Source organism: Marisediminitalea aggregata (genome assembly GCF_900129565.1).
Lineage (GTDB): Bacteria > Pseudomonadota > Gammaproteobacteria > Enterobacterales > Alteromonadaceae > Alteromonas > Alteromonas aggregata.
In genome coordinates, this window is sequence record NZ_FQWD01000005.1 from 195,612 (window position 1) to 253,282 (window position 57,671).

Sequence of the window (57,671 nt, forward strand, 5' to 3'; positions counted from 1 at the left end):
AATTCAGAATTACACCAGGAATATGGAAATTGTTTATGGGAACAAGATCTTTTCCCATTGCTCTGGCATCATGATCTGCTACTACGAGGAATATCGTATTCTCCCAATATGGTTGAATCTTTGCTTTTGAAATAAATTGTCCCAGAGCATAATCAGCGTATTGAATGGCTCTATGACGCATTAATTCTTTATTGTCATACTGATTAAGTTGCTGATCTGTATAATGGATAGGGGTAACGATTCCGTCTGGAATTTCAAAGGGATCATGGTTACTTGACGTAAATATAAAACTGAAGAACGGTTTGCCTTCGTTATGAAGTTTCGTCAATTCAATGTTAGCTTGGTTAAACAAATCTTCATCACTTACGCCCCATGAGGCTACAAATTGTGGGTTTTTGATATCATTAAAATCAACAATGTCATTAAAGCCGTTTCCCAGAAAGAAGCTTTTCATATTGTCAAAATGACTTTCTCCGCCATAAATGAATTGGGTTTCGAAACCATTCTTACTGAGTAAAGATGCAATGGTAAAAAAGTCCTTTTGAGATTTATCTAACTTTACAACTGCTCTAGATGGTGTTGGGGTAAATCCTGTGATTACAGCTTCGATACCCCTAACCGAACGAGTACCCGTTGCGTACAATCGTTGAAAAGCCCAGCCTTCTTGATTTAGTTTATCAAATTCAGGTGTCAGATCTAATCCTCCGAGAGATGAGACATATTGAGCACCTAAGCTTTCTTCAAGGATTATTACCAAGTTTTTGGGTTGTCCAATAAAGCTTGGAGTACGCTTACTCAAAGTAGGGTGGTTGTCGCTTTTAAAGCTGTCCGGATGTTGTTTCGATTCTTGCCGAACTAGCTCAATAACTTGGTCATCCTCCATCTTGCCGTATAACTTTGCTGCATTTTTTTCATCACCGAATTGATTAAGCGCATAAGCAACACTGTAAGTTGAATTTAATGTGAGGGAATTAACTAGTGGGTCTGTTGAAAAGTACACTAATGCAGGATTGATTGGCCTATGCCCGAAAGTGCCTCTTGCAGAAGAAAAAACTACAACAATAAGTATTGAAAATGCGGCCAGTCTGCTTCCAAGTCCAATGTCAATATTGTTTTCTTTCTCAGATACAAAGGAATTACTAACACCCCACAATTTTGCACCAGATATCAGCAACAACGCAAACACGGTGATGAGTGTTACCAAGTGACCATTAATCAACAACTTCGTCACTTCATCCGGGTAAGATAAATATTCAATAAATAGCCTGTTTGGCCTGAAACCGTATTCGTTGATAAATGCTGGTGTCGCCAACTCGAAAAATAAAATTGTCAAATAGCATGCAAAAAACCAGAGTTTCAGTAGTGATGACCAATAACTATAAAACCGCGTCCTTGATAAAAAAGGCTGAAAAAGTGCAGGGATTGCGGACAAGTATGCAATGCTACTTAGATCAATCCGAAATCCACTCCAGACAAGCCTTATAAAGCTTTCCGTATCGGCAAACCTATCTAGCTGCCAAAACGCGAGACCGATACGCGTAATGGTTAGGAAAGCTAAAGTTGAAATTGAAAATAAAATAATGGGCCGAATAAGGGCGTAAATTGCGGTAAGCATCGCTAATAGACTGAATATTAAAACGATGCTTATCCTATTGAGCCAAGCTTAAGGTTTGCTGAAAAAAAACTGACAGTTGACCTCTAATGGAGCTTTTTTGCGGGCCTTTGAGGTAAAAACATGACAAGAATTACTATTACAAATAACAGTACGGCTGTTGCGGAGTATCTACTTAGTTCAAGTCCGCCTTGAGCGACTGGCTTGTCCAAGAAGTCTCCTACAACAGCTCCTAATGGTCGGGTTAAGACGAAGGCTACCCAAAATAATAGCGTTCTTGATATTTGGCTGAATAAATAGAGAGCTAATACAGCACATAAACCCAAACTGAAAATATAAGAAGCTCCAATATAACCTAGACCTGCGGAATCAGCTGTCCAATCACCCAGTGCGGTTCCCAGAGTTTGTGAAAACATAATAGTTAGCCAATAAAATGACTCGGCTTTTGGGTTGTCAACTGAGGCTACCTCAATATTCCCAAGTGTTCGATACCAAATAATTAATGTGATAATCAATAAAGTAGCTAATAGAGCGGCCCCCCCTAAATATCCCACGCCAAGCGATCTGTCGGCAAAATCAGCAAGTGTTGTACCTACCGTCGTTGAAGCGATTATGGCAAACCAATAGATGAAAGGGCTAAACTTTAATGCCTTTGTTTGCATCATTACCGCAGCTATAAAAATGGACATAAAAATAACAGTCCCTAATGCATAGCCCAAACTCATAGACATTGTTACTGCATCGCCGCCGGTTTCACCCATCGTTGTAGCCAGTATTTTTATAACCCAAAAACCAATTGTGACTTGAGGAACTTTTACTAGAGATATATTAATTTCTTTCATCATGTTGTATTCAGCTGGAGTTATTACGCGTGACATCAAATGAGAATAATCGCCCAGGTACATAAAGCGATTGCTATGCTTATCAACACAGCAGCAGATCCTAAATCTTTTGCCAGACCTGATAACGGGTGTATTTCAAGGCCGATACGATCAACTACCACTTCTATTGCAGTATTTAAGATTTCTGTGAAAATAATAAACAGGATGGCAATGATGAGTACTAACTGCTCTTTTAATGAAACATTGAAAAAAAATGAAACGGCAACCGAAACTATAAGTAGTAGAGCCTCTTGTCTAAATGCTGCTTCATTTTTTATGAGCCATCTTAGCGCTCTATTAGAATTTAAAGTTGCGAGATAAATTCGTTTAAGGCCTTGAGGTTTATTTTGACTATCAAACACAGGCTATATTTCTCCTTGTACTATTGTTACAGAGTTAGGTGTTGAGTTTTCAATATTGCATTTGCTAAACGGATTATTGGAGTTGCTGTAAGTAACTGAATCTACTTTCATTTCTGATAGTAAAATATCAAAGAGGTTGTCGTGTGACATGGGTTCTGTGCTGATGTTATTCAAACAATCCAATTTAGCCTGTTGATGCTCTTGATCCGCCCAATAAACAAATGGCACTTGTGTCTGTTCTGATGGTGCAAAAGCATAAGGCAAGCCATGTAAATAGACTCCACCTTCGCCTAACGACTCACCGTGGTCGGATATATAGATCATTGATGCCCTGCTCTTAGTTTTATCGCTATATGAAGCAAGTTCCGTGATGATCTTTGATAAGACAAAGTCGGTGTATGCAATAGTGTTATTGTAAGTATTTAACAGTTCTACTGAGCTACAATTTTGAATGTCACTGCGTTGACAGTCTGGCGTAAATATTCTTTTATCCTTTGGATAGCGCCGATAATAAGTTGGCCCATGAGAACCAATCATGTGTAATACAATCAATGTATTGTCGCTAGATAGTGAATAGAGTCTTTCTCGTAAAGCATCAAATAAAACTTCATCAAAACAGTAGTCACCATCACATAAAGGGTTATTACTGTCTGTAGAAATCTGATGGCTCGCAACTCGAGAGCAAACTCCTTTACAACCGCCACTGTTGTTGCTAATCCAAAATACATCGGCCCCTGCCAGGTGAATTAAATCAATTGCATTTTGCTGGGCGATAGCGACTCGCTTCTCATAGTTTTCTTTGTCCAATCTGGAAAACATACATGGCACAGATACTGCCGTAGAAGTTCCGCAAGACGTAACATTCTTGAATGACACTACGCCCAATTTACTCGTCAAGTAGTTAGTAGGAACTTCATAACCATTTAAAGAAAAATTTTGAGACCGAGCTGTTTCACCAAGCACCACTACAGTAATATTTTTAGTATCACTTTCATCGTAGACTGTTGGTGAAATGTCTAACATTCTAAATTTTAAAGGTGGGTGGATATAATTATTGTTTGCGAACTTAATCGTCGAATCAATTAACGCATAAGGTATTAAGTAACCAATTAAATCTCGATTATTTCTGCCGATGGATGCATAACTAGAATAGAAGAAGATTGCTATCAATAAAGTGAACGCCAAGCTTGCAATCATCAATTTAATTCTAGTTATAAGCTCTCCCCAAAATGTCGAATAAGTCAGTTTGACTTTGGCGATCAGTATTGCTGGAATAATACCGAAAGTTGCTAAGAATAATAAAGCAGTTAGATTTATATATGAAAACGCTTCAGCACTATCTGTTTCAACTGTGTTTTGTATCATTCCATAATCAAAAATAACGCCGTAATTAACGGTGCTATAGAAGACTAGCGAAGACATTATTACCAGTAAAATTAATATTGGCTTGGTTATCCACCTCCAGGCAAAGAAGCATTGAATAAAGATAGCTAGAGAAAGAATAAATATCGGGACCGATAACAAAAAAAAGGGGTTGTATTCGCTAAGCGAAAGTATCGCTGAAAAAGCTTTAAATAAAAATGGAGCGTTCAGTACAAATACTATATATACGCAGGTAATAACAATAAGTTGATTAGTTGAGAGAGTGTACGTTTTTATAAAATCGAAAGTCTTATTCATTATTCAACCTTAAAATGAATGCTTAGAACTTATGCGAAATTCGATGCCATTGACGCCCGGAACGGACGTAACTGGTTTGATGATATCCACATGTATTACACGCGCTTCACTAGTTTGATTCGAATAAAAACGCGCGCCGATGCCTACTGAAGTCATCCAGGAATCTTGATGGGTAGTGGGGTCTGAACTGCTGAAAACTCTGCCTGAATCGACAAAGATCGCACCGCCTAACTCTACGAGCTTATAGATATTGATATGAGGGTAATATCGAGCTTCGGCAGTAAACTGCGTGCTATGGTCTCCATGTCGATACTGTAAAGGGTATCCCCGTAGACCCGATTCACCGCCTAATACGATAGGGTAATCTTGAAACTGATTTTGACTGAATTGACTGTTGTTTTTGAAATAACCGCCCCAGCTATCACTAATTTTGTGAAAGTACTCATTTGTAAGACTTAACACTGCTCTGGTTGGAATAATCGAGTTACTGTATATTTCTCCTTCAAAATTTGCGGTCATAAACCAGAAAGAGTCATCAAAAAATTCTATTCCTTTAGAAAGGTAAGAGCGCCAAAGTATTGTTGGAGAGGCTTGGTTGTTACCAATATCAGAACCAATTTGGGCACTAAAATTCCAACCTAGATTGAAGTCTTCAATTTGATTAATTAGATAGAGATTTGTGAGCTTCCTGAACTCTTTTTTTAAATATTCGATATTTAAGGAAGGATATGAAAAATCCCTGTTAGAAGGTACTAACGAAATTGGAAAAGGGTTTTGCGATTCATCTATTTGCGAAAATTCATGTCGTTCATTGGTAAAGCCAATTCCAAACCTTAAGGTTGCTTCATCAGTGTCACTATCAAGCCATTTCCAAGTAGCTGTCGAATATACCTTACGATGGTTGAACTGATTATAAATTTCACCGAGTTTATATTGAGTGTCGATTTGGCTAAAGTTATCGAATCCAATGCTAAATGCGTTGGGTGTATCGAAGCTTACAAAGTCCTTCTGAAAAAAAACCGATTCCGAAGTACCATCATTGCTGCTAGTAAACTTTGCACTTACGTTAATATTGTTTTTAAGAAATAAAGGAAAGTTTAACTTGAACTGATAGCCACTTCGTTGATCATTGGTAAAGGATTCAAGCTCAGCATCTATGCCTAATCCTAGGAAGTTTCTGTCCTTTATGCCGATAGCATATTTATTCACCCCTCCTTTACGACCAAAATCAACAGTGGGCATAAGTGACCAGTTATCCCAGGTCTCTACAGATATCTTGCCTGAGTTAATTAAACGTGTGACTCTAGCGTCCCGAATATATTTCTTGTTTCTTAAGTGGCGTTCAAGTTCCTCAATGTCGTCCTGACTTACATCACATTTTTTGATGAAAAAAGCGACTTCGTTGTATATTGTTTTTTCTTTCGTTTTGATATGAAAAAAATTTGCCCAACGATGCAGGAATAGAGTGTTGGGATCGTCTAAGTCAAAAATATCATTTATTACTAACGCTAAATTATCTTTCTGATCGCAACTTTCACTAGTATTGGCTGACGCAATTGCTTTATTTGATGTGAAAATTGAATAAAAAACAAATATGCTAAATATAAAGTGCGTCTTCATGCAGCCACCTCATCTGAGAATGGCCTTATTCTATTTATGTAAACTTAAGATTCTCTTAGCTAAAACTGATATTGAGCTCAAGTTAGTCTGAACTCATTCATTTTCGCTGGGAGCATTTTGCAGAATATCTCTTTCGCGGTCATAAATTGGAGCGGAGAGACCGAATGCCCCCATTACCGTGTGAAATATATTAAACTGCGAATGTTCAGGTGCTTGAGAAATATCACTTATATTAATCTGTTTGTAGGCTAAAAACGCATCGGAAGCCCATAACAAAAATGGAATGTCTTTTTGATAGTCGGGTGCAAATGCATAGGGGGTACCATGAAGATACAGACCATATTCTCCAAGTGATTCACCATGGTCAGATATATAAATCATTGCTGTAGATGCATCACTCAGACTTTTTAATTCTCCGATAAGTGTTGATAGGAAATGATCTGCATAAAGCAGTGTATTGTCATAAGCATTAATTAGTTCTTCTGGACTGCATTTACTAATCTCTTCATCGCGACAAACCGGTGTGAATTGGTTAAAATCCTGCGTGTATCGAGAGTAATAGCTCGGTCCATGGCTTCCCTTTGTATGTAAAATAACAAATACCTTCTGTTTCTCAGATGAGCGAATTGCATCTATTAAATTTGTTAGAAGGACCTCGTCAAGCTTGCAGCCTTTACCTTCGCAATCCGAACTAAGCTCATTTGCATTAATATATTTGCTCACTTTTATTGGCGGCTCTCCCCAATTATTTGTTCGCCATTGCACATCTACACCGTGTCTTGTTAAATAAGTTGGTAATGATTCTTCATTTACAGACGCTTCATTGGGAGACAATATACACTTTAGAGATCCCGTTGTATAAGTGGTGCAAGATTTTGTGTTTTTCAAAATCAATAAGTTAGATTCTTTCTCTAATTTTGGGTTGGTTAATTTGGAGTACCCATATAATGAGAAATTTGCTGACCTGGCTGTTTCACCGATAACTAATACAACCACCGTTTTATTGTTATCCAGGAAATGGCCATTTGCCAAAGGCTTCTGTCCATTAGTTGTTTTATTAATAGAAGAAAAATGTCGTGCTGTATTAATTATGTATGACCATGGCAATATTTTTCCACCTAACACACTTGCATGCTTATCAATCCACAACCAACTACTTGCGTTAGCATACAAAAATATGACTGAAGATGTAAAAGCAATAAACATATTGCGTATTATTACCCTTCTATCGATCCTGCTGATTTTAAATATTAAAACAATACAGGATACCCCTAAACCAAGTATGAGTATCGTAAATACTAAATCTTTCGAAATTAACTCAATTGATTCAGATTTTTGTGTATTGAGTATATTCCCAATCATAGTCCTATCTAGTACGACTTGATAATTACCCATGAAATGGATTGCTGCAGAATTCAGTATTGTTACAACTATTAAAAATGTTTTTAGTATTACGGGTGAAATCAGTGCTAGAAAAGAAAACGATGTGAATGTGATAATAAACGTGATTACTATTATTGATAGTAATACTCCAATACCACTAGCACTACTGATATCCGTGTTTAGTATCACATACTTAAGTAGCATAACGTTAAAAGCGAACGTCATTAAAACGCTCGCCCAGATAGTGAAACTACTTGCTTTCATTGTTAGCAATTTATAATGGGTTTCTATTTTCATTTAGGAGAATTGATTTTAGTGTGATGTAAGTGCCGGTAGTAGCACCGACCGCGATCGCTAACCAAGTTACAAATAGTGAATGCACTAAGCCATTGACTGAGCAAACAATTAAGATAAAGCTGAACATAAAAATAAAAACACTCAGGTAAACTGGGTAATCATTCATCCAGCTCCACCATTTAATATAGCGCCTTGACAGGTACTCTCCACTCATTCCGGAAATTACGCCAAGTACCGCACCGAAAACTACGTCCGCGGGCCAGTGAGCTCCAACCGCTACTCTGGAAATTCCAACTATTGTCGCAACAGCTAGTATCAAGATAATTCCAAAAGATCTGATTTGAGCATTAGGGCTATTTTTTCTTTTTGCCAATACGACAAATAGGATCGCAGATGCAGCAGCAAAAATAGTTATAGTATGGCCGGATGGGAAGCTCGTAAACGCGGTTAGTCTCTCACCGATGATATGAAATTGCTGACTGTCTAGAACGGCAGCGGGCCTAGGTATCGCAAAGAAGTTCTTTCCTAAATGACTAAGCGAAAAGGCCAATGGAATAGCTCCAAACATGGCAGCCCATATTCTTGTATTTATAATGCTAACAAACGAAATTAGTGGGATTAGAATCAGAGCATCGCCCAAGTAGGTTATATTGAGCCAGACTATATTTGGAATAGTTTGTAGAGCCTTATTAGTAATTAAAAAGATATCTTTTTGGTCGGCTAAGTAGATGTCCTTATCCATTGCCATACTTATCATTGAAATAGTAACTAAACATATGAAACTAATGAGCTTCCAGAGTGGAAGGGTAGATTTCGGATACGTTTGATCAATAATTAATTTTGTGGACATAGAATCACCTCAGTATTGGTGACTCATGCTACAAACCTAAACTTAAGTTTCGCTTAGTAGAAACTTAAACTTCGAATTGACCCTTTTAACGTATGTAGTTGCTAAGAAACGGTTTGATGCTAGAGTTGTTAACTTATATGTCATGGAGTATCTCGATAGCAGATGGAAGTAGATGCATTTTCCTGTCTGACTTTTAGCAAGCATTCCGGATTTCTTGAGACTAACACTGAAGGATGTTAGAAAAAGTGATCGTAAAATCAATTGGTTATTAGATCCTCTTTCTTTTGATAGGGGAGTTGATGTGCTAAAAGTCAGATGATTTGAAGCAGGCAGAACGCAATAATAGAAAGCGTTAGAGTAACGTAATGTTATTTGAATTGAATTATTCTATTGTTGTTGGATTTTAAGTGCTCTCAGCGTAGCTTGAGCTACTTCCTCTACGCTTATTAGATCCATCGCCCTAGGATCGTGAACTCTTTCATGCCATTTTGCTTCTTTAACATTTTTGCCTAAAAACAAGCGAACTGCTTCAGGGTATTTATCCACAGTGTATTGCAAAGATGCAAATGGGCCTGACAGTTCCGGCCTGGCTACCGCGTATAAACCTACAACAGGAATATCCAGCGCTGTTGCTATATGAACGGGCCCACTGTCCGGGCTGATGAGTGCATCGCAGTTTTTCAAAATATCAACCAATTCCAATAGTGATGTTTTTCCTACAAGGCTTTGACAGTTTGATTGATTGACCAGAGATTTGATGGTTCTTTCTTGCTCCCTGTCAAAATCAGTATTTCCACCTACCAGCAATATTCGACCATCATAAAACTGCTCGATTTTGTTCACCAATTTTGCGTAGTTTACGGCAGCCCACGAGCGCTCTTTTTTACTTGCAGCAACGTTTAACACTATGGTTCGCTGCGGATTTCCTTCTGAAGGTGTACTTTTTGATTTCAGTTTACCAATGAACCATCTGAATTTTTTATCATTGACCCCAATATGAGTAGCAAACTTCATGAAGCCCTCGGCCAAGTGTTCATTGTCGTAGCTAATGGATTCGTTAATAAACCAGCTATGAAAATCCTTTGAGCGAATAGCGTCGAAACCGATTTTTCTTTCCGCTTTTATAAATGGATAAACCAAGTTTGCCCTAAAGCTTGCTTGTGCGGCTAGAAGTATGTCGAACTGCTTATCTTCAAATAGTTTTTTTAATCTAAAGTAATCCCGGAATGACGTTGGCTTTTTGATAGCCATAAATTTAGTGTTAGGCATTCCGGATAATAACGTGGCAATGGCTTCGGTAGTTACCCATGTAATCTCAGCATCGGGAAAATGTTTAGTGATTGCGTTTAAAGCAGGTGTTGCCAGTACGCAATCGCCAATAGCAGACAGTCTGAAAAAGCAGATTTTCATGGTGATGACTGGCCTCTTTAGTCGATGTTTTAAGGCATCAAAAAAATATTAATTATAAAAGTATATGTTATTTCTGGAATTCTTTATCGAATTAAACCAATCCTGCTCAGCCTTAAAATCGTGAGGTACCTGGTCCTCTGTTCTGCTACCAGTTAAAGACAGAGATTTAAAGAAATCGAAGCCATAGATGTTTAAACTTGCAAACGAAGTCTTGGATAGCCAGTACAACATCATCAATCCTGTTGATGGAGGTGCGCCTATGCTTTGCTTTATTTCCGCATATAGTTCTTGAGGAAATAGATAAAGAGGTTTTTCCATCATCCATTGTTTCAAACGCTTTCGTTTGTGCGACATCCAAATCAACTTTTTGGTTGACAGACTTTCAAAATGCCTTTTTTCAATAGTCGTGGCGAGAGCTAACCAATCAGTTTTCGTACCATGGCTGAACTCAGAAAACATAGGAGCTCTGTTGATTCTTATAACTATGTCCTTGGAATCTATTGCGCGACCGTAACTTGTAGTGCATAACGACCTGGCATTTCCGACAACTGCAATGTGTTTATTTTTCACTGCATCCGCCAGTGTCAGAAACGTATCTTCAAGCTTGGCATTCAATAATTCATCGTTGTTTGACCAGATAGCTTTATAGAATCTGACTTTATCGAGCATGTTAAAGAGGCTGTAATGCCTGGAAAGAAAGTCGTAATTTGAATCCTTCACTCTTTTTAATCCCGAGGAGTTAGCTTATTAAAACTGTAATGAATACTCCTGAAGATTTGCTGATTTTAGTCTGAATGATAAAGCAGCTATTTATTCTTAGTTATAAAACATGCTCGATTGTTAAGGGTAATATATAAAGGTGGAGGTTAATTAAAAATGAATTCTGATTTTTGCAAATAAATTATGAGCATCTTTGGTTTCTATAGATTTTTTGTAGAGATTTCTTTTCCCAAACTTAGCAAGTTCGTCTTCGAACTCACCTCCAAAACTGTAACTTAAATAAAATGCGGTTATCTTACTTAAGGAGTATTTATAGCGTAGTTGGAATGCACTTTCAGAAAATGAAAAGTCATCATGTCCGCTCGCGTCTACAAGTTGTCCCTGCGGGTCAATAAGATAACTATTTAGCAGATTGGCTTTACCAATAACAGATTCAAGTTTAATTCTTAATTCTTGAGTTTCGCTTATTTGATAGTCAAGGTTTATTTCAATGGCTTGCTCTGTGAAATCAAATTCCCCGATGTAATTGTCTCTTTCCCACTCAAGCCAGCTCTCGCTATTGTACTGTGAGAAAGTGAATCCAATGTTCATCGGTTTACTAACTTGCAAGTCTACCGTAAGTTCTGTGCTGTAAAACTTACCAGATAGGCCTTCTGTGCCAAATTCAGCCGATAGGTCGATACTGCCCCAATCATATTCAGGTGTATCAAGTTCAAACTCCGCAATATAAAAAGACGGTAGACGTACGGAATTGTTTCCTCTGGTGAGTAGATCATCATAACCAGGAGTACCAACTTCCACGGACAACTGATATTCAAATTCAGCTTGTGTCACTATTTCAATACCGACTCCTGCAATACTAGGCAAGGTTTCATTTTGATGGTTTGTCTTTAGTTCGGCCTCGAAGGAAAACAAAGTGTCTCTGATTGACCAGTGATTGAAATCAGGTATTTGATATTGATACTCATATTCTGCTTGTTTTCGGTTTACACGTTTGACATACCCAATGTCATTTAATTGTAAATTGTCACCATAGCTAAACAAACTAAATTCATGATTTTGCTGCGCGGTTGGTTGTATACTTCCGGTAACCCACCAACCGAAATCATTTGTTGTTGAAAGGCTTTGTTCAATAACGCTTTTTATTGCACCGAAATTTAGCTCGGCGTTATCTGAGTAAGCATAATTGAAATCTGATTCTATAATAGTAGCTGTTCTTTCGATACTTGGTGTGTCAACTCGATTGAGTGACATACCAATTTTATTTGCACCAAACCTGTACTGGCCTCTCAACAGCCAAAACTCTCTACCCGGTTTGCCTTGATCTGCGTTTTCAAAAGCTGTTAATACCCCCAAATCCAATCTTTCATTGCTAAGTGTGTACTTTATTGCAGAGTTCAATTCTCCTTCATAGTCATTATCATAATATGAATTTCCGCCAATTCTCGGTGTGTGCACTACCCTGAGCGATTCTGGCCCTACCACGTCGAATAGACTGCTATTGTCATTGAAAAAAGGGCGATTTTCGGAAAAAAAGTTTTCTATAGCGGAGAAATTTACGACTAATTCATTTGACTCCACCTGACCAAAGTCAGGGTTGATTGTGGCACTAAATTGTTGATTTTTAGTTGGCTTCCAAAAGATTTCAGCACCTATATTCGCCTTGTCTTTGCTATTTGTAAAATCTCGATTGAGAGAGATATAAGGGAATATATCCAAGCTTGACTGGTCTTTCACTTCAACTGTTTGTCTAGTGAAGTTTGTAAGGAAGCTATTCATTGAAGCGTTTGCAGGTATTGATGAATATGTTGCATTCGTGGATTCATCATAGCGGGTAATAGAAAAACCGAATTCATTCTTGTCTTGAATTGAAAAAGGCATGGCGCTCCAGGGAATAAAGATTTCGGCGTTCCACGAACCAGTTAGAACTTTGGTTTTATAGTGCCACTGACTATCCCAATCTAAATCAAACTCTTTATTTTGTTTGTATATCCCATCGTAGAAATAGCCTTGATGATTTACGGCAAATACATAGCCTATTTGCTGTGTATTATTCATATCAATCATTAGTTGGATATGATCGTTGGTGAATAGAGTATCGTTTTCTTGTGTTCGTACTCTCAAGGGTGAAATGGTACTTGCCGAAATACCAATATATATACCATGGCCTGAAGTAATAAACTGGTAAGAAAAGTTACCCTCGAGTTTTGTTAGTGTTTGTGGAATAACCTGAAAGTTGACAGTATTTGGCGTTATACCTTGCCAGGATTCCTCATTGAGTACACCATCAATAACTGGTTCTGATGCGGATGCAGTGTTAGATATGTAAAGATAAAGAACTGTTAGAGTAAAGCTAAAGAGTTTCTTCATTATAGCGATACTGTAAATGTTATTCTTCTGTTAATTAATGAGGCTGAAATAGTTGCATTAATTCTTTCACAATAAGACTTTACTATTGCTAATCCTAATCCAAACCTCTCCGTAGATGTTCTGGAACTGTCTTTTTGCCACAAAGGATCGAAAAATAGTTTCAAATCATTTTCTTGAGTCTCTTCATGACAAATATTTGAGATCTTAATCAGGACTTTTCTTTCAGACGTTTTCGATACTGCTATTTCTATAGCTGTATTATTTGGGCTGTAAAATATTGCGTTATTAATTAAATTCGAAAACACAGTTTCTAAAGCGAATTTATTACTATTTACCAATAGAGTCGAGTCACTAAAGTCTATATTTATTTCCCTTTTATCTATGTTTTCTCTAGTAAGAATGTTATTTAACATTTCGCGCAGATTAACTTCGCATGTGGGTAATTTTTGTGTGCTGCCGCTTTTTTGTAATAGCAAAATGTTATTAACTATGTTTTTCAAGCGGGAGGAGATTTCATGAACATCTTTGGTTAAGTTATCTGTTATTTGTTTCTCGTGAGGGAACTTTAGGGCTACTTCGCTCAAACTTATGAGTTCTGCAATTGGGGTTTTTAACTCATGGGCAATATCAGAGGTGAGTCTTTGTTCCCGTACATATAGGCTGTGGTTATCTTTTATAAACTGGTTAACACCGTTAGCAATAGGGACAAGTTCTTCTGGTAACGTTTTGACAGACACCTCAAGTTGATTGGAATTTAAACTAATATTACTAAGCTGTTTATTGAAATCATCTATTGGTTTTAAGCTATTGTAGACCACAATCTTGACGATTTTTCTTACGGCTAGAACAGCTAGAATTGAAGTAATAATAAAGATGACATCTACAAACCAAAGTATGTAATTCAACTCCTCTTTACTAAGTGCATAGGCAAACTCCATGGGTGTTTGACTTTTTGAGAATTCTTCCCGGTTTATTCCCATTTTTTCGCGAACGTCTGAGTCTACTTGTGGCAAAAATTTAGTAAAAACCATTCTGCCATCTCTTCCATCCGGCAAAGTAATATCTTGAATTATGAATTCATCTAATTCTACATTCAGTCTTGGCAAGTCGCTTATTTCAAAGAACGTTAAAGTGTCTGAACGCTCAAATACCTGATTTTTATGCCATAGTTGAAAATACTCAGGGTTTTCAAGGCCTTCAAACTCAGGCATAAATTCACCGGCAAAATCAAATTCAACTTCGACGTTATCTTCCTCTACCAAAGTTTCGAGTAATCCGACTTTATTGAGCATCGCCCGATCAAACTCTCCACTAATCCAAGTGTCGACACTTATATCAGTGATCAATAAGATAACTAACATTAGTATTGAGATAGAGATGGATAAATAACGGCTTAGCTTTTTATGAATTGAGTTCACTACTGACTCTCAACAAAATAACCGAAGCCGCGCTTGGTTTTGATTGGAAGTTCGTATCCAATGGCTTTAACTTTCTTTCGAGCAGAAGAGAGGTGCGCTTCTATAGAGTTTTTTGCAATAGCATCATACTGTCCAGCAAGATACTCGCTGAGCTTCTCAGCTGATATGACTTTCCCCTGATTTGTAAACAAGCATTCAACTACTTTGTATTCATTTGGTGTAAGTAGGGCATCAGTGCCAGCGCATTTTAGTTGTTTTAAATGCAAATCTAATGATATTGGCCCAATATTGATACTGCTGTCATTTACATTCAAGCTTCCTCTTCGCATTAAACAAAGCAGCCGTACATGAAGTTCGTCAAAGGAAAAGGGTTTTGTTAGGTAGTCATCAGCGCCGTTGAGTAAGCCATCTACTTTATCTTCTGTCAGGTCTTTCGCTGATAAGATCAGTATCCGAATATCTTTACCCGCTTGTCTAATTGCTTTAAGAATTGACGTGCCGTCTACAGAGGGAAGCATTAAATCAAGAATTAAGAGTGAGTAATCCCCAGACAAAGCCATACTTAACCCTTCAGAACCATCTCCGGTATCATCAATAGTGAACCCCAGGTTTGATAGGCCAACCTTTAAACTTCTTCTGAGGGATATAGAGTCTTCGATGATTAAAACTTTCAAGCATGTGTACCTTACAATTATTTCTGACAGGTTATCGTCTTAATCTTAAGGTTAGCTGAATTTATGCTTAAGGGTAGTGGCGAGCTTCAAACAGAAAAAGTCAATTCAATGATTGTTATGCCGTAGCTGCTGATTAGAAAGCTGTATTTAGAACTATTGCTTTAATGTAATTTAAATTCTGATTTGTTTGTTTCAAATAATTGTAAAAAAAAGGTTGAATAAAATCTAAGCAGAACAGTATAGTAGATGAATGGAAGCGCATACATGTGTCGCAGGGATACAGTGTAATGACGCGCTCAAAAGTTTTGCAGCAAATACAAGGACAGTGGGGGAGAGCAATCATCGCTACAATAAGGACGCTGCTACTCATTCTGATAGTGCAAACTATTGCATTGTCGCCGGCCTGGGCTAATACCACTAGCCCGGTGTCTCAGTCACCCATCAAATCTGAACTTGTTCATACCGAATCCGGCTATGTGATCCATCGAAATGGCGATCCCTATTTTATCAAGGGGGCAGGCGGCAGCAGTAATATGGCGTTACTGGCGCAAAGTGGCGGTAATTCCATTCGCACCTGGGGCACGAATAACGCAAAAGCCATATTGGACGAAGCCCACAAACACGGTTTAACCGTAATGCTGGGTCTGCGCATTGGCCATGAGCGTCATGGGTTTGATTACAATGACGAAGCAGCGGTTGCCAAGCAAAAAGAATGGGTGAAAACGCAAATTCTGGCGTTTAAAGATCATCCTGCCTTGTTAGCCTGGGGTATTGGTAACGAGGTTGATTTGTTCTATACCAACACCAAGGTGTGGTATGCCGTACAAGATATTGCGGCCATGATCAAAGTACTCGATCCGAATCATTTGATAACCACGGTCACTGCGGGCATGGATAAAACCAAGCTCGACCTGATCCTGGAGCGGGTACCTGATATTGATTACCTGAGTATCAATATTTATGGCGGTCTGGAAACGCTGCCTAATGCCTTATTGGAGATGGGGTATAGCGGTCCGTATGTAGTCACTGAATGGGGGCCAACCGGGCACTGGCAGGTACCCAAAACCGATTGGGGCGTACCCATTGAGCAAACCAGCACACAAAAAGCCCAGTCTTACCGGGAACGTTATGCGGCGGGTGTGTTAGCTGCACCAGGCAGAGCATTGGGCTCTTATGCCTTCCTGTGGGGCCAGAAGCAGGAGACCACACCAACCTGGTACGGTGTGTTCACCGAAGCGGGATACCCCAATGAAGTGGTCGATTCGCTGCATTACAACTGGCAGGGATCTTGGCCTGCATCGCGCGCGCCTTACATAAAAAGCTTTACGTTAAACAACAAAGTGGCGCTGGATAACATCCATGTGAAGCAAGGCGATACCATTGACGTTGATTTGCATGTCGGCACACATCAAGCAGACGGTTACACCATTCGCTGGGAGGTATTGCCGGAAAGTACTGATATTAAATCGGGTGGCGATCCTGAATCCCGGCCAAAGCCAGTACAGGGGTTAATTGTCTCTGATGACAATAAAGGAACGATGCGTTTCACCGTTCCCTCTACACCCGGCGGCTACCGGTTATTCGCTTATGTGCTCGGCGGCAGCGGAAAAATAGCCAATGCGAATATTCCGTTCTACGTCGACTAGGCGCTTTTCTGTAATGTTTGTGAGTGAATTGAAATAATCGTACTGGATTAATGCGATTATTTCATGAAGCCATTCGCGATCCTTCACTAATATTAATGAATCAACCGCAGTAAGGTAGTACTCAACGCATGTACATACCGCTGATGGTACGTCATGCCAGTACCCGAATAACAGAGGAGACAGCGCGTGGCGAATGATTCAGACACAATCAAAACAGGTAATTCTGAAACCCAATCCAGTAGAAGACAGTTTATCCGCAATATGGCTATTGCCGGTTCGGGTATCGCAGCATCGCTTGCCGGCACATCTGCCGTTGCCGGGTCTGATTCAGCACAGGGTTGTTCCACTGCGGTAGTAGGTAACAACACCCGCAAGCTCGGCGCATTAACAGTATCGCCAATTGGCCTGGGTTGTATGAGTATGTCCAGTGGCAGTTATAACCCGCCACGCAGTGCAAAAGACATGGTGCCGGTCATTCGCGGTGCAGTAGAGCGTGGCGTCACGTTTTTCGATACCGCCGAAGTGTATGGCCCGTTCACCAACGAAGCGATCGTTGGTGAAGCGCTGCAACCGGTGAGAAATGACGTTGTACTGGCCAGCAAATTTGGCTTTAAGTTTGAAAATGGCCAGCGTGCAGGGCGTGATTCGCGTCCTGAAGCTATTCGCACGGCTGTAGAGAGCATGTTAAAGCGTTTGCGCACAGACCGCATTGATTTGTTGTACTTGCACAGAGTCGATCCGAATGTACCAGTAGAAGAGGTTGCCGGTGCGGTAGGGGAGTTAATTAAAGAAGGTAAAGCCCGCTATTTTGGCTTATCCGAAGTGTCACCAACCACGTTGCGCAAAGCCCATGCAGAGTATCCGGTTACCGCGGTACAAAGTGAATATTCCATTATGGAACGTTCGGTGGAGAATCAGGTACTGGCAACCTGTGAAGAACTGGGGGTTGGCTTTGTGCCATGGGGTTCTGTGTGTCGGGGCTTCTTAGCCGACAAATTTAACGAGTACAGCCGCTTCAGCGAGCCATCGCGTTTCGCATCAGTGCCGTATTTCACGCCGGAGGCCATTGAAAAGAACATGGCGATCCTTAATCTGGTGCGAGAGTGGGGGGCAGAGCGTGGCATGTCGCCTGCGCAGTTTGCCATTGCCTGGTTGTTGTCGGTAAAACCCTTCATTGTGCCAATTCCTGGCACCACTAAATTGCATCATCTGGAAGAAGACATCGGGGCTATTTACACGCGCTTCTCTGACAGTGAAATGGCCATGTTCCGTAAACAGTTTGAGCAATTGGATTTAGTTGGGTTCCGCGCAAAGGATGCGGCGTTAACTGACAAGTAGCGCGGTCTACACAAACAGCCAACCAGCGTTGGCTGTTTGTGTGTATCAAATGAGTAAAACTATTTACACCGTGCGTGTGGCAATAGCGGGGGGCGTGGCGGCGGCTTTAAGCGCTGGCCCCAGCACGGCTAACTGACCCACCACAAACAACACAACCATGCCGGCTGGAATGTAATACCAATCAAGTGCCGTCATCGCGAACCATTCGATCAGTAGCATATTTAAACCAATAGTCATGGCAACCCCTAATAGTATGCCAGTGGTACTGATGATCACGTTTTCCAGCATGAAATAGCGCACGATGGCCTGCTTGCTTGCGCCCAGTGCACGGCGTGTGCCGATTTGCTTGCGGCGACGATTCACATTGAAGCTGGTTAAGCCAATGATACCCATGGCTGTGATCAGCGTGAGCAGCACCATTACCGTAGACAGAATCTTAATCATGGCGCTGTGCTGACGATAGCTTCGCTCGCGGGTTTCCGTGACCGTGGTGACATTGCGAATAAGGCGATTGCCGTAGGCGTTGGCCAGGGTGTCTTCCAGTTCTGCCATTAAACGGTCGCGTTCACCCGGTTCGATACGAATAAAGTAGCGGGTAGACTCAGAGACCATTTTTTCGGGCGACAGCATGGCGTTTTCCAGTTCGCTCCAACCTATCCAGGGCGCTTGCAGTTTATCTACAATGCCGGTAACGATAACCGGTTCATCATCGCCAATGTACACGGTTTTGCCAACGACACTTTGCCATGGAATATCCGGGAACAGCTTTTCAGCCAGTGCCTTGGTGATCATGGCGTTATCCGGCCAGTCCGGCTGGTTGCGTTCGCGCCAGCGAATATCGGTTGCAGTAAAGTTACGGCCGGCGATCACTTCCAAATCAAGCGCGTTAATGCCATGGGCGTCTACGAAGTAATTGGCGGTACTCACATCTTCCTGGTCGTCACCCGGTTCGGTAGTCAGGCTCATCGACCAGCCACCGCCACTAATGGGAATAGCATTGATCTGAATAGCGTCGATAACCCCTGGGGTGTTTCGAATTACATCCAGGTCCTGCTCGATAACCCGTTTAGGCTCGAAGTCGTTGCCAAAACCGGTGCTGGTTAAGTAGAAGCTGTTGGCTTCGTCAATGCCACTTTCTCGCTGCATTAATGCCTGACGCTCTACAATAATAAATATCGCGTTTACCACTATGGTCATGGTTAATGCGATTTGCAGGGCAATGAGTACGGCACCCACTTTGTTGCGAAGCAGAGCGCGGCAAATAGGGCCAAACTCTAAATTGGTTTTCATGGTTGGCTCCTTATTGGGTTTTCAGCTGACTTGCTGGCGGAATGCTGCACACACGCCATGCAGGGTAACAACCGGCCAGTACACTGGCGGTAATGGCAATGCCAAACGACAGCACCACCATAGTGGCATCCAGATGCACTAATTCACTGATGAAGTCACCATACAAAGACTCGATGGCCTGTAATCCCAGTGAGGCCAGGGCCAGCCCGAGTACACCACCTATTAAGCCTATGAGTGCGGTTTCGGTAATATACTGCGCGAAAATCGCGCCTTTGGTGGCCCCAATAGCCCGACGTAGGGCAACGTCGCCATTGCGGGTGGCGAATTTAGAAAGTAACAGGCCAACGGTATTAAGAATGCAAACAAACAAAAACAGGAAGGCCATATACATCATGATTTGCGCATCGTCAGCCACCACTTCTTCGGTTTCCATCCAGGTCATGACGTCCGACAAACGATTGTTGTGGGGGCGCGGAAAACGGCCCAATGCTTTTTGCTCGTCCACATAGGCATTGAGGAAGGTCATGTAAGCATCTCGGTCGGCATCGGTAGGTAATTCAACCCACATCTGATAGTTAATACACTCCGACATCAGGAAGGCCTCAAAGCCTTCGCCCTCAGGGGATTTCCAGCAGTTAGTGTTGCCGCCATTAGACAGCTGCATAACCTGCTTCATGTAGAAAGGTATAAATACATCTTCGGTCTCGCTGAACGCACCTGTGGTGACATCGTAGAAGCGCGGTACCAGGACCCATTCATCGAGCACGCCTACTACTGTAAACATTTCACCTGCGATGGTAATGGATTTACCCACCGAGTTTTCACCGCCAAATACACGGTCGTTGGTTTCTTTGCTGATCACGGCTACTTGCTTACGGGCAACATCGTCGCTGTATTGCCAGCCACTGCCGTATAAAAACGGCGCATTGAACATGGGGAAAAAGTCGGCAAAGTTCAGACGCAAGCTGGCCATAAAGGTCTTTACATCAGGGTTGTCTGGCTGCACTACGCCGCCAGAGCTTGCCATCGCTGACTGACGGAATGCCTGCTGTGCCTGCATCAGGTTAGTGGCGTCGGTCCAGGTTAGCTGGTCGGGTGGCTCATTGGGCTCTCGGGCTGCGAAATGCGGGCTCCAGCTGTCGAGCTGAACGTAATAAAGCTGATCGCTTTTTTCTGGAATCGGGTTGGCCGACATCAGGTAATTTACCGTAATGGTGGTCATACAAGCACCAATACCCAGTGCAATGGCCAGCATCATTAACCCGCTGAGCCAGGGCGTGCGCTTAATGCTTTTGCTGGCCAGTTTTAAGTAGTAGTAGAACATAATGGCGTCCTGCGCTGACTATTGGTTGCTGGCCAGTGCCACAGGCACCAGGGTTTCGTGTTCGCTGATCTGACCGTCGCGAACAAACACATTCTTACCGGTTTGCATGGCCAGTTCCGGGTCGTGGGTGACCATCACAATGGTGGTACCTTGCTGGTTTATTTCCTGCAATAAGGCCATCACGCTTTTTGCCATTTGGCTGTCCAGGTTCCCGGTTGGTTCGTCAGCTAACAGGAAACGAGGCTCACCGGCTAACGCGCGGGCTATGGCGACACGCTGTTGTTGTCCGCCCGAAAGTTGCGCGGGTAAGTGCTTCATGCGGTTTGCGAGTCCAACGCGCTCAAGGCTCTGGGTAATACGCTTGTGGCGTTCTTGTTTACTGAAGCCGCGATAGCGCAAAGGCACGTCGACATTGTCATACAGGTTCAAATCCGGGATCAGGTTGAAGCTCTGAAAGATAAAGCCGATTTTTTCGTTGCGGAGCTGACTGCGCTGCCGATCAGACAGGTTGCTGACATCGGTGCCGTCCAGCACATACTGGCCGCTGGTGTAGGTTTCCAGTAACCCTGCAATGTTCAAAAACGTCGTTTTACCAGAACCCGATGGACCGGTGACTGACACAAAGTCACCTTCGTCGATAGTGAGGTTAAAGTCGCGCAGTGCGGTGGTTTCTACCAGGTCGGTGCGAAATACCTTGTTGATATTGTTCATTGATAGCATGTTGATTCCCTGTCGTTTTATTGTGTGATCAGCACCGTTTCGGCGTTGTTGAACTGCGCAATACCTGAAACAATGATGGTGTCGTGCTCATTCAGGCCCGACGTGATTTCTACAGCGGCCAGGCTTCTGGCGCCGGTGGCAATAGGCGTGCGATAGGCGATGTTGTCGCGCACAACATAGGCAACTCTGCCACCGCCGTTATCCAGAAATTGCCCGCGTTGCACCATGAGTACATTGGGTTTGTTTTCCATCAGAATGCGGGTGGTCAGTCGCTGGTTTTGACGAAGTCCAACCGGCGAGGCGTTGCTGTCATCGGCCACAAAGCGCACGCGACCTGTTACCTGATTGTTCTCAATTTCGGGGGATATGGTGACCAGTTTGGCCGGGTACATCTGGCCGTTAACGTTCACCTGAGCCTGCATGCCAAGGGCTAAGTCGTCGGCGTAGCTTTCCGGAATGCCCACTTCCAGTTCAAACTCACTCAGGTCTACCACGCTTAAAATGGCCTGGTTTTTCGCAACCTGATTTTTTTGCTCTACGGCGAGGTTGCCAACAATACCGCTTACCGGTGAGCGTAACTCCAGCGAGTCAACCTGACGCTGAAGTTCAGCGACTTTCAGCTCCTGGCGGGTCAGTTGATGCTCTTTACTTTTAATTTCGAACAGCAGGCTTTCTTTGTTGAGCTCGGCATCGCTAATGGCGTGCTGGTGGACTAACTCGGCATTGCGCAGATCGTCCTGGGCCTTTTCAAAGTCGATATTGCTGATGGTTTTGGTTTCGTAGGCTTTGTCGGCCCGGCGCTTTTCCCGTGACGCCGCGGTGAGGGTAATCTGCGCAAGATCTACCGCTTTCTGGTCGTCCAACATGGCTTTTTTTGCCTGGATACGCTGACGAGACAGTGCAGTTTGCAGTTCTTCGAGGGCGGCGTTTTCTTGCTCGAGTTGATTGGTGAGGTCGGGACTGTCAATTGTAGCCAGTACCTGATCTTTAGCGACTTCATCTCCGGCATCGACCGCAAAGGTAATAGTGCCTTGCGCGGGGCTGTACAGGCGAGGACTGACCGCCGCAACCACACGACCTTCAATGGATAAGTCGCGCACCAGGTCGCCATAATTCACACTGGCGAGTCGCAACCGGGCGGCTGAAACCGATGCGTCAGAGGCCTGCCAGCTGGATACAGCAGGTACAACATAAAACAGAAGCAGGCCAATAACGGCTACGCCGGCTAACGCATACCACTTTAGTGGACGGGATTTTTTTTGGATGAGGGTGTCCTGACCGCTGGTATCGGCGATGTGCATGAACAGGTTTCCTTTTCACTCTTGAATACCTGCTATGTCGAGAACAAATCCGGAATAGTTTAAATGTAGGAAATAAAAAAATAGAAAAGGGCCGCAAGTGTTGCACTTTGTCGGCCCAAAATGAGCTGTTAACCTGCTGCGCGCAGGCGCTCCAATACATGAATCACGCCGCGTAACTCCGCCAGCGATTTCATTCTGCCTGCATAGGAGTAGCCGGGGCGTACGCCGGGTTTATTCATCTCCTCGTCCATCAAATGACCGTGGTCGGGGCGCATGGGAATACTGTTGCGCTTACCTCTATTGGTCTCTTCGTCCAGCAGCGCGTTGATCAGGCCAATCATGTCATTGTCGCCATCTAAGTGGTCTGATTCATAAAAAGAGCCGTCTGGTTCGCGTTTTACATTGCGTAAATGTACAAAGAAAATGCTGGGTCCAAAGGCGCGCACCATGTCTACCAGGTCATTGTCTGCACGCGCGCCAAACGAACCTGCACACAGGGTTAATCCGTTAGCTGGGCTTTCTACCGCTTCAAGAATGGCACGGGCATCGTCGGCGGTGGAGACTACGCGTGGCAAGCCAAACAGCGAGAACGGTGGATCATCCGGGTGAATACACATTTTCACGCCGGCTTCTTCGGCGACCGGGATAATCTCTCGCAGGAAGGCAAACAGATGCTGACGGTAGCCCTCGGTGCCCAGTGCAATAAACTGGGCAATGGCTTTGCGAATGCCTTCCCGGTCGTATGAGCCTTCGCCACCCGGTAACCCTGCAATAATGTTCTTCTCCAGAAGCTCACGTTCGGCGGGCGATAGCGCCTCAAAGCGCGCTTTGGCAACATCAAGTTGCTCTTGGTTGTAGTCTTGCTCTGCATTTTCGCGTTCCAACATGAACACGTCATAGGCAATGAAATCGGTCATTTCAAAACGCAGTGCTTGTGAGGCGTTGGGCAACTGGTAACTCAGGTTAGTGCGTGTCCAGTCCACCACCGGCATAAAGTTATAACAGACCGTATCAATTCCTGCTGCGCCAAGGTTTCGCAGTGTCTCCTGGTAATTTGCGATATAACGCAGGTAATCGCCCGTTCGGGTTTTAATATCATTATGTAATGGCACACTTTCTACCACCGACCAGTTCATTCCCGCCGCTTCAATTTCAGCTTTGCGCGATTGAATTAAACTGAGCGGCCACACTTCGCCGGTCGGGATTTCATGTAACGAGGTTACGATACCTGTTGCGCCTGCCTGACGAATCTGCCGTAACGTAATGGTGTCGCCTGGACCAAACCAGCGCCATGTTTCCTGCATACTGTTCACCTTGAACGGTTGGTATATTGGTAAGGCCAAAATGTTTGCACATTACGTTGGATGGATCAAGATATTTACGGTTTCTTAAATAGGATTGATTCAGAAGTGAACTATCAATTGTATAGATGACTGGCATCAATATATTAGATTTATAATTTAGTTATTGTTTTTAAAGTATTTTTCTTTGTTTTTGGTTGCCTTTCAATTCGGCTGTTTAAAAACTTGTTAACAAGACGTTGAACCAATTTTTTATTTCCGTATATTGGCCTTACCAAATTGCTGCTGGTAAAGCCAGTTGCTCAATATTCCACATTATGAGTACTGAGTGAGACAACACCTATGATGACCCTACACAAAAATAAACTAACGCTTTTAGCTATATCGATTGCTACCGGGATCGCGTCCTTAGGCCAAGCAACAGCTCAAGAGCTTGAAGTGATTGAAGTAAAGGCCCAGAAACGCGCTCAAGCACAGCAGGACATCCCCGTCGCGGTATCCGTTTTAGGCGAAAACGCGTTAGAGCGACTAGACGTTAAAAACTTTGATGACGTTACCCGTGTTTCCCCATCGCTGACAGTAGAGCATGGTGGTGAGCCCCAGGTAAATGCCATTCGTATGCGTGGTGTTGGAACTGCAGCATACAGTATTGGTGTAGAGTCCAGCGTTGCGGTCGTCGTAGATGAAGTGCCTTTGATGATGGCGGCGCAGGCGTTTAATAATCTGTCAGATATACAGCAGGTTGAGGTATTACGAGGCCCTCAGGGCACCTTGTTTGGCAAGAATGCCTCTGCCGGTGTCGTAAACGTATTAACAAAGGCTGCATCGCCTGATTTTGAAGGGCGCATTGAGGTTGGTGCTACGAGCGATAATGAACGCAAAGGACAGATCATGTTGTCTGGCCCAGTCTCTGAGGATGTTAATTACCGCATTAATAGTTACTACAAAGATCGTGAAGGGTATATAACGAACCTAACCACGGGTAATAAACTCAACGGCGATGAAAGCTATGGCATAAGAGGTAAACTTGACTGGTATCTTACAGATAACCTCGACGCCACATTTATTTACGATACATCTCACCAAACCGGCAGTAACGTACCTGTTTGGGTAGAAACAGGAAATGGAGTATCTGGCGAAGGTGAGAGTGCATCAGAAGATAACCGGAAAGTACGCAGAGATACTGATAATGAATATGAAACAGACCAAACACTAGCTGTTGCAAAGTTTAACTATTTGCTAAGTGACGATTTAGTACTGACTTCGGTATCGAGTTTTCAGCAGTTTGAACAATTATCTGTGTCAGATGAAGACCTAACCGACGTGCCATTGGAAGATGCATTTCCGCCATTTTTGCTGGATAGGTTTGACCCACTAGGGCTAGGTGGGCCGCAGGTTGTGCAGGATGCGTATATTGACGCAGAAGCTTTTACACAGGAAATTCGTCTTACAGGGACACCCTCTGAAAGTCTGGAGTATATTGTTGGTTTGTTTTTCAGTGATCAGTCAATTTTCAGGGACTTTGACAGAAAACCGTTGTTGTTTGTGTTAAACAAATGGGAAGCTGAGGCAGAATCTACTAGTACTGCGCTGTTTGGACAAGGCTCTGTTGAAATTGCTTCCGATACTTTTGTTGATATAGGGCTTCGTTTCAATCACGAAAAAATCAGCGTCGATTTTACCGATTACTACGGTAACGGTTTTACTCTGAATCCCACGAATCCGGCTAGATATCAGGGGGATGACTCGCAAAATGCAGTCACCGGAAAGATCTCGCTGCGTCACTTTCTTCAAAACGGCACCATGGTGTACGGGGCAGTAAGTACGGGCTACAAAGGCCAGGCCTATGATGTTGCATCCGGCTTCTCGCAAAATGATGCCGATCAGCCGGTCGGCGAGGAAACATCAGTATCTTACGAAATTGGAATAAAAGGCTTCACTGATTCCAGAAATTTCAGCTATGACATCGTTGCCTTTTTAACGAACTTCGATGATTACCAGGCACAGGGCGCTCGCACAGACGAAAATGGTACGCCAATTTTTGCTCTGAATAATGTGGGGGAATTACAAACAAAAGGAATTGAGGCTGAGTTTTCGTATCAGGCTACCGATGCGTTGCGTATTGATGCGTCGGTTGCTTATACGCGTGCCACGATTAAATCATTCGTAAATGCGCCGTGTTATGGCGGGCAAACTGAAGAAGCCGGTTGTATGGTTGGCGCTGGCCCGGGTGGGCTGGACGTTCAGGACCTTACCGGGAACGATCTGAATAATTCACCAGATTTAAAATACAATCTGGCGATGTACTGGGAACAACCGGCAGATAGCTTTGATTTTAGTTGGTTCGCACAAGCCAACTACCAATGGCAAGACGATGTAAGCTTTGATTTATATGGTGATCCTCTGAATAAACAAGACGCCTATGGCATTGGTAATCTGGGCTTCGGTATTGTTGATAACCAGGACAAATACAAAGTTACTGTTTTTGCTAACAACCTTTTCGATGAGCATTATTCAATGGGATACAGCAACTTCGAAGAACGTTTCCAGGGAGAAACTGCATTGGCAAAACGCTGGTCGCGTGGTGCACTTCGTTATGTTGGTGTAAATGTGTCTTACCAGTTTTAATCAATTCAATTAGCGATCATGCAGCAGTGTAATAATACTGCTGCATTTTTTGTTTGGGGGATAAATGAGACAACGAATTCGGGCGAGCTTGTATTTAGCCGTCATTTTGATGTTTGGTTGTAGTACAGACAACCATCAGGTGTCAGAAAGTGTAAGTAATCACTCAATTAGAAATAAAGTAGAGCTGGAGCAACCTTGGAGTTTTCAATTTTCTGCTGAAATGCCTGCCGGTATCTATTCAACGGGCTTTGATTCCTCACAATGGCAACAAGTGTCTGTTCCTCACTCTTGGAATAGGGTGGGGTACTATCTGGACGATAACAGCCGACATATCCATACAAAACAAAACATCAATGTTGAACAAGGTGTTGGTATATACAGAACGGCTTTTTCATTGGATGCCTCCCTGCAGGGCAAGCAACACTGGCTGGAATTTGATGCGGTAAGTCGGGTAGCGGAAGTTTGGTTAAACGGCCAATATCTTGGTGAACACCGCGGCAGTTTTAACCGGTTTCGGTTGAATGCAACCGACGCGGTAACCTATAACGCACCGAATATCTTAGTGGTGCGGGTCGATAACAGTAAACCTACAGCAGAGTCCAATACCGCAGATACATTGCCAATTGCTGGGGATTTCTTTGTGCACGGCGGTATTTACCGGCCGGTAAGACTCATTTCTACCAATGATGTTCACATTGATATGCAGGATTTTGGTGGTCCTGGCGTGTATGGTACAACCGTCTCCGCAAACGATAAAGAGGCTCGCATTGAGGTAAATAGCCGCGTAACGAGTCACTTGCTTTCGGAGTCTGTGGTAGAAGTTGAAGTTAACTTACGGAACGACAGTGGTGAACTTGCTGCGACAACATCTCAGGTCACATCGGTATCAAATAGCAACACCGTTGAGCTGAATCATGTGCTGGACGTGCAACAGCCCAGGTTGTGGCAAGGCACGGATGATCCTTACCTTTATCAGTTGGAAGTGGTTATAAAGCGGCCGGATGGCACTGTGCTGGATAAGGTCAGCCATGAATACGGCATTCGCACTATTGCGATTACGGCATCGGACGGTGTGCTGCTCAATGGACAGCCATTGCGATTGAAAGGCGTCGCTTATCACCAAGACAGAGAAGGCCGGGGTTGGGCCGTTAGTGAGCAGGATATAGAAGAAGACGTTGCAATCATGGCGGCGATGGGCGCCAATACAATTCGCTTGGCACATTATCCCCACGGACAACCTGTTCACAACATCGCAAACCGGCTAGGTTTGTTGCTATGGGACGAAATTCCACTTGTTTCGGCGTGGCGATATGGTGAACAGCATCAGGACGTTAATGCGGCTATTGCCGACAACGCAAGCCTACAGCTTATTGAAATGGTGAAACAGAACTACAACCATCCGTCTGTTGCAGTATGGGGGATTGCAAACGAAGTGGATTTTGGCGCTGTAGTGCCGATGTTTGTTCAAAGTGAACCTGGCTCTAATCCCGATCCGGTTCCGCTGCTTAAGCGATTAGCTGCAGAAGTTGAATCACTTGATGTAAGTCGCCCGTCGACGCTGGCTAACTGTTGCGCTAGTGTCGCTAGCTGGCAGCGAGCCAATGTGCCTAATACGTCTACTATTACTCAAACGACCGGGGCTAACAGGTATTTTGGATGGTACTACGGAAAAGCAAGTGATTTGGGGCCTCACCTCGATGACCTCAATAAACAATACCCAGAACAACCTTACGCAGTGACCGAATACGGTGCTGGTGGAGCACCTACTTTTCACACTGACAACGTGCTGGGTGGACCGGTTGCTGCTACAGGGCGCAATCAACCAGAAGAATATATGACCTTCGTGCATGAGGTAAATTGGAAGGCAATCAACGAGCGTCCTTACTTGTGGGCGAGCTGGATTTGGAATGCGTTTGATTTTGCTACTACAACTCGTCGTGAAGGTGATTCGCAAGACATTAATACGAAAGGTTTGGTGACTTATGACCGGGCAATTAAAAAAGACGCTTACTTTTTCTATCAGGCCAATTGGACGGTTGAGCCGATGGTACATATTGCGTCTCGCCGATATAAGAACCGCGCTTATCAGGTAACGGATATTAAAGTGTTCTCGAACTCATTTTCTGTTGAATTAAGACTGAATGGCGAAGCTTTAGGGCGTAAGTCTGGTTGTGTGCAACAAACATGTGTATGGGAAAACGTTCGCTTGGTTGCAGGCGATAACAGAGTTACCGCAATTGGACACAACAAAAACGGCGAGCAATTGGTGTCTGATACCGTAACGTGGCAGCTCAATAGCACGCAATCCAATGCGTACTATATTGATGCGGGCGCGCAAATGGCTGCTACAACGCAGCAACAGCATTTCGGCTCAGATCATTTTTTCAAAGGTGGTCAGGCCGCATCCTACGATACGCCAGGAAGGTGGGGGCGACCGCCGGTGCTTGCCGAAATTCACGGTACTGACGATAGAGGGCTTTTTGCCACCTACAGAAAAGGAGAATTCAGCTATCGTTTACCTTTAGATAACGGCGCCTACCGTGTTGCTATCTACTATGTTGTAAGCAAAAGCGATGCGCCTGCTGATTTCAACGTGTTGGCCAATGGCTCGGTGATGTTGGCTAATCTGGGTACTGACAAAGTAACTAAGGAAGGCTTAACTGCAGTAATCAAGGAGGGGACGGTTATAGTGAAAGAAGGTAAGCTATCACTTGATTTTGAAGCCCTTAGAGGTGAGCCAAAAGTATCAGCTATAGCCATAGCGCCACTTTAAGTGTTACCAATTGCCCTAGCGACCCAAATGCGGATGTTCGATAGGGCTTTTTTTATTCGGCATCCAGCTCCAGCACAGAAATGTCCTGTTCAATAGCGTGTGAGATATGATTCTGCATGGCAGCTTTGGCTCTGTTCGGGTCGCGAAGCTTTAATGCATTTAAAATCTTGCGGTGTTCTTCAACATAGGGGTGAACACCTAGGTCCCGTACGCGCTGGTGGAAAGTGGAGCTTAATGCAGATTTATTTCTGAGTTCCCACAGCCATTTTATGGTGGAAGTGAGTGCGCTGTTATTGGTAGCTTCTGCAATGGTGCAGTGAAACAGCTGATCGGCTTGTTCCTGCTCCTGTTCACCGGCGTCAGCACTTTCCATGGTCTTTAGTGCTTGTTCAAGGGTTTTGATTTGTTCTTTGGTAATGCGCGCTGCTGCCAGACTCACGGCCTCAGTTTCAATAAGCAGGCGAGCTTCCAGTACCTCAAAAGGGCCTGGCACGTCGTCAATGGTAATGGCTTCCGGGCTCTGCTTTAGCGGCAAGGCGTAAATGCCTGAGCCGGTGCGAATTTCTACCAGTCCGGCAATTTCCAGCGCAATCATGGCTTCGCGGATAGTGGGGCGGCTAACCTCAAAACTAGCAGCAAGATCCCGCTCAGAAGGCAATCGCTCGCCGGGTTTGATTTCCCCACTGCGGATCAGTGTTTCTATTTGCCCGGCAACTTCCAGGTATAAGCGACGTACCTTCACGGCTTCAACTTTCATTTGGGTATTCCAATCACGACAATCTGTTGAGCTTACCGCGATTGGGGAGGGTGTCAAGCCACCCTACCGTTGGTGCTCTCGCTCTTTTTTGGCATACCAGTCTTGCATGAGGTACCACACTTGTTTTTTGATACCCTGATCGCTGAGAAGCCCCTTTCTGTTCCAGTAATCCTGAACACCGGCAAGCGGTCGACGTGCGGCACGAAAGTCCTTGAGCAACCAGGGGGATACGCCGGCCAAATGCGGCATATTGTCCAGCATGATCAGGTTTTGTTTGAACACTCGCAGTTGATAAGCCTCTGAGAAGAAGGTGTTTTCGTCACCCTCCCAACCCTGTAGCGCACCGGCGCCAAATTCACTGATTATAATGGGCTTGTTGTATGCTGACTGCCACTTGTACTGGGCGCAGGTTTCAGGTTTGTCGTAGTACCAACCGCAGTAACTGTTAATGCCAATCACATCTACCACCCCGGCGAAGGCTTCGTCGATAATGCGGCCGCTGTCAGTCGTTGTTTGTGTATTAATGGCCGCGGTCACCAGTCGGGTAGGGTCAGTGGTGCGAACGGTATTGGCTAATTCTGTTAAGAAGCTAGTTCGTACTTCGGTATTTGGGGTTTCGTTGGCGATAGACCATAGAATCACGGCGGCCCGGTTTTTGTCTCGAAATAACATCTCACCGAATTGCTGTTTGGCTTTAGCTAATACCTCTGGGTTATCGAACTGAATGTCCCAGTAAACCGGAATTTCTGCCCATACCATCAGGCCAAGTTCGTCAGCAACTCTGAGCATGTTTTCGTTGTGAGGGTAATGTGCAAAGCGCACATAGTTACTGCCTAGCTCTTTCGCCCAGCCAAGCAATACTCGCGCTTCTTCTTCGCTCCAGGCTCTGCCGTCGCTAAAGGGCTTTTCCTCGTGAATGGCAATGCCGCGCAGAAAGACGGGTTTACCGTTTAGCAGCATTTTGTCGCCATCGACTTCAATGGTTCTGAAGCCAGTTTTATCGGTGAGCGTTTGATCGCCGAGGGTCAACGATGCGCTATATAAAGTAGGACTTTCGGGTGTCCATAACTCAGGTTTGGCTTTGAATGTTAAGCTGGCTTTGCCTGTAGCGTCAGTGGTCAGGCGCTTAGAGATGCCAAGCTGTGGTAGCGCAATATCAACTTTCTGTTTTGCTGGTGACTCTCCGGCAACGGTTACAGAAACCGCTATTGTACCGCCTTTTTTATAGGTAAAACTGTAGTCCTGGATGTAAGTAGGAGAAAGTTCAATGAGTCGAACCGGGCGGGTAATGCCGCCATAGTTCCACCAGTCGGTGCTCATAGTGGGAATAAAGTCTGGCTCGCGGCGGTTATTCACTTTTACAACCAGTACGTTTTTACCGTCTTTCAGGGCGTCTGTTGCCTTGAATTGGAAGGGTGTAAAGCCACCTTCGTGCTTACCTAGTAGGGTGCCGTTTAAATAAACACTTGCCAGATAATTCACGGCGTCAAAGTAAAGCATGTACTCTTTGCCGGGTTTAGCCTGGTGTTCAAATGACTTTTCGTACCACACACTCCCTTCGTACCAAAACAGCTTATCGTCCTGTGTATTCCAGTCGCCCGGTACGCTGAGCTTCATGGCAGAGTCGAAGTTAAACTCTTGCAGCTTGTCTGCGGGTGGCGTGCCATCAAAATTCTGAAATTTGCGTTTATCACCCACATCGAAGGGATCAACAATGGCGTTCCACTGACCATTCAAAGAGGTTTGCTGGCGTCCTGGTGCATTTTGTAACAGGTCCAGTGCGAGGGACTGGCTCGCGAAGAACAACACGCTTAAGGCAACGATAACTGACTTCATAATGTATCTGCTTTGTTAATTGGTAAGGCCAAAACTTACAGTATATTTATATTCAATAAAACTATCTGACCAATTATTGATAGTTTGTTTCCGTATTTGAAACGAATCTATGGGAGCATTCCAGTGCGACAGCCGTGGTGTACCCGTGTAATATTTGGCCATAAGCGATGAAGGAGAGAGTGATGCATATAGGAATTTACATTTACGACAATGCCGAAGTGCTGGACTTTGCGGGGCCATTTGAAGTGTTTTCAACCGCGAACCGCTTTCTGGAAAAAGACAAGCAACACAAAGTATCATTGATAGCAGAAAAGGCGTCTCCTGTGCATGCCCGCGGAGGTTTTCGGGTGATGCCTGATTTTTCCATCAGCGAACATCCGCCAATCGACGTATTGGTAGTGGTAGGCGGCGTGCATACCGAAGAAGTGAAAAAGACAATCGTTACAGCATGGATTGCCGACGTAGCGCGGTCAGCGAGGCGCGTCGCTTCAGTGTGTACGGGCGCATTTTTGTTAGCGGAAGCCGGCCTGTTAGCAGGGCGGGATGTCACAACACACTGGGAAGACTGTGATGACTTGCAGCAAGCTTATCCGGCGCTAAACGTGAAGCGGAACGTGAGGTGGGTACAAAGCGATCCATTGATCACATCGGCAGGCATTTCCGCGGGTATTGATATGAGCCTGGCCTTAGTGGCGTTACTTTACGAGCAATCACTCGCCGAGCAAACGGCGCGGCAAATGGAATTCGACTGGACGCTGAATCCTGCTGTGTCAGAGGAGTAAATACATTGCTATGGCGCGCTGTTTTGGTTGCGCGCAAAATAGCGCAGGTTAATTACGTTCTATTGTTTTTAGTGGTTAGCTGATCAACCAGTAATTGAGTAAAAGTACTCAGGGATGTTTGTGAGCGCACACATACCTTAAGCGAACGTTGTGCCCATGCCTCATCTAAATCTATTACCGACACCGGTAAGTGAGGCTGTTGCGCAACAGCATCAAAAGGCACCAGTCCGATCCCTACACCTGCGCTCACCATTCTGCATACTGCTTCAAAACTTTTAACCTGAACCCTGACATTCAGGTGCTGCCCGAGTTGCGAAGCGATGTTCATTGTAAACGTATGAATAGCTGAGCCGTTGTGTAACATCACAAAAGGGTGATGTAACACATTGGCAAAAGCGACACGCTGGTTCTTTGCCAGCGGGTGAGCGTGCGGCGTTATCAACACTAACCGGTCATCGCGATAATCCAGTAACGTCAATGGACGGGAATCATTGGGCTCAGCCACAATGCCTGCGTCGATATCACCCTTCTGCACCGCATCTAAAATGTCTGCACTGGTATGTTCTTCCAGCGCAATACTTACAGTAGGGTGCTTCCCCAAGAAGACGGCTAAATCGGCCGGTAAATAGCTATGTATGGCATGGGTGTTCGCCCACAGACGAATATGCCCCTGCAGCCCTTTTGCAAACGGCATCAAATCAGCGTGCATTTGTTCGAGGTTAGCCAGGGTGTGTCTGGCGTGTCGCAGGAAGATCTCTCCCGCTGTCGTCAGGCTTATCCCTCTTGCGTGACGGCTGAGCAGCAACGTGCCAATGTTTGATTCCAGCGTTTTGATTTTGTGGCTGGCGGTAGACGGTGCCAGGCACACTTTTTCAGCACCTTTAGTCAGGTTTCCAGTTTCAGCAATGGCTAGGAATAAACGCAAATCAGAGAGGGTATATTGCATAGCGTTCCATATTTTCGAATGCTTAATTGAAAATAACCCAATTCTATGCGTTATGAAACTGACGTACTATGGGGATTATCGAATACTAACTGCAATAATACCGTGACGTCTTATCAACAGGGTTTCTTTTTGGCTGTATTGGCCGCTTTCGGTTTTTCCTTAAAGGCCATCTTTGTGAAGCTGGCTTATGCCGCAGGTGATGTTGATGCTATCACCTTGCTGGCATTGCGCATGGCGTTTTCACTCCCTCTGTTTTTGATTGTCGGTGCCAGCGCCTTAAAACAGGGACCTGCGCTTAGCAAAAAAGATTGGGCCCTGGTTACCGTAGTGGGGCTGGCGGGCTACTATGGCGCGTCAATTTTGGACTTCATGGGGCTTAAGTACATTAGTGCTGGCCTGGAACGACTGATACTCTTTACTTACCCGGCGATGACCGTACTGCTGGCTGTGATGTTTTTAGGGAAGCAACTTCACGGGCGACTGGTTTTGTCGTTGGTACTTTGCTCCGCCGGTGTAATGATTGCCAGTGTGGGGGATTTGCAATTCAGTGATTCACACGGGCAAGTCTGGCTTGGCGTAGGGTTGGTGTTTGGTTCGGCGCTCTCTTATGCCTGCTACAATGCTTTTTCTGAAGTGGCTGTAAACAAGCTTGGGCCGCGTAAAGTGTCATTGCTGGCTATGTTGGTGTCGATTGCCGCCGTGCAACTGCATTTTTTATTGTCCAGTCCTGTCTCCGGACTTGTGCAACCCGCCCCGGTTTATGGTTATGCATTGGCAATGGCGCTGTTCGCAACGGTAATACCTGTCTTTCTGCAGGCAACAGCGATCCGTCACATTGGTGCCGCAGATACTGCACTGATTGGCACTTTAGGGCCGGTCATTACCATCGCGCTGGGTTGGGTAATACTCAGTGAGCCTACTTCAGCCGCACAACTTACCGGCACCGCGTTAGTTATAGCTGGCGTGCTTGTTATTAAACGCAAAACCTAGATCATTCAAGAAGGTAAAATACAGAGTGAAACCAACTACCGCTCATTTATTTGTATACGGCACCCTGCGTTCAGGTTACCCAAACCAGCATGTGCTCGACGCTATTGGCGGAACGCGACAAGCGGCCACTGTCTATGGCGAGCTCGTTGAGTCAGGTTGGGGAGCGGCAATGGGCTGTCCTGGTTTGGTTTTAAATGACGATGGCAAAGCAATTCCCGGTGAAGTTTTCAGCTCAGCTAACCTGGACAAGCATTGGGATGAACTTGATCGCTTTGAGGGCGAGGAATACCTGCGGGTAGAAGCGGAGGTTAGTTTGGCAGATAACACATCACTATTGGTTTGGCTTTATGTGTTAAAGGCGTAATTGCGCCTTTTGACTATGTTGACAATATGTTGCGTTTTGGTTAATTATTTAAGGGTGTCCACCATTCATCGGAGTCACCCATGCTTTATTTTTATATCGATTTGCTGCTTGCTGTAAGTGAGCAAACCGACCCAAGCCAGCCTGTTCAGGAAGTTGAAGCGTCAGACCAGCAGGACTGAACGCCGCTATAGCCAGATTTTAAAGCCGTTTGTTCGGTTTCCGATACAAAGCTGCTAAAGTATCACTTCGTTTTTTCATATCGTATTGGGCACTGGTCGGTGCCCGATTTTCTATGTCGCTCAGGTATTTGTCGCAAGCCGTAGAGGTTATTGTGCCGTTACTCGTAGTGTCAGATAGCAGGAAGCAAAGTGAGCTGGATCCTATTTACCTTAATGGCGGTGTTTTTCCAAACATTCCGCAACGCTATTCAAAGCAAACTCAGTGCAACCGTGCCCACGCTGGGCGTCACGCTTTCCCGTTTTTTATTTGCCGCACCTATTGCCGGTGCTTATGTTTATGCATTGTCGGTTTGGCGTGGCGAGGGCGTCCCTGATTTTTCTGCCCGGTTCTGGATGTTTGTCGGGCTCGCTGCCTGCTTGCAAATCGCCGCGACGTCCTTAATGGTAATCCTGTTTAAGCAGAAGAACTTTGCAGTGGGCGCAGGCCTGGCAAAAAGTGAAGCACTGGTGGCAGGTGTGCTGGGAATGTTGTTTTTCGGCAGCACCCTAAGCTTGTTAGGTTGGGTTGGGATCATCATTGGTGCAATGGCGGTGTTTGTGCTGAGTGGCTGGCGTAAAGGCGGTGATTTAACCCTGAAAACGGCGCTAATCGGATTGGCTTGCGGTACGTGTTTTGCGCTTACTTCACTGTATGTACGCGAGGCGAGTCACACCCTGTCGGTGTCGTTTGAATTGGCGGCGGGCTGGGTGCTGTTTTGGGTATTGCTGGTACAAACTATTATGTTGTGTGCTTACATTGGGTTTCAGCAACCGGCAACGTTTTCCAAGCTGGCTGCACAACCGGGTAAAACCCTGGCAGCCAGTGTGACGAGCTGCTTGGGCTCGATCGGTTGGTTTACTGCCATGGCGCTACAACACGTGGCTTATGTGAAAACAGTTGGTCAGTTGGAAGTATTTACAACTATGCTTATTTCAATTGTCTGGCTTAAACAACCTGTGCGCAAACACGAAACGTTAGGGCTGGTACTTATCGGCCTGGCTGCGATTCTGGTAATGTGGACCTAGCAGCGGCTGGCTCTTTACAGGCTAAACGAAATCAAGGATACGTTATTACTGCTGAATATTCCCCCGACCCACTGTTAATGGAAGCTTTGCATGGCATGGCTGATTCGTTTGACGACGGCATTTCAGAATATACTTTACTGCAATCGCTGCAAGCCTCTCCTTGGCACCTGTTTGAAGGGGTAAACCTCAGCGACTCGCTGGCCATGTTTCAAACGCATTTCGTGTTGTTCAACGCCTTGTACACGCTAAGCGACGAATGGCAAAGTAACGGCGAGGCCGGATTAGATATTCACACCCTGAAGATTATCCGCAATTCACAGTCTGCCAAGGTCTCACAGTCGGGTTCAACCGAGCTGGAATCAGATGACCCGCTCAGGGCGTACTATCTGGATTGGTCTAATCTGAAAGACACAGACCGCGATGGCGTAGAAAAGCTGTTAAATGGCTTTTGGGAGCGTTTTGTGGGCTCAGGCTTTACCGATGATGACGTGAACAAAGCCAGGTCTATCCTGGAGCTGGATGAGGGCACGCCTGTCACGGCGACAGATCTGAAACGACAGTATCGGAAATTACTGCAGACTCATCACCCGGACAAAGGCGGCAGTACTGAAGCATCGCAACAGATTACCGAGGCATACAGGGTGCTGAGCCGCATAGTGCGTTAACGCTACAGCGAAGTGTGGGTGTTAGCCATTGTACTTGGCTAAATCCTCCCGCTTATCGATTTTATGTTGGTCCTCAGAACGCCCTTTACGCCAGTAGCTTGTGACATACACCTGGCTACGTGGCACATCGAATTGTTCATCCAGAGTGCTGCGGATGGCGCGCATACTGGAAAACTCACACGCCGCCCAAATTGCAGGTGTGCCAGCTAGCCACTCAAGTTTGTTCAAATACCCGGCAAGCGTGTCGGTGCCGGTGTTGTCAACCCATATTATATCAATGCCTTCTGGGTGAGTAAGCACTTGCTTATCGTCTTGGTGTTCCATACTGATCACGGCGTAGCCTTTTGTGTCAGCCGGTAATGCTGCAAGTTGCGCACTAATGGCAGGCAATGCTGTCATGTCACCCATGAGCAAAACCCAGTCCCGTTCTTCCGCCAGGCCTTTTGATGATCCTGGGCCACCAAAATAGATGGTATCGCCGGGTTGAGCCGTGACTGCCCAGTGCGACGCCGGTCCACTTTCTACGCCTTCGCCGTGCAACATAAAGTCAACGGTAAGGGTACCTGCGCCAGGATCTGCATCTCGCACTGTGTAGGTACGCATGAGTACGGTATCTTCAGGAGTTGGCGACTGTGTAAAGGGTTCACCGTATTGGTTAAACAGCAGTTTAATGTAGCTGCCTGCGGGGGTATCGGGGAACTTGTGTAAGTCTTCGCCGGCTAATATCAGTCTTTGCATAGTCGGTGTCAGGCGTTGACTGGATTGCACCTGAACCTGATAGTATTGTCTTTTCTTCATTTATTTTCCTTATATCTGTGCCCTTGCAAACGCAGCGGGCGCACAATAAACGCAGTGTACTAAAACATCTCGCCTACCGTTATCTATATTGTAAATGAGAATTATTTGCAAAAATAATGGATTGTTTAGAACGCTTTGTTTCGGGAAATCGAATTAGTCGTTGGCATTGAGTGTATTGAACAGTCGCTGAATTTCCTGCTCGCGGCGATGGGGTTCATCATCCATCACTCCGTAACAAATCAGCGTGGTACCTTCGAGTTTTACGCCCATGGCATAACACTGGCCACTCATTCTGGGGAGCCAGAACTGTTCATTTTCCAGCAAAGAGCGCGCAATGTCTGCTGCAGATTGCCCGGGAATTTCCAGCGACAGCCAGTATATCCAGTCGTGCTGGTTACACAGGAAGGTTTGCCCTGTTTGTCGTTGTTCAGCCAGCGTGGCAACCCGCGAGGGAAGCTTATCAGGGAGTACTGGAGAGGTATGTGCCAACGCTGCTTGTACCAATTCACACTTGGCGTGTTGAGGCTCTGTGCGACTTACCAAACGCACGATGGGCTTGGGCAGTGGCTTCAGGCTGGTAATCGTGGGCGTAACTGATAGAGCCTGGGTGAGTGCGACTACTTTGCGATTCAGCGGTTGCTGGCCGTGGTACCAGGCGAGCAGGCTGTTAATCGATTCCGGGTATTTTGATTCAAAGAACAGGTGCTGTTTAGGGACGATCCGCAGGAATTTGATCTCGTCGATTAGGGCTTGTTGGGCAGCCATGAGCTGGCCCGGACGACCGATCATACGGAACACAAATTTTTGCTGGTAGTTGGGGGAGTCTTCAACAATGACTTGCATGTTGTACTTATTCAGCAGCGCTTTGAGTCTGGTTTTTGCCGACAATAGTCCGTCCAGATAACACTCGGGGAGCCACCAACTGAATATGCAATCGTCTTCCAGAGTCTGCGCTGTAAAACGATGCTGGCGCGGCGTGTAACACGCCGAGCTTGTGTAAAAAGGCGAGTGGCTGGCGGTTAGCAATTCGTCCTTAGTAACGCCCGATAGCAACAGGGTGATGCGTGAAGCCTGATAATACTGGGCTTTGTAATCGGCTACGTCGTTCGCTTTTAGTTGCGAAATCGTGTCGCAATAGCCGCCCCAGTGGTGATAGCAATCCGGCGAACGGTCGCCGCGCCACACCGCCATTTGTTGCTGATAGTCGGCTGTGGCCTCGTACATCGCCAATTCACGGGCGATGACACCGTCCCGTTCACGGCGAATGTCATCGTCTGAATATTCACATTGCTGGAGTCCGGCCAGCAGGTAGTCGATAGCCTGTATCAATACCGATTTGCTAGGCGATACCGCATAGAAGTAACTGAACCCGTTGTGGCTGGAGGCATTCATTTTAAGCGGCAACAAACTGTTTGCAGCGAAAAGTGTTTGCCGTGCCGGGTAACGATCAGAAGTGCGAAACACCAGATGCTCAACGAGATGGGCGATACCAGAGCTGTCTACCGCAGGGGTAGGCACCACAAACACCGCACCGTAGTCTTCTGCGGCCTGCTTAAAGCTAACCACATTGAGTCCGTTAGACAGCTGCTCCTGGTGCGCCATGATAGTTATATCTCAGTGATAGGGATACTTACCTTGGGATCACGATACACTAATTCGCGACTCGGTGACTCAGAATTTTTCACTGCCTGGGCCATTAAACCGTGGTCGGGTGATTTACTGCAAACTGGATCGGTTTTATACATGTCACCGGTCAGCATGTAGGCCTGGCAGCGGCAGCCGCCAAAGTCTTTGTCTTTTTCGTCACAAGTTTTACAGGGGCTGGGCAGCCAGTCGGTACCGCGAAAATGGTTGAATGAAAAGTCTTCCTGCCAAATCGACTGAATGGACTTTTCCCGTACGTTCGGGAACGTCAACGGCAGAATTTTCGCGCTATGGCAGGGCAGCGCGCTACCGTCCGGGGTAACTGTCAGGAAGGTCGTACCCCAGCCATTCATACAGGCTTTGGGGCGATCCTCGTAATAGTCTGGTGTAACAAAAATAAAGTGTGGGCCTTTACCCTGCTGTTTAGCGCGAAACGCATTCACCCTGGCTTCGGCTTCTTCCAGCTGCGCTTTTGCGGGTAGCAGATGGTCCCGATTCAGGTACGCCCAGCCGTAATACTGCACGGTGGCCAGTTCTACATAGTCGCCGTCCAGCTCGCAGGACAGGGCCATGACATCATCGATTTGATCGATGTTCTGCGCGGTCAGGCAGAAATTCAGTACCATGGGGTATTCGTACTGTTTTACCAGCTTCGCTACTTTCAGCTTTTGCTCGAAGGAGTGACGCTTATTTCCAATCAGGTCGTTAGCATCGGCATTAGCAGCCTGGAAGCTCAGCTGAATATGGTCGAGACCAGCCTCACGCAGCGCAGCAATACGCTTTTCGGTCAGGCCGATGCCTGAGGTAATTAAATTGGTGTAGAAACCCAGGTCAGAGGCATGCTTTACCAGTACTTCGAGGTCCTTTCGCAACAGCGGCTCGCCACCGGAGAAGCCCAGTTGCACCGCGCCCATGGCACGTGCTTCGCTAAGTACTCGCAGCCAGGTGTCGGTATCACATTCCTGCTCTCGGCTACCCAAATTAACCGGGTTTGAGCAGTACGGGCAGTGTAGCGGGCACTCATAGGTGAGTTCCGCTAACAACCACAGTGGTGGTCCCGGCTGGTTTTGCTTTGCTTCAGACATAGTTTATCCAGCGCTTTTCGTCCGCGTGTTCAAAGAACGCAAAAACGTCTTCCCTGAGGCCTTCTGCATCAGGGAATTTGGCCAGTAAGGCGTCGATGATGTCGCTGATTGTGCGCTCTCCGTTTACCTGCAACAGAATTTCCGAGGCACTGGGGTTCAGCTTCACCATACCTTCCGGAAACAACAACACATAACAGTCCTGCGCCGGCTCGAACTGAAATTTAAACAAGCGGTTGAGTTTAGGGACTTTGCTCGAAAGCGCGTCAGGCTGTTCACTCATTACATTAACCCCTTGTGGCAAATTTGCTGGTCGGCCAGCCCGTGGAAAGGTTTGCGATTAAATTCAAAGGCCAGAGTAATAGCATCGGCCAGTGACCAGAGTACGTCCAGTTTGAACTGCAAAATATTCAGGGCTTTTTCCTGTAGTTCGCGGGTGTTGAAGTGGTCCAGGGTGATCGCCAGACCGTGCTCTACGTCGCGACGTGCCTGACTCAGGCGCATTTGGAAATAAGAAAAGCCTTCTTGGTTGATCCAGGGGTAGTGCTCAGGCCAGGTGTCTAAACGACTCTGGTGGATCTCGGGTGCAAACATTTCGGTGAGTGATGAACAGGCTGCTTCTTCCCACGTCGCACGACGGGCGAAGTTTACATAAGCACCTACAGCGAATTTTACGCCGGGCAGCAGGAGTTTTTCGTCCAGAATATCCTGACGATCCAAACCAACCGCTTCGCCCAGTCTCAGCCAGGCTTCAATGCCGCCCAATCGCGGATCGCCTTCCTCGCCATCGTGATCCAGAATGCGCTGGATCCACTTACGGCGGGTTTCCATGTCCGGGCAATTGGCCAGTATGGCCGCATCTTTAATAGGAATGCACATTTGATAAAAGAAGCGGTTGGCAACCCAACCCTGAATTTGTTCTTTCGTGCATTCGCCTTTATTCATGGCCTGATGAAACGGGTGATGAATATGGTAGTACTGCCCTTTGTCGCGCAGCTTTTGTTCGAATTCTTCTCGGCTCCAGGGTTGTTGACTCACCTTGTACCTCTCTATAGGGAAATTTTCATACCGTCGTAGGCCAGCTCGATGTCGTTGTCGAGCAGGTACTGATGGGCTGACGAGTCTTCGTTCAGCACCGGGTTGGTATTGTTAATATGGATCAGGATTTTGCGATCAATCGGGTAGCGGTTTAATAGCGCGACCGTGCCGTCTGGTCCGTTTACAGGCATATGGCCCATTTGTGTGCCCAGGCGATTGCTGAATCCCTTTTGAATCATTTCATCGTCCAGCCACAAGGTGCCGTCGAACAACACGCAACTGGCTTGTTCCAGCATGGATTCCACTAGCGGACTGGCCTGTACGCAGCCGGGTGCGTAAAACAGCGATTTACCCGAGGCGGTATCGGTGATTTGCAAACCAATGTTATTGCCGGGTACCACTTTGTCGCGATAGCTGGAATAAGGCGGTGCATTCGATTCCAGTACAACGGGATTAAAGGTTAGTCCTTCTATGCCTTCGGGCGTAAAGCTTTTGTCGTAATCCGTGTCAATGGCGTGACGTTGCAGGCCACCGTGCCAATGCTTCAGCATGGGAAACAGCGGAAAGGCGGTGGTGAGATCTTCATACACGACATCGGTGCAATAAACCGGAAGCGGCAAACCTTCACGCAGAGTCAGTAACCCGGTGGTATGGTCAATTTGACTGTCGGTCAGAATAATCGAACGTATGCTGGTACCGCGTTGTTGGGATTTGTCAGCAGGCCACAACTCGTGGGTGTGGTTGATCTGGTGACGCAAATCAGGAGACGCGTTAATTAATACCCAGTCAGTGCCATTTGCACTTACTGCAATACTGGATTGGGTGCGCGGACTGGCTTTTATTGAGCCGTCTCTTACGCCGCGACAGTTGTCACAGTGACAGTTCCATTGAGGGAAGCCGCCGCCGGCACCTGCGCCCAGGATCAGTACTTTCATGCTCAGTAATCCTGTTGTTAGCTAAAAGCGTTGCCCGTTTTATAAACAGGCGGGAATAAAAAAGGCTGCGCATGGTGCAGCCTTTTGAATACTTGTTGAGAACACACCTCGAAGAGGGGTGAAATTAACGGTTGCTGATATACAGCGTTACTTCGAAACCTAAACGCATTTCAGTGTACTGAGGTTTTGTCCACATAATGGAACTCCTTATTAACTTTGTTTTAACACTTTACTGATTGTAGGACCGGCCCTGGCAAAAAAAAATCCTACTTTGGAACTAGAGAGGGTTAACCTTTGGTGCAGGTTGGCAAGCGCTCTGCCAACTCTGCTAAAAGGTTAATCCACTCCGAGTCCTAGTATAACACAGGCGATACCGGCCATGTGCTATCGGGCTTCTCACTGTATTGGGTTAAAAAGGCCAGCAACAGAGAGAAAGGCCGCGCGGTAGCTGAGTTACCTTTGCCATACTGGAAGCTGGTACCCGCTATGTCAAGGTGTGCCCACGGTGTGTTGCCGGCAAACCGCGATAAAAAGCAGCCAGCCGTGATCATGCCGGGTGAATTACTGCCGCTGTTGCGCATATCGGCGGCGAACGAGTCCAGTGGTTCCTGATAGTCGTCCCAGATGGGCATGGCCCAGGCACGGTCGCTACTGCTCTCTCCTGCTTCTACTAAAGCTGATGATAATGCCTGGCTATTACTCATCAACCCGCTAGCCTGGCTACCCAGGCTCACAATATGTGCGCCAGTGAGCGTAGCGATGTCAATGATAGCGGCAGGGTTGAATTGCTGTGCATAGGTCATTGCATCACATAGTACTAAACGGCCTTCTGCGTCGGTGCTTATAATTTCAACGGTTTGTCCAGACAGTGTGGTTAAAATGTCGCCGGGGCGAAAAGCCTTACCGTCGGGCATGTTTTCAGCGGTAGCAATAATACCTGTCACGTTAACAGGTAAACGCAATGCGGTGAGGGTTTTCATAATACCCATAACGGTAGCGCCGCCACACATGTCGTATATCATGTTTTGCATGCCGGGCGGTTTCTTCAGAGTAATACCGCCAGTATCAAAGGTGATGCCTTTTCCTATCAGAACAATACTCGGTAAGTCGGAGTCTGCTGCGCCCTTGTAATGCATTACGGGCATGCAGGTGGGCTGTTCCGAACCCTGGCCTACCGCGACATACGCACCCATCCCCATTTCTTTGAGCGTAGCTTCATCCAATACTTCTGTGGTTAATAACGAAGAGTCGGAGGCTAACGCTTCAGCACATTCTGCGAAACAGCTGGGTGTACATATATTTCCTGGTAAGTTGGCCAGGTCACGAGTCAGTGATTTTCCTTCATGAACAGCCAGCGCTCGCGCTATGTCGGGCTTGAGTTCATCCTGCTCAACCGCAATTGATAAGCGTTTGATGCTTGTTGGCTTTTGCGCGTTGGGCGAAGTTTTAAACGCTTTGAAGCGGTAACTGGCAAAAAGTAGGGCGTCGAGCAGCGCTTGCATGTACGCCTGACAGTTTGCGAAAGGCGACATTACGCAGGCACTTTTAACGTTTAATTCGTCTAGCTGTGAACAAATAAACGTCGCCTGTCGGGCAAGCATATTGCGGGTTTTATGCGCTTCGTCAGGCGTACAATTTGCAATACTGTTTGATTTGTTAGTGTTTACTAACAAAAGTCGGCTGGCTTTTAAATTTGGAACTTCTGAAATAAGTAAGTGTTTACTTTCTGAACAGCTGGCGCTGAGTGATGGTGTAACGTTAAGTATATGGGCTAACCAGCTTGGCTTCGGTATTTCACCGGCTTGGCTCTGTGAGGTTGCATCAAAAAGCCATGCGAAGTCGACAAATGCGACCAGGCAGTCAGCACTGCATGAGTCGGCATTAAAAAAGGGGATGTGATAGGTTTCAATTTTCACAACAACGGCTCCTGAGTGAGCGGGCAGTGTACCGTTTTCTACTACAAATTACAGCGAGTGTTACCTGGTCAGGCACTCGCTGCGGTTTCTGCCGATGTTGCGACAGGCGACGGGGAAGCTTTGCGTTTAATGGTGGCGATCAACAAACAGGAGCTGATCAAACCAATGCCGCTCCATCCAACCCAGGATAACGACTCGCCCACTATCCACATGGCCAGAATGGCTGCAACCACAGGTTCTAACAGAGTGATGATTGTCGCCAGACTAGCGCGAATTGAGCGTAAGCCGTAACCGAAAAGCAGGTAACCCATAAACATGGGCACGGCAGCCATGTATGCGCCCACCATGAAATTATTGGTGCTAGCGAGCAGTTCCGCGCCGGTTAAAAGCAGCACAGGCAATAAGCAGAGTCCGCCGACGCCAAACATACTGCCCATGGCTGCGCGTGAATGGACCTGGCGCTGGATTAAGCGGTGAGCGACCCACGAATACATGGCGTAGGTAAATGCAGCAATCAGTCCGAGTGCGATACCGAAAAAGTTATACCATTGCGAAAGCTCGCTATTTTGCGGTGCTGCACTGTGCTGTGGTTTTGCACTTGCCAGCAATATCACGCCCAGAACGCCCAGAAAGATACTCACTATCCAACGTGTATTGAGCCGTTGCTTGTCGAACAGACGCTCGATTATTGCAGCTGCAACGGGTGCCATACCAATGGAGACGACCGTACCGATGGTGACGCCAGACAGCCGCATAGAACTGTAGAACGCCAGTGGGTATATCGCTACATTCAAAGCACCCCACAGAACCAGGCTACGATGCTGCTTCAGTTCCGTCCACTGTCTGGCAATAAAACGCCAGGCAATGAGCGCCTGCAACAGTCCGCCACACCCCATTGAAACGGCAGCAATGCCGAGTGAGCTAACGTCTGGTGCAAAGGTGGCTGCGGTGCCGGTTGTGCCCCAGAGTACTGACGCAACAACTACGGCGAGCACACCGAGATAATAGTGTGAAGACGAGTGGGTCATAATGATTGCTCGATGAGTTGGTCGGCCATGGTACGTGCGCGTTCTATAGCCTGGGTGTCTGCGGCGAGTCCCGCTAAAGAAATCGAACCTTCCAGCAAAAAGCACACATGTTCTGTGAGTTGTTCAATGCGACCCGGTTCGATTATAGGCAGCTCAGACAGTTCGCGTTTAACGATGGCCTTTACTTCCTGTTTGTGTCGATTGACTGCTGCACGCTCAGCGCTGTTGGCTGGCATTTCTGCTGCTGCATTGAGTAAGCCGCAGCCCCGAAAGCCATTTTCATAATCAAATTCCGCGTGGTCCTGATACGCATCGAATACCGCCAGAACCCGTTCCCAGCCATTGGATAGGTCTGTTGAACGCTTTGCGTATAGGTCCAGCCATTCCTGATGTCGGGCATCAATGTAGGCGGCAACCAATTCAGACTTGGATTTAAAGTTGTTGTACAACGACATTTTCGCAACCCCGGCCCGGGCTATAACGGCATCGATGCCGGTCGCGGTTATACCGTGGTCGTAAAACAATTCTCCAGCGGCTTTTAACAATTTTTCTCTTGCAGGCAGTTTTTTTCTTGCAGGTACTATTGCCATGATTGCGCCTCGCTCAAAATATACAGACTAGTCTATATAGTAATTTTGAGGTTCGCAATGTTTTATTAATTACCCCTGCAGGCTTTATCAATAGTAGGTGTTGTACAGAGTGGTCTATTTCTGAGTTTGTAGGGTTTTAAATGCCTCTGGCGTATCTACAGACAAATAAACTTCCTCGACATAGTCGGTCAGCGTGGCCATAAGGTTGTAGTAACAACAGGGTGTTGAAAGTGTGAGTTTTACATTTGGAGATCCATTACCCAGGCATAACGCGTGCTCGTCCGGCGAAGCAACCTTGTCTGTTTCAATGCTGGAAATGGCTGTTAAGGGAATAACTAGCAGGTTTAAATAATTGTTGTTCAGCACCAAATGGCCATCTAAGACGTAGGCGGAATGATGTTTGCTGATCCGGTAATTGGCAATCAGGTAAATAAACGTATAACCCACTAACGTACCGACAATGATGGCCGCTAGCTGTGACCACAATGCCAGTGCGTAATACAAAGCGCCGGTAACAACGAACAGGACTATTTGTAAAACGACAAGTGTGATCCAGGACGATGAAACCAGTCGGAGATGAGCCAGTGAGGGGGCATGGTTACGACTAAGGAACGGAAATAAGTAGTACCAGGTGGCAGGCTCATAGGCGAATAGTACGGCAGTGGTGCGTTTTTTCTCGTCTTCGTCACCCATTTTCTTAATTGCAGAGGCACGCGGATCGCCCTGCATAGTGCGGCATTGCCAAAGCATACGCACTACGTGATACACAATGGCCAACTCAATTATGAGTAGCACGGCTATGATGGGATAACGCAGATAAGCAATGAATTCAAAATAACTGGCTAGCGCTGCCGGCATTGAGTAGCGGCACACCAGTGAGGAGGTCGAAAACGGGATCAGTATTTTCCAGAGCTTCTGCTTACTGCCAATGACAACCAATAATAAATGTAGTAGCGGGATAACTGCGAAGTACAGAGTGAACAAACCCGCAAACACCGGCCAGTTTTCATCTGGGTTGAATTCATCGGGGGTGAGGTGAATACCCAGCACATACAAGCCAATGGCTAGCAGCAAAAATGCTAATCGGTAGCGGGTTACTTTTCTCATCAACAGTCCTTGTTTCTTGTACTCAGAGCCTGGAAAGTTCAACATGCTCGGTTATTTTTGGCAAGAATAACCGGTCTCAATAAGCGCCTTGTTACAATTTATCCTCGCTGGGATTGGGTTTAACCCGTAAATGGCCCACTGCAATCAATGTTACCGTCGCCAGCATAACCGAGGCGGCTAAAAAGGGGGCGCGGTGACTGAGCTGGTACAAGGATGCCGCGATGGGAGGCCCGATAATATAGCCCATAGCGGGTGACGCTGTAATAAAGCCGGTCACGGTGGCCTGGTTTTCCGGCTTACAGCTGGACGTAGCCAGTGCCGCGACAGCCGGATAGCTGATACCCAGGCCGCTGCCCAGGAACACCATGGCAAAATACAACTGACTCTGGTCATGGTGTAAATACAGGATCAGGTAGCCCAGTGACAATAGTGGAAAGGCCAGTTTAATAAGGTTTGCCGGGTGCATACTGGTGCGTTGGACCAGTGTAAACTGCACAACCAGTGCGCATACTGCGCTGATCATCATGGCAAGCCCTACACCCTGCGCGGCTTCGGTGGTAGAAGCACCGTGATGATCAATTAAAAAGAACGCCAGCGATTGTTGCATCATGGCAACCGCGAGAAATACGCAGGCATTCATGCCGATCACGAGCGGCACGTAGGGCTGAATACTATGCGTGACAGCCACGCCGGTTTTTTGTGTTTGGGGTGTGGTCGGCGTGCTCTGATTATCTGGCAGGAATCGCCACACCAGAATAAGTGCCGTTAGTGTCATGAGAGAAATGGCGTACAACGGGGTCAACAAATGAAAGCCAACCAATAGACCCGCCAGTGTCGGGCCAAGAATCTGGCCCAGGCTGTGGGCCGATGAGACTTTGCTGATGGCCTTCACGCGCTCGTGGTCTGCGCTGATTGATATCGCGTATCCGACCACCGAAGGCGGTGTCGCTGACATAATTGTCGCCTGACCAGACCGGGCCGCTGTCAGCGCAAGGAACAACGCCGTACCTACCAGCCAGCCCTGAAACCCACTCAACCACACAGTAGCAAAAACCAGCGTGCCAATGGTGTAGCCGGTCAGCCCGGTGATCAGCACGCGGCGATAGCCTTTGCGCTTTCCTACTCTGGACCACAATGCATTGCCCGCGGCATACATCAGCGCAGAACTCGACATCAAAAAGGCAACCTGAAACTCGGTTAAACCCGCCTCCCTGCCAAGAGGCGGCAAGGTTGTCATAACAACAGATTGACCCATTGCAGTAGCGAGCAGTGCAAAAAACAACAAACGGAAGGTCATGAAAACGCAACAATCGTAAAGAGAAGCAGTGATTCTAGCATGATTTGCGGGCGTCCAGCGGAGCTTTAGCGATACAAAAGTACCGCTAAACGAATAGCAAAAACTTGATATATTAGAAATGGCGCATATATTGCTGTAAGACATTATCTCAAGCGGTAACAGTGAAACGTATTATGAACACCCTGTCAGGTAAACTTGTTGCAATCAGTACGCATAAACCTCTATGGATTTATGCCGTGTTGCTATTGCTGACACTCGGCATTGGCAGCCAGATCCCACGGATTACAATAGATACAGACCCGGAGAATATGCTGGCGGCTGATCATCCGGCACGCACATTTCACAATCAGACCAAGGCAAATTTCGCCATGCACGATGCCATTGTGGTGGGTGTAGTGAACGAAACCGATGCCAATGGTGTGTACAACACGACATCTTTGTCTGACATTTTTGACTTAACTCAGTCAATTTTGGCAATCGATGGCGTTGTGGATGCCGATCTCATGTCGATCTCTACGGTTGATAATATTTCTCAGGCCGGGCCTGGGACTATTCGTTTTGAATGGATGATGCCAGAAGCGCCGGTATCAGATGCTGCCGCTCAGCAAATTCAAACTAACATTGAGAGACTGCCGCTACTGTACGACACGCTGGTTTCACAAAACGGTAAAGCGGCGGCGATTTACGTCCCAATTATTGATAAAAACGAAAGCTATCGGATAGCAGAAGACATTCGCGCCACGATTGATACATTCGACGGCACCGAACAGTGGTATATCACCGGGCTACCGGTAGCTGAAGATCAGTTCGGTTTTGAGATGTTTGTACAAATGGGCATTTCAGCGCCACTGGCGGGCCTGACCATCTTCATCTTATTGTTTATTTTCTTCCGCAATATTCCGCTGATTACGGCGCCCATGATTGTGGCGATGGCGACGGTGATCGTCACCATGGGCCTGCTGATTGGCTTTGGCTTTACCGTGCACATTATGTCTTCGATGATAGCCATTTTTCTGATGCCCATCGCGGTAGTGGATTCAGTACACATCCTGTCTGAATTTTCTGACCGGTATAAGCCGGGTGAAGATTTAAAAGCCGTTGTTGAAGAGGTTGTGGGTCACCTTTTCACGCCGATGTTGTATACCTCGGTTACCTCATCGGTCGGCTTCTTCTCGTTAATGCTGACACCAATTCCACCAGTGCAGATCTTTGGTGCGTTTGTTGGTTTCGGCATTCTGTTTGCCTTTGTGGTGACGATTACGTTTATCCCGGCTTACTTATCGCGTATGAGTGAATCGGCACTGGAAAAACTCCAGGCCGCCATGCACGAGGATGGCGCTGGACAGGGTTCGAATATTGCTCGCATGGCTAGAGGTTTGGGCAAGTTGGCCACGGGTCGGCAAGGTCTGTTGCTGGCTGCATTTGGTGCGGTGTTTGTGGTCTCTGCCTGGGGCGTCACGCAGATTCAAATCAACGACAACCCGGTACGCTGGTTTAAGTCTGATCACGAAATTCGCGTGGCCGACCGGGTATTAAACGAAAACTTCGCCGGAACCTACAATGCGTATCTGGTGCTGACTGACCGTTCAGAACTTCCGACTGCTGCATCTCTGCTGGAGAGTGGTGACATGCCGGATTCGCTAGCAGGCTGGAAGAGTGAAACCCTAGCCGCCATAGGCAGTGGTGCACCTGAAGAACAGTTGCAAAACCTAATTGTAGCGATTGACGATAAGTTGTTTAGCGACCTTAGCGACGAGGAAATGACTTATTTGGATAACGTCATGGTATCGGCTGAACAGGCAAATAGCCAGAGCAAAACATTCCAGAATCCGGAAGTACTCGCTTATATCGAGTCATTGCAAGAGGCACTGACAGCGTCTGGTTTGGTGGGTAAATCCAACGCCTTACCCGATGTGGTGAAAGTGGTAAACCGAGAATTGCGCTCAGGCGAAGCACAAGACTACCAGCTTCCTGATTCGGGTAACGCGGTAGCCCAGACGCTGTTGCAGTACCAGTCTTCTCACCGTCCAAATGACCTGTGGCACTTTGTGACGCCGGATTACCGTTCTGCGCTGGTTTGGCTACAGTTAACCAGTGGTGATAATCAGGATATGACTGCGGTCATTGAACTGGTCGATTCGTATATTGCCAGCCATCCAATGCCAGCCGGTATTGAAGCGGATTGGGCAGGTAAAGCTTATCTGAATGTTGTGTGGCAGGAAAATATGGTGGCAGGCATGCTCGACAGCTTGCTGGGCGCGTTCGTTATGGTCTTCATTATGATGGTAGTACTGTTTCGCTCATTGGTGTACGGCATACTCGCGATGTTACCACTTACTATCACTATAACCTTTATATATGGGCTGATAGGAATAGTGGGTAAAGACTACGATATGCCAATAGCGGTGTTGTCTGCGCTGACGCTTGGCTTGTCAGTGGACTTTGCTATTCACTTCCTTGAACGGGCCCGCGCCACCTTTAATGACACACAAAGTGTGAAGCAAACCATGGCGTTAATGTTTGAAGAACCAGCCACGGCAATCTCTCGCAATGCACTGGTTATTGCTTTGGGCTTCACTCCGTTATTGTTTGCGCCGCTGGTACCTTACATCACAGTTGGCGTGTTCCTGGCCAGCATCATGGCGGTATCTGCGCTGGTGACTCTGCTGCTGCTTCCTGCAGTAATGAGCCTGGGTCACAAGATAGTCTTTAAATCGGCGAAATAAGGAGTCGGTATGAAACGTAGTTTAGTTACTTTAGGTTTGTTGGCAGCAATGGCGTTTATGTCTGGCGTACAGGCAGAGGTAGATGTTGACGCACTTATAAAGCAAGCTGAGAAAGCGGCCTATTACGCGGGTGATGACGGCCGTGCTGACGCGCGCATGATGATTGTCGATAGCCAGGGGCGTAAGCAAATGCGCCAGTTCACCATCTTGCGCAAAGATGTGGAAGACAACGGCGATCAAAAAATGATGGTGTTTTTCTCGCGTCCTACTGATGTCAAAGACACGGTGTTTCGCGTTGAAAAACATGCAAAAACCAATGTGGATGACGACCGTTGGTTGTATTTGCCAGCGCTGGATTTAGTGAAGCGTATTTCTGCAGGTGACAAGCGCACCTCGTTTGTCGGTTCTCACTTCTTTTATGAAGACGTTTCAGGGCGAGCGGTCTCACAGGACGATTTTACTCTGGTAGAGGAAGCGGCTGACCGGTACGTATTGAAGGCGGTGCCAAAACAGCCTGACACCGTTGAGTTTGCTCACTATGTCGTTGAAATCGACAAAGCGACGTCACTACCGGTACTGATTAACTTTTATCAGGCTGACGGGACGAATTATCGTCGCGTAGAGTCTGTACAGGTTGATACCGTTCAGGGCTTCCCAACCGTGCTTCGCTCCAAAGTGTCAGATCTGACAAACGGCGGCTACACCCTTATGGAGTTCCGCGGTACCGAATACAACATTGGTCTGCCAGAAGATGTGTTCAGTGAACGCAGCCTGCGTACACCGCCAGTGCAGTGGTTGAAATAATACGATGCCAATCTCTTTGAAAACACTGCTTTTGAGTGGACTGATATTGGTTGGTATCGCTAGCCAAACCTCAGTGTGGGCACAAGAAAGTACAGATTCTCAATCTACCGCGGATGAATGGGCGGACTGGGGCGACTTTGAGGAACCCGAAGAAGCATCACCACTCACCTGGGCTGGCTTTGTGGAGCTGGCGGCAGGTACACGTTTAAACAACGACACCGCCGTAGCAAGAAACACTACGTTGCAGGATGCTCGCGTGCAACTGCAGGCCGATTACGCGCTTAGCGCGTCAACATTAGCTTTTCGTGGCGACCTGTATTACGACGGCGTATTAAACAGTGTTGAAACCCAAATACGCGAACTGGCGTGGCAAGGTAACCTGGGCTTTTTGGGTGAGATGGGGCGTAAATTCGACGCTAAGCTGGGCCAGCAGGTACTGACCTGGGGAACGGGTGACTATGTGTTTTTGAACGATATGTTTCCCAAAGACTACCAGTCGTTTTTTGCGGGTCGTGACGATGAATACCTTAAAGCACCAAGCCTATCTGCCAAGCTGTCGGGTTACTTTGATGTAGCAAACATTGATGTGGTGGTAACGCCTCAATTTGAACCGGATAATGGCATAACCGGCGAGTATTTTTCGTTTTTCAGCCCCCAGGCCCAAATTAACGTGGCACCGGGCTTTCGTGTGCTGGATAAGAATGAGCCGGATAGCGCTGAGTGGGCGTTGCGTATTTACAAAACCTTCGGCCAGACCGAGCTTGCATTCTATGGTTACCGCGGGTTTAACAAAACCCCCATGGCCGCCGACGAACAAGGCTTACCACGTTACAGCCGTTTAAATGTGTGGGGAGCCAGTGCAGTTAAACCATTAGGTCCGGGCCTGGCAAAAGCGGAGTACGCTTACCATGATGCTGTTGAGGATTCCGATGGCAATAACCCGCTGGTGCCTAACAGCCAGCACCGCTTTTTGGTGGGCTACGAACAGGAACTGGTGGCGAATCTTACCGGCAGCGTGCAGTGGTATGTGGAGAAAACGGTGGATCACGATGCGTTGATAGCCAATTCATACTGGCCACAGTATGAACAGGAAGCCAATCGTCACGTGGTAACAACCCAGCTCATGTACCGCGCGCTACGCCAAACTCTAACGCTTAACTGGTTTAACTTTTATTCGCCTACCGATAGCGACGGGTATATGAAGTTTCGTGCAACCTACTCGCCCGTAGATGACTGGCAGGTCAACGGCGGCTTTAATCTGTTTTATGGCGAGGAGCCACATACTTTCTACTCACAATTCGAAGACGCCAGCAATGTGTATGCGTCTTTTAGATATTTTTATTAGGAGCTAATGCGATGTCTGCAGAAAGAGCGTTAACGGCGTTTGCCGGATTTATGGTGTTACTGTCGGTGGCACTGACCTGGTTTGTACATGAAAATTTCCTGTGGTTCACCGTGTTCATTGGCGCAAACTTGTTTCAACAGAGTTTTACCGGTTTTTGCCCGGCCACGATTGTACTGCGCAAAGTATTTGGCTTTAAAACCGAAAAAGAGCTGGCGACCGGCCAGTAACGCGCAACGTACCCTTTCACTCATCAGGGATGTTCCATCCTGTTCTCGCCCCGCTTTGCGGGGTTTTTTTATTGTCGATATACTCGTCTTCTCACTGCAGTTTACACAGGTAAATCATGACGCCTATCCATCCGGCTGTTGCCCCTGAATTAGTCGAACCACTAACAGCACTGCTGGACGCGACCGCCTCCAATCCACCATTAAGTGGTAAAACCCTTGGTTTCTATCGCAAACGCAACAAGTTCAACGTATCTCCCGTTAGTGATATTCCCGCGATGCAGCCTTATGACATTGGGCTAAGCACTGAGGCGCCCGGCGTGCGGGTATGGGTGATAAACGCTTCTGAGAATGCGAAAAAGCCAGCGTTGCTGCACTTTCACGGCGGTGGGTTTGTGATGGGCAGTTGCCAGAATGGCTTTTCCCGCATGCAGCAATTAGCGCTGGATTTGGATTGCGTGGTCGTGAGTGTGGATTATGGGTTGGCACCGGAAATGCGTATCGGTGAGGTAGTAAAGCAAAGCCATGCGGCGCTGACCTGGACACATCAACAAAGCAAATCCCTCGGGATAGATAACACCCGGATAGGGTTACTTGGCTTTAGCGCGGGGGGCGGACACGCTGCGTTGCTGGCGCAATATGCCGCGCACCGAAATGAGTATGCCGTTAAGTGCCAGGCGTTGATTTACCCTATGCTGGATGACAGAACGGGCAGTACCATTTTCCCTGAACTTCCAAAGGGCAAGTACTTGTGGTCAGCAGAACAAAATCAGTATGGCTGGCAAGCGGCACTGGGTCATACACCGGGTAAAGACAGCATAAAGCCCTTTACTGTACCGGCCAGACAGCCTCTATCGGCAAGTTTGCCTGCCACCTATATCGCCGTAGGCGACCTGGATTTGTTTTATGACGAAAACCTGGAATATGCCAACGCCCTTCAGGTATCAGGAGTACCCGTCATTCTGAATGACGTGCCGGGGGCTTTTCACGCGTTTGAATCCATTGCGCCGGAGACTGAACTGGCACAGAGGTTTAATCAGGCAATGGTAAACGCACTAAAGGGAATATTATAGACCCAGGAGAAAGCGCTGGCTTCAATGCGCCGCATTCTGCCCGCCTAGCGCGTGGGCAATGCGGTTTTTTGCTGAATGCCAGTGATTCTTCGGTAGCACCGGAGCCTGTTGAATAATGGCCTCAAAGTCGATGTCGTTAATCGACAGCGGCGGGACGTGTGCGCAGAACACGGTTTGTGGCTGCAGAGTTTGAATGCGCTTCAGCGATTGCTTGTACTGATTGGGGTGGCAGATAGGGTAAGGCGGGGTAAGCTGGCGTTTCACTGAGACCATTAAATCGGCAACGTAAGCCTGACTGGTCTCACCGTGATACAAGGTGATGTCGTGGTCGGTATGCCCGGGGGTGAATAACACCTGCCAGTCTTCAAAGCCCGGCAGTGTTTGTTCGTCCAGCAGAATAATATCGGGCTTCAATATTGGGCTGTACCAGATATGCTTTTTCGGTTTGCCCAACCGACCAGCCACCCACCACGTTAGGCTGACATCAATTAAATGGGCCGCGCGCCCCATCACTCCTGAGTACCATTTCGCCGCTTTTGGATGAGCCGCTATTTTTGCACCGGTGAGTTTGCGTAGCTTGTGCGCGCCGCCGGCGTGGTCCGGGTGCATATGCGTGACGACAATCAGTGTTAAATCAGTGAGGGGCCGGTTGAGTGTGTCAGTAATAAACGTACAAACATTGTGTGCATCGGCCCGACTACAGCCATCGAGCAGCAACAAGCCACCCGGTGTTTCTACCAGGTAGATATGTTGAATGTAGCCCGCCAGGGTATGCACTTTCATTGTGTAGCTACTTACTGTTGCATGGCGTTTTTAACCGGGTTGGCGTAGTTGGCAATCAGGTAATCACGCGCTTCTTCCGGTAATTCTGCTAGTTTTTGTTTCAACGTTTGTTTGCACTGTTCGGGGATTTTTTTATCGCTGCGTTCTGCGGCCAGATAATTAATTGGGTACAACTGATAGTGAGTATGGATGTGCTGGTCGATACATTCAGCCAGTCCAGCAGGTGTGTCTGGCACGTCGCTAATCGGGGCTGAAAAATTAACGGTAACGCGACCTTTGTACCCGGTGATCCCCTGAATAATACTGGCGATGTCTTCCATTTCAGCTTTTTCATAGCCGCCAAGGTGTTCGCGGTGATACAACTCCGTGGCTTTAGCGATATCGCAAGGGTCGTTCTCGTATGAGATAGCAACTGGCACAATGCGCAGTGATTGCATGTAATCGCTGAACGATTGCTGCTGGGATTTACCGTGCATATAGAACATCTTCAAAATAGCCGGATCGGTCTTGTCCAGTCCATCTTTAGCGCGCCCCTCGCGCTGTGCAATCCAAATTGAGTGGCCGTCATCCAGCGAGTGCTTGATATAACCCGACAGGGTGGTAAGGGCTTTTAGCAGTTGTCTTGGGGCTTTCGCTGAACGGTTCACAATAAAGCCTTTATTGAGCTTCATTAGCTCCGTGACGCTGGGCTTTTTCAGCAGGTTGTCACCAAATGCAATGCGGGCAGTCGGGAAGCCAGATTGGTGAAGTGCATAATTCACCAGCGCGGGATCCATGGCAATGTCACGGTGGTTAGATACAAACAAATAAGGTGTGTCTTTGGAAAGCTGTTCAACGCCCTTTATGGTGACACCGTCAGTGGTCTCATGCAGCACGCGGCTTAAATACACTTCAACTTCTTGTTGTACCTGCTCAACCGTATTGAGTCTGCCCCATTTGCGTTTCAGTAGCAGTTTCACCACTGGGCTCAACAGCGCTTTAACCCATCGGCTGCTTTGTCTGAAGCGATGGTTCACGATGGCAGAGATGAATTCGGGATCATTGACCAGACGCTGGATTGCGGCCGGGATTTCGTCGTCGTGGTAGGCGCGAATGGCCTGAAAAGGATCGTTTGGGTTAGTCATGGTTACCGCATAGCAATGAAAACAAACCCCGGCAGGTGTCTGCCGGGGCCATTAGTCTACTTCTCTATCCCTGCTAAATGGAAGAAAAACGCGTACTCTTTCGCAGTTTGTTCATAACGCTTAAAGCGTCCGGACGCACCGCCGTGACCTGCTTCCATATTGGTAATGAACAACAGCAGATTGTTGTCGGTTTTCTTGTCACGTAAACGGGCTACCCATTTCATAGGTTCAAAATACTGAACCTGTGAGTCGTGCAGGCCGGTGGTGACAAATAGGTGCGGATACTTCTGCGCTTTCACCTGATCGTAAGGTGAATAAGACAGCATGTACTCGTATTCTTCTTTATTCGCAGGATTACCCCATTCAGTATACTCACCGGTGGTGAGTGGAATGCTGGCATCGCTCATTGTTGTAACAACATCGACAAAGGGCACGTGCGCAGCTATACCGGTGTAGAGTTCCGGCGCCATGTTAGCAATAGCGCCCATTAGCAGTCCGCCTGCACTACCGCCTTCAGCAAAAATGCGATTCGGATCAACGTATTTCTGCTCAATCAGACCTTTGGTAACGTCGATAAAGTCGGTAAAGGTGTTCATCTTGTTACCCATTTTACCGTCTTCGTACCATTCGCGACCGAGCATCTGACTACCGCGGATATGTGCGATAGCTACCACAAAGCCACGGTCCATTAACGAAATCCAATGAGACACAAAGGTGGGATCAATGGTCGAGCCATATGAACCATAACCGTATTGAAACAGCGGATTCGTGCCGTTTTTATTGAATTTATCTTTGCGATAAACCAGTGACACCGGAACCTGTTTGCCATCGCGAGCCGGCAACATCACACGCTCAGACTGGTAGTTGGATGCAACAAACGCATCCCCCACCTTGTTTTGTTTTAACAGCGTACTTTCCATGGTTTCCAGGTTGATATCGAACGTACTTGGCGGCGTGGTAAGCGACGCGTAGTAA

General features: G+C 46.6%; 49 protein-coding genes (2 of these 49 cut by a window edge). 14 read left to right on the top strand and 35 right to left on the bottom strand.

The features are described from left to right. The 12 genes from BUB81_RS15070 to BUB81_RS15125 all read right to left on the bottom strand — a co-directional run. On the bottom strand, positions 1-1,615 hold the 5' portion of the coding sequence (locus BUB81_RS15070) for an LTA synthase family protein (RefSeq protein ID WP_084526619.1). It extends 365 nt beyond the left edge of the window; the window shows 1,615 of its 1,980 coding nt (coding positions 1-1,615); it begins with the start codon at positions 1,613-1,615; its stop codon lies off the left edge, out of view. An 83-nt stretch (positions 1,616-1,698) separates the two neighbouring features. Beyond that, positions 1,699-2,457: a COG4705 family protein gene (locus BUB81_RS15075; protein WP_073324436.1), complete on the bottom strand. Its 759-nt coding sequence runs from the start codon at positions 2,455-2,457 to the stop codon at positions 1,699-1,701. Between the two features lie 32 nt (positions 2,458-2,489). After that, on the bottom strand, positions 2,490-2,855 hold the full coding sequence (locus tag BUB81_RS15080) for a diacylglycerol kinase (protein ID WP_073324170.1): 366 nt from the start codon (positions 2,853-2,855) through the stop codon (positions 2,490-2,492). A gap of 3 nt (positions 2,856-2,858) precedes the next feature. Then, positions 2,859-4,535 (bottom strand): phosphoethanolamine transferase, encoded by a 1,677-nt coding sequence (locus BUB81_RS15085; RefSeq protein WP_073324171.1) that lies wholly within the window; start codon positions 4,533-4,535, stop codon positions 2,859-2,861. Positions 4,536-4,544: 9 nt separating this feature from the next. Next, positions 4,545-6,155 (bottom strand): BamA/TamA family outer membrane protein, encoded by a 1,611-nt coding sequence (locus tag BUB81_RS15090; protein ID WP_073324172.1) that lies wholly within the window; start codon positions 6,153-6,155, stop codon positions 4,545-4,547. 93 nt (positions 6,156-6,248) lie between these two features. Further along, complete coding sequence (locus tag BUB81_RS15095) at positions 6,249-7,835, bottom strand: sulfatase-like hydrolase/transferase (RefSeq protein ID WP_342742633.1); 1,587 nt, start codon at positions 7,833-7,835, stop codon at positions 6,249-6,251. Beyond that, the gene (locus BUB81_RS15100) at positions 7,813-8,685 is read right to left on the bottom strand and encodes a phosphatase PAP2 family protein (protein WP_073324173.1); all 873 of its coding nucleotides are present in this window, start codon (positions 8,683-8,685) and stop codon (positions 7,813-7,815) included. Before BUB81_RS15100 ends, BUB81_RS15095 begins: the two co-directional genes overlap by 23 nt. A gap of 387 nt (positions 8,686-9,072) precedes the next feature. Further along, entirely contained in the window at positions 9,073-10,095 is a 1,023-nt protein-coding gene (locus tag BUB81_RS15105; protein ID WP_073324174.1) for a glycosyltransferase family 9 protein, read from the bottom strand. A 48-nt stretch (positions 10,096-10,143) separates the two neighbouring features. Then, on the bottom strand, positions 10,144-10,815 hold the full coding sequence (locus tag BUB81_RS15110; RefSeq protein ID WP_139241601.1) for a glycosyltransferase family 29 protein: 672 nt from the start codon (positions 10,813-10,815) through the stop codon (positions 10,144-10,146). A gap of 150 nt (positions 10,816-10,965) precedes the next feature. Beyond that, positions 10,966-13,185 carry a DUF5916 domain-containing protein gene (locus tag BUB81_RS15115; RefSeq protein WP_073324176.1) on the bottom strand — a complete coding sequence of 740 codons (2,220 nt, stop codon included), beginning with the start codon at positions 13,183-13,185 and terminating at the stop codon, positions 10,966-10,968. Beyond that, positions 13,185-14,603 (bottom strand): ATP-binding protein, encoded by a 1,419-nt coding sequence (locus tag BUB81_RS15120; RefSeq protein WP_073324177.1) that lies wholly within the window; start codon positions 14,601-14,603, stop codon positions 13,185-13,187. The genes BUB81_RS15115 and BUB81_RS15120 overlap by 1 nt, the downstream gene beginning before the upstream one ends. Continuing rightward, a complete protein-coding gene (locus BUB81_RS15125; RefSeq protein ID WP_073324178.1) occupies positions 14,603-15,277 on the bottom strand; it encodes a response regulator transcription factor in 675 nt (224 codons plus the stop codon). The genes BUB81_RS15120 and BUB81_RS15125 overlap by 1 nt, the downstream gene beginning before the upstream one ends. Positions 15,278-15,564: 287 nt before the next feature. Here BUB81_RS15125 and BUB81_RS15130 point away from each other — a divergent pair, with 287 nt between their 5' ends. Beyond that, positions 15,565-16,923 carry a glycoside hydrolase family 2 TIM barrel-domain containing protein gene (locus BUB81_RS15130; RefSeq protein WP_139241602.1) on the top strand — a complete coding sequence of 453 codons (1,359 nt, stop codon included), beginning with the start codon at positions 15,565-15,567 and terminating at the stop codon, positions 16,921-16,923. A gap of 186 nt (positions 16,924-17,109) precedes the next feature. Further along, complete coding sequence (locus BUB81_RS15135; protein WP_245819235.1) at positions 17,110-18,261, top strand: aldo/keto reductase; 1,152 nt, start codon at positions 17,110-17,112, stop codon at positions 18,259-18,261. 63 nt (positions 18,262-18,324) lie between these two features. Here BUB81_RS15135 and BUB81_RS15140 read toward each other — a convergent pair whose 3' ends face one another. From BUB81_RS15140 to uxuA, 5 genes are all read right to left on the bottom strand, one after another. Further along, entirely contained in the window at positions 18,325-19,551 is a 1,227-nt protein-coding gene (locus BUB81_RS15140; protein WP_073324179.1) for an ABC transporter permease, read from the bottom strand. A 10-nt stretch (positions 19,552-19,561) separates the two neighbouring features. Further along, positions 19,562-20,875, bottom strand: coding sequence for an ABC transporter permease (locus BUB81_RS15145; protein ID WP_073324180.1), 1,314 nt, complete (start codon positions 20,873-20,875; stop codon positions 19,562-19,564). A gap of 18 nt (positions 20,876-20,893) precedes the next feature. After that, complete coding sequence (locus BUB81_RS15150) at positions 20,894-21,595, bottom strand: ABC transporter ATP-binding protein (RefSeq protein ID WP_073324181.1); 702 nt, start codon at positions 21,593-21,595, stop codon at positions 20,894-20,896. Positions 21,596-21,612: 17 nt separating this feature from the next. Continuing rightward, entirely contained in the window at positions 21,613-22,896 is a 1,284-nt protein-coding gene (locus tag BUB81_RS15155; RefSeq protein ID WP_073324182.1) for an efflux RND transporter periplasmic adaptor subunit, read from the bottom strand. 128 nt (positions 22,897-23,024) lie between these two features. Next, positions 23,025-24,200 (bottom strand): mannonate dehydratase, encoded by a 1,176-nt coding sequence (gene uxuA, locus BUB81_RS15160; RefSeq protein WP_073324183.1) that lies wholly within the window; start codon positions 24,198-24,200, stop codon positions 23,025-23,027. A gap of 435 nt (positions 24,201-24,635) precedes the next feature. Between uxuA and BUB81_RS15165 the strand changes: the two genes are divergently transcribed. Then, complete coding sequence (locus BUB81_RS15165; protein WP_175555822.1) at positions 24,636-26,825, top strand: TonB-dependent receptor; 2,190 nt, start codon at positions 24,636-24,638, stop codon at positions 26,823-26,825. Between the two features lie 64 nt (positions 26,826-26,889). Next, on the top strand, positions 26,890-29,598 hold the full coding sequence (locus tag BUB81_RS15170) for a glycoside hydrolase family 2 TIM barrel-domain containing protein (protein ID WP_073324185.1): 2,709 nt from the start codon (positions 26,890-26,892) through the stop codon (positions 29,596-29,598). Between the two features lie 52 nt (positions 29,599-29,650). Here the strand turns inward: BUB81_RS15170 and BUB81_RS15175 are convergent, their stop codons facing one another. Beyond that, positions 29,651-30,355 (bottom strand): FadR/GntR family transcriptional regulator, encoded by a 705-nt coding sequence (locus BUB81_RS15175; protein WP_073324186.1) that lies wholly within the window; start codon positions 30,353-30,355, stop codon positions 29,651-29,653. A 63-nt stretch (positions 30,356-30,418) separates the two neighbouring features. Beyond that, entirely contained in the window at positions 30,419-32,191 is a 1,773-nt protein-coding gene (locus BUB81_RS15180; RefSeq protein ID WP_073324187.1) for a glycoside hydrolase family 2 protein, read from the bottom strand. A 182-nt stretch (positions 32,192-32,373) separates the two neighbouring features. Here BUB81_RS15180 and BUB81_RS15185 point away from each other — a divergent pair, with 182 nt between their 5' ends. After that, positions 32,374-32,973 (top strand): DJ-1/PfpI family protein, encoded by a 600-nt coding sequence (locus BUB81_RS15185; protein WP_073324188.1) that lies wholly within the window; start codon positions 32,374-32,376, stop codon positions 32,971-32,973. A 52-nt stretch (positions 32,974-33,025) separates the two neighbouring features. Here the strand turns inward: BUB81_RS15185 and BUB81_RS15190 are convergent, their stop codons facing one another. Continuing rightward, positions 33,026-33,919, bottom strand: a complete 894-nt coding sequence (locus BUB81_RS15190; RefSeq protein ID WP_073324189.1) for a LysR family transcriptional regulator — start codon at positions 33,917-33,919, stop codon at positions 33,026-33,028. A gap of 45 nt (positions 33,920-33,964) precedes the next feature. On the opposite strand from BUB81_RS15190, the gene BUB81_RS15195 reads away from it, so the two are divergent. The 4 genes from BUB81_RS15195 to BUB81_RS15210 all read left to right on the top strand — a co-directional run bounded on the left by BUB81_RS15195 (position 33,965) and on the right by BUB81_RS15210 (position 37,182). Then, complete coding sequence (locus tag BUB81_RS15195) at positions 33,965-34,909, top strand: DMT family transporter (protein ID WP_084526623.1); 945 nt, start codon at positions 33,965-33,967, stop codon at positions 34,907-34,909. Positions 34,910-34,934: 25 nt separating this feature from the next. After that, a complete protein-coding gene (locus BUB81_RS15200; protein WP_073324191.1) occupies positions 34,935-35,273 on the top strand; it encodes a gamma-glutamylcyclotransferase family protein in 339 nt (112 codons plus the stop codon). 368 nt (positions 35,274-35,641) lie between these two features. Next, positions 35,642-36,517, top strand: coding sequence for a DMT family transporter (locus BUB81_RS15205; protein WP_073324192.1), 876 nt, complete (start codon positions 35,642-35,644; stop codon positions 36,515-36,517). A gap of 77 nt (positions 36,518-36,594) precedes the next feature. Next, entirely contained in the window at positions 36,595-37,182 is a 588-nt protein-coding gene (locus BUB81_RS15210) for a DNA-J related domain-containing protein (protein ID WP_073324440.1), read from the top strand. Positions 37,183-37,203: 21 nt separating this feature from the next. On the opposite strand, the gene BUB81_RS15215 is transcribed toward BUB81_RS15210, so the two are convergent. From BUB81_RS15215 to BUB81_RS15270, 12 genes are all read right to left on the bottom strand, one after another. Next, positions 37,204-37,980: a siderophore-interacting protein gene (locus tag BUB81_RS15215; RefSeq protein ID WP_073324193.1), complete on the bottom strand. Its 777-nt coding sequence runs from the start codon at positions 37,978-37,980 to the stop codon at positions 37,204-37,206. A 153-nt stretch (positions 37,981-38,133) separates the two neighbouring features. Then, on the bottom strand, positions 38,134-39,582 hold the full coding sequence (locus BUB81_RS15220; RefSeq protein ID WP_073324194.1) for an insulinase family protein: 1,449 nt from the start codon (positions 39,580-39,582) through the stop codon (positions 38,134-38,136). Positions 39,583-39,587: 5 nt separating this feature from the next. Beyond that, positions 39,588-40,709, bottom strand: coding sequence for a pyrroloquinoline quinone biosynthesis protein PqqE (gene pqqE, locus BUB81_RS15225; protein ID WP_073324195.1), 1,122 nt, complete (start codon positions 40,707-40,709; stop codon positions 39,588-39,590). Next, positions 40,702-40,989, bottom strand: a complete 288-nt coding sequence (gene pqqD / locus BUB81_RS15230) for a pyrroloquinoline quinone biosynthesis peptide chaperone PqqD (protein ID WP_073324196.1) — start codon at positions 40,987-40,989, stop codon at positions 40,702-40,704. Before pqqD ends, pqqE begins: the two co-directional genes overlap by 8 nt. Beyond that, a complete protein-coding gene (gene pqqC / locus BUB81_RS15235) occupies positions 40,989-41,744 on the bottom strand; it encodes a pyrroloquinoline-quinone synthase PqqC (RefSeq protein ID WP_073324197.1) in 756 nt (251 codons plus the stop codon). The genes pqqD and pqqC overlap by 1 nt, the downstream gene beginning before the upstream one ends. An 11-nt stretch (positions 41,745-41,755) precedes the next feature. Next, on the bottom strand, positions 41,756-42,679 hold the full coding sequence (gene pqqB / locus BUB81_RS15240) for a pyrroloquinoline quinone biosynthesis protein PqqB (RefSeq protein ID WP_073324198.1): 924 nt from the start codon (positions 42,677-42,679) through the stop codon (positions 41,756-41,758). A 124-nt stretch (positions 42,680-42,803) separates the two neighbouring features. Further along, a complete protein-coding gene (gene pqqA / locus BUB81_RS22515; RefSeq protein WP_073324441.1) occupies positions 42,804-42,875 on the bottom strand; it encodes a pyrroloquinoline quinone precursor peptide PqqA in 72 nt (23 codons plus the stop codon). 157 nt (positions 42,876-43,032) lie between these two features. After that, positions 43,033-44,595 (bottom strand): leucyl aminopeptidase, encoded by a 1,563-nt coding sequence (locus tag BUB81_RS15250; protein WP_073324199.1) that lies wholly within the window; start codon positions 44,593-44,595, stop codon positions 43,033-43,035. Between the two features lie 68 nt (positions 44,596-44,663). Further along, on the bottom strand, positions 44,664-45,623 hold the full coding sequence (locus BUB81_RS15255; protein WP_073324200.1) for a DMT family transporter: 960 nt from the start codon (positions 45,621-45,623) through the stop codon (positions 44,664-44,666). Then, a complete protein-coding gene (locus BUB81_RS15260) occupies positions 45,620-46,213 on the bottom strand; it encodes a TetR/AcrR family transcriptional regulator (protein WP_073324201.1) in 594 nt (197 codons plus the stop codon). Before BUB81_RS15260 ends, BUB81_RS15255 begins: the two co-directional genes overlap by 4 nt. A gap of 114 nt (positions 46,214-46,327) precedes the next feature. Beyond that, complete coding sequence (locus BUB81_RS15265) at positions 46,328-47,320, bottom strand: hypothetical protein (RefSeq protein ID WP_084526628.1); 993 nt, start codon at positions 47,318-47,320, stop codon at positions 46,328-46,330. Positions 47,321-47,411: 91 nt separating this feature from the next. Next, the gene (locus BUB81_RS15270; RefSeq protein WP_073324202.1) at positions 47,412-48,617 is read right to left on the bottom strand and encodes an MFS transporter; all 1,206 of its coding nucleotides are present in this window, start codon (positions 48,615-48,617) and stop codon (positions 47,412-47,414) included. Between the two features lie 173 nt (positions 48,618-48,790). On the opposite strand from BUB81_RS15270, the gene BUB81_RS15275 reads away from it, so the two are divergent. The 5 genes from BUB81_RS15275 (at position 48,791) to BUB81_RS15295 (ending at position 54,789) form a co-directional block, all read left to right on the top strand. Beyond that, positions 48,791-51,343, top strand: coding sequence for an efflux RND transporter permease subunit (locus BUB81_RS15275; RefSeq protein WP_084526664.1), 2,553 nt, complete (start codon positions 48,791-48,793; stop codon positions 51,341-51,343). Positions 51,344-51,352: 9 nt separating this feature from the next. Continuing rightward, the gene (locus BUB81_RS15280) at positions 51,353-52,147 is read left to right on the top strand and encodes an outer membrane lipoprotein-sorting protein (RefSeq protein ID WP_073324203.1); all 795 of its coding nucleotides are present in this window, start codon (positions 51,353-51,355) and stop codon (positions 52,145-52,147) included. A 4-nt stretch (positions 52,148-52,151) separates the two neighbouring features. Beyond that, entirely contained in the window at positions 52,152-53,492 is a 1,341-nt protein-coding gene (locus BUB81_RS15285) for a hypothetical protein (protein ID WP_073324204.1), read from the top strand. An 11-nt stretch (positions 53,493-53,503) separates the two neighbouring features. Then, positions 53,504-53,719, top strand: a complete 216-nt coding sequence (locus BUB81_RS15290; protein ID WP_073324205.1) for a YgaP family membrane protein — start codon at positions 53,504-53,506, stop codon at positions 53,717-53,719. Between the two features lie 116 nt (positions 53,720-53,835). After that, a complete protein-coding gene (locus BUB81_RS15295) occupies positions 53,836-54,789 on the top strand; it encodes an alpha/beta hydrolase (RefSeq protein ID WP_073324206.1) in 954 nt (317 codons plus the stop codon). A 21-nt stretch (positions 54,790-54,810) separates the two neighbouring features. Here BUB81_RS15295 and BUB81_RS15300 read toward each other — a convergent pair whose 3' ends face one another. The 3 genes in view from BUB81_RS15300 to BUB81_RS15310 are tightly spaced (at most 56 nt apart) and all read right to left on the bottom strand, a layout consistent with a single transcriptional unit that may run on beyond the window. Beyond that, the gene (locus BUB81_RS15300; protein WP_073324207.1) at positions 54,811-55,572 is read right to left on the bottom strand and encodes an MBL fold metallo-hydrolase; all 762 of its coding nucleotides are present in this window, start codon (positions 55,570-55,572) and stop codon (positions 54,811-54,813) included. Between the two features lie 11 nt (positions 55,573-55,583). Then, the gene (locus tag BUB81_RS15305; RefSeq protein ID WP_073324208.1) at positions 55,584-56,696 is read right to left on the bottom strand and encodes a lysophospholipid acyltransferase family protein; all 1,113 of its coding nucleotides are present in this window, start codon (positions 56,694-56,696) and stop codon (positions 55,584-55,586) included. A gap of 56 nt (positions 56,697-56,752) precedes the next feature. Next, positions 56,753-57,671 carry the end of a S9 family peptidase gene (locus tag BUB81_RS15310; protein WP_073324209.1) on the bottom strand. 1,247 nt of this gene lie beyond the right edge of the window, so only the last 919 of its 2,166 coding nucleotides appear in the window; the start codon falls outside the window, past its right edge — the gene reads right to left on this strand; its stop codon occupies positions 56,753-56,755.

Bases quoted from the DNA above. Each gene is read 5' to 3' on its own strand.
- BUB81_RS15075 (WP_073324436.1), bottom strand. From the start codon at position 2,457: ATGATGAAAGAAATTAATATATCTCTAGTAAAAGTTCCTCAAGTCACA.
- pqqD (WP_073324196.1), bottom strand. From the start codon at position 40,989: ATGAGTGAACAGCCTGACGCGCTTTCGAGCAAAGTCCCTAAACTCAAC.
- BUB81_RS15170 (WP_073324185.1), top strand. From the start codon at position 26,890: ATGAGACAACGAATTCGGGCGAGCTTGTATTTAGCCGTCATTTTGATG.
- BUB81_RS15305 (WP_073324208.1), bottom strand. From the start codon at position 56,696: ATGACTAACCCAAACGATCCTTTTCAGGCCATTCGCGCCTACCACGAC.
- BUB81_RS15190 (WP_073324189.1), bottom strand. From the start codon at position 33,919: ATGCAATATACCCTCTCTGATTTGCGTTTATTCCTAGCCATTGCTGAA.
- BUB81_RS15105 (WP_073324174.1), bottom strand. From the start codon at position 10,095: ATGAAAATCTGCTTTTTCAGACTGTCTGCTATTGGCGATTGCGTACTG.
- BUB81_RS15090 (WP_073324172.1), bottom strand. From the start codon at position 6,155: ATGAAGACGCACTTTATATTTAGCATATTTGTTTTTTATTCAATTTTC.
- BUB81_RS15265 (WP_084526628.1), bottom strand. From the start codon at position 47,320: ATGAGAAAAGTAACCCGCTACCGATTAGCATTTTTGCTGCTAGCCATT.
- BUB81_RS15290 (WP_073324205.1), top strand. From the start codon at position 53,504: ATGTCTGCAGAAAGAGCGTTAACGGCGTTTGCCGGATTTATGGTGTTA.
- pqqB (WP_073324198.1), bottom strand. From the start codon at position 42,679: ATGAAAGTACTGATCCTGGGCGCAGGTGCCGGCGGCGGCTTCCCTCAA.
- BUB81_RS15085 (WP_073324171.1), bottom strand. From the start codon at position 4,535: ATGAATAAGACTTTCGATTTTATAAAAACGTACACTCTCTCAACTAAT.
- BUB81_RS15145 (WP_073324180.1), bottom strand. From the start codon at position 20,875: ATGTTCTACTACTACTTAAAACTGGCCAGCAAAAGCATTAAGCGCACG.
- BUB81_RS15270 (WP_073324202.1), bottom strand. From the start codon at position 48,617: ATGACCTTCCGTTTGTTGTTTTTTGCACTGCTCGCTACTGCAATGGGT.
- BUB81_RS15115 (WP_073324176.1), bottom strand. From the start codon at position 13,185: ATGAAGAAACTCTTTAGCTTTACTCTAACAGTTCTTTATCTTTACATA.
- BUB81_RS15155 (WP_073324182.1), bottom strand. From the start codon at position 22,896: ATGCACATCGCCGATACCAGCGGTCAGGACACCCTCATCCAAAAAAAA.
- BUB81_RS15260 (WP_073324201.1), bottom strand. From the start codon at position 46,213: ATGGCAATAGTACCTGCAAGAAAAAAACTGCCTGCAAGAGAAAAATTG.
- BUB81_RS15255 (WP_073324200.1), bottom strand. From the start codon at position 45,623: ATGACCCACTCGTCTTCACACTATTATCTCGGTGTGCTCGCCGTAGTT.
- BUB81_RS15175 (WP_073324186.1), bottom strand. From the start codon at position 30,355: ATGAAAGTTGAAGCCGTGAAGGTACGTCGCTTATACCTGGAAGTTGCC.
- BUB81_RS15095 (WP_342742633.1), bottom strand. From the start codon at position 7,835: ATGAAAATAGAAACCCATTATAAATTGCTAACAATGAAAGCAAGTAGT.
- BUB81_RS15285 (WP_073324204.1), top strand. From the start codon at position 52,152: ATGCCAATCTCTTTGAAAACACTGCTTTTGAGTGGACTGATATTGGTT.
- pqqE (WP_073324195.1), bottom strand. From the start codon at position 40,709: ATGTCTGAAGCAAAGCAAAACCAGCCGGGACCACCACTGTGGTTGTTA.
- BUB81_RS15280 (WP_073324203.1), top strand. From the start codon at position 51,353: ATGAAACGTAGTTTAGTTACTTTAGGTTTGTTGGCAGCAATGGCGTTT.
- BUB81_RS15195 (WP_084526623.1), top strand. From the start codon at position 33,965: ATGCGTTATGAAACTGACGTACTATGGGGATTATCGAATACTAACTGC.
- BUB81_RS15220 (WP_073324194.1), bottom strand. From the start codon at position 39,582: ATGGCGCACCAGGAGCAGCTGTCTAACGGACTCAATGTGGTTAGCTTT.
- BUB81_RS15180 (WP_073324187.1), bottom strand. From the start codon at position 32,191: ATGAAGTCAGTTATCGTTGCCTTAAGCGTGTTGTTCTTCGCGAGCCAG.
- uxuA (WP_073324183.1), bottom strand. From the start codon at position 24,200: ATGCAGGAAACATGGCGCTGGTTTGGTCCAGGCGACACCATTACGTTA.
- BUB81_RS15210 (WP_073324440.1), top strand. From the start codon at position 36,595: ATGGAAGCTTTGCATGGCATGGCTGATTCGTTTGACGACGGCATTTCA.
- BUB81_RS15130 (WP_139241602.1), top strand. From the start codon at position 15,565: ATGACGCGCTCAAAAGTTTTGCAGCAAATACAAGGACAGTGGGGGAGA.
- BUB81_RS15275 (WP_084526664.1), top strand. From the start codon at position 48,791: ATGAACACCCTGTCAGGTAAACTTGTTGCAATCAGTACGCATAAACCT.
- BUB81_RS15295 (WP_073324206.1), top strand. From the start codon at position 53,836: ATGACGCCTATCCATCCGGCTGTTGCCCCTGAATTAGTCGAACCACTA.
- BUB81_RS15185 (WP_073324188.1), top strand. From the start codon at position 32,374: ATGCATATAGGAATTTACATTTACGACAATGCCGAAGTGCTGGACTTT.
- BUB81_RS15300 (WP_073324207.1), bottom strand. From the start codon at position 55,572: ATGAAAGTGCATACCCTGGCGGGCTACATTCAACATATCTACCTGGTA.
- BUB81_RS15150 (WP_073324181.1), bottom strand. From the start codon at position 21,595: ATGCTATCAATGAACAATATCAACAAGGTATTTCGCACCGACCTGGTA.
- BUB81_RS15140 (WP_073324179.1), bottom strand. From the start codon at position 19,551: ATGAAAACCAATTTAGAGTTTGGCCCTATTTGCCGCGCTCTGCTTCGC.
- BUB81_RS15215 (WP_073324193.1), bottom strand. From the start codon at position 37,980: ATGAAGAAAAGACAATACTATCAGGTTCAGGTGCAATCCAGTCAACGC.
- BUB81_RS15100 (WP_073324173.1), bottom strand. From the start codon at position 8,685: ATGTCCACAAAATTAATTATTGATCAAACGTATCCGAAATCTACCCTT.